The sequence below is a fragment of the Sphingomonas sp. P4_G3 genome (assembly GCF_056401105.1).
Window position 1 is genome coordinate 1 of sequence record NZ_JBFUJZ010000003.1, and the last position, 57671, is coordinate 57671.

Sequence of the window (57671 nt, forward strand, 5' to 3'; positions counted from 1 at the left end):
CCCGCGAGCCGGTGGTCGATCGCGCACGAGCAATCACAGGCCGGCGATGTCCCGACCAGGGTCGCGCAGGCGTCGATCGCGCCGCCCGCCATGCGGTTCAGCGCGATCCGTGTCGCGCGACCGCTGGACTGGCGCACCAGCGCGATCAGCCCGCTGACATGCGCGACCGCATAGGAACTGCCATTGACGAGGTACCATTTACCCCCCGGTTGTGTCGTCGGCACGTCGCGGCCGGGCGCAATGTACACGCGCGCGGGCAAAGACTGCAAAGATTCGTCGGCGACGGCGATGACGCCAGGCAAGGATGCGGGGAATCCGCCCTGGGGCAGCGACGGATCGAATGCCGCGACCACAGAGACGTTGCGCGCGAGGGCAAGGGCGATCAGCCGGGCGAGTAGCGGGTCTGCCGGCCCGGCGAGGCTGAGGTTGATCACCTCGGCATTGTGGTCGATCGCGAATTGCAGCGCGCGCGCCAGGCTGAGACTGTTGCAAAGCGTAGGGCCGGCGGCGGTCTGCCAGCACGCCCGCAACGCCATCATCCGCGCGTCGGGCGCGATCCCGGCGATGCCGATGCCGTTTCCCGCCTTGGCACCGACGATGCCGGCAACGCCGGTGCCATGCGCCTCGCTGGGGACGGTGCGGCGCCCGGAATCAGGATTGGCGACGAAATCGAGATTGGCGGTGAACTGGCCGGCAAGGTCGGGATGCGCAACGTCGATCTTGCTGTCGATGATGGCGACGGAAACGTTGCGGCCGGTGGCGATGCGGTGGAGGTCGGCGAGCCGCCAGGCGACGGCAGCGGGCTCTGCTCGGAAGAGAGGGTCGTTGAGCGCGGCCCCGGCGGGCGAGCCGCGCGCCTGGTACAGTTGCAGCGGCTGCGACCAGGCGACCCCCGGCTCCTTCGACACCTGGGCGATCGCCGCGTCGAGCGCCCTGCCATCGGGCACGCGCATGACATAGCAATCGACCCCGATCAGCGGCATCGGCCAGCCATCGACCAGCTTCAGCCCGTTGCGCCGCGCGATTCCTGCCGCCATGCGCCGCCGCGCGGCCATCGCCGTCGTGTCACCGTAACTGCCGCCATAGCTCCCGCCGGGCCGGTAATGCGGCGGCGCCATCTTGAGCATCACCAGGATCTGGCGATCGGCGTCGGCGGTCGGCCGCTCCTGCGTATGGCCCGGCGTCACCACGCCGAGCGCGGCGGCACCGCACAAGGCCAGGCAGAGCCGGAACCATCCGCGCCAGGTCATGGCTGCGATCCAGGGTCGATCGGCTCGGCCAGCACGACTTGCGGCGTGGCGCGGAGGCCGTCGATCGCCTGGCCCCGGCTATTGGGGGCGATCCGCACGATATAGGCGCCGCTCGCCGTCGGGCCGTCGACGACGCGCGCGAACAGCGCCATCTCGGCTTCCGATCCGCCGCTGCGCCCCCGCTCGCGCACCGCTATCAACCTGACCTCACCTTCACCATCCGCCGCCGCACCCATGATACCGGGTTTGTGCCGGAGCTACATCGGATAGTTCATGAGGCGATACGGCACTGTCAGACCAACGAGGGCAGGTAATAGCGGGCGCGGATGAGCCGCAAATCCAGAGCTCCGCGATGGACGAGCTAGGCAATCGAGACAAACGGGAGGTCGGGCGCCGGGCCAACAACAAGGTCGAAAATAGCCACCTATCCTTTCCGCGACGGGAGCGAACGATGCTCCGATCCCGACGAATAAAGTCGCTACAGAAGTTCGCTTCGGTCCATGCTAACGTCCACAACCATTTCCAGGTACAGTACCGAAAGCGCTTGGCAAACATCTGGGCGAAGCCGGTGAGCTTTCCTATCCGACCGTATAAATTCGGTTCCTCGAGACCGAGCCGCTGTATTGCCAAGTCATTCTGCCTGGCTAAGCGACTATCGCCTTCAGCGGGATCGAGACGTCCGCGAGGATTTCAGGGCTGGCGACAGCCCCGGTTTCCACAAGCTTGCGGCCCTGAACGTAGTCTCTGGTCGCGTTGACGCAGTCCAACGCAATCACCTTGCCCTTGCGAAGATGGACCACCGAAAAGCTGCCCGTCGCGGGTTCACCGCGCATGACGGCCAGATCGTGACCGATCGATAATCCGATCGTTTGAAGTTTGAGGTCGTACTGGTTCGACCAGAACCAAGGCACCGCTTCGTACGCCGTCGCCTCACCCAGGATCGTCTTGGCCGCGACCGTTGCCTGGTCGGTCGCATTTTGCACCGATTCGAGTCTCAATTCGATGCCCCCGGCAAAACGATTGGCGTGGAGCGCGCAATCGCCGACCGCATAGATGTCGGGAAGCGACGTGCGGCATTGTGCATCGACAAATACCCCGTTTCCACCCATGGCGCCTGCGGCGAGGAGCGGTTCGACCGCGGGGACAATGCCGATGCCGACCACGACCAGATCGGCGGCTACGACCGAACCGTCAGACAATCGCACTCCGGAGACAGCACCGTCGCCGACGATATTGTCGACCGTCACATCGAGGCGGACATCGATGCCGTGCGCGCGATGCTGGCCTTCATAGAAGCGCGACAAATCATGCCCGGCGACACGCGCCATGACGCGGTCGAGCGCCTCGATCAGCACGACCTTTTTGCCGAACTTCGCGAGCACCGCGGCTGCCTCGAGGCCGATGAACCCCCCGCCTATGACCGCGGCGTTCGTGACCGCCGGCAGTTCGGCCATCATTCGGTCGGCATCGGCGCGCGTCCGCACGGTATGCACCCCTGCCAGATCGTGGCCATCGCAGGTCAACCGCCGGGCTCTGCCACCGGTCGCCCAGACCAGACTGCCATAACTGATGTTGACGCCATCCGCCGTGGTTACCTGATGACCGACGGGATCGACCCGATCGACGCGGTGACCGAGCAGCATGTTGACGTCCCGTTCGATCCAGAAGCTCGGCTGGCGGATTAAGATGCGCTCGAACGACTTGTCGCCTGCGAGATACTCCTTCGACAGCGGCGGGCGTTCATAGGGAAGGTCAGGCTCGTCGCCGACAATGGCAATCGAACCGGCAAACTTGCCCTGCCGCAGCGCGATCGCCGCCTGTGCACCGCCATGACCGGCGCCGACAATAAGGACGTCATAGTGGGTCAAGAGCTTGTACCAGTGTCAATTTGAGGTGAGCCGCAGGTCCTGACGATCGCCCGGCCCTGCCCAACTATCTTGTTCACCTGAAAGAGCCGCAGAACGACCCGGCTCAGATACGTAGCCGAGCCGTTTTGCATGCTCGCCCTTAGAACTTGAACGAGAGTTCCGCTCCGATGGTGCGCGGCTCACCAACGATCACCGTGTTGAAGCCGCCCGAATTACCTTCGACATAGCCGGCTTGGTAATAGAGCCGGTTGAACACATTCTTGGCATAGACGGAGGCGGATAGCTTGCTTCCCAGAATGTCCTCCCAGCCCAGCCGCAGCGCCACCGTCGTATAGCCCTTTACCTTGGTCCCAGGCGTCAACGACTCGTTGTTGTTCGAGAAGAACGACGAGGATTGAGAGAAGGAGTCGGCTCGCAAATGGACGCGACCGTATCTATCGGGAACGGGCAGCGTCAGATCGGCGTATAGCGACCCCGATATGTGCGGCGCGTCGGGATAGGAATCGAACGGAACCGTATACCCCGGCACGCCGGTCTGCCGTGACAGATCGACAATGTTCCTGGTGTATTTCGCATCCGTATAGGCGCCGGAAAAGCCCAGTTTGAGCCAATCGACCAGGCTGATGTCGCCATCGACCTCGACGCCCTTGATCGTCGCTTGCGGGACGTTGACCGTAAAGGCGGAAGGTGCCCCGGCAACCACTGCGTAGATCGAATGCTGCGCATTGGTCACGATCTGATCGTAGAGCGCGATATTGAAATGGGCGCGCTTCCCGGCGACCGATCCGTTGAACTTATAGCCCAGCTCGAAATCGTGCGTGTATTCGTTCTTGAAGAAGTTCACGAGATTGTACGGTACGACGGCGCCGTTGAAATTGCCCGACCGGAAGCTGCCGCGCTGCGTGAAATAGATCTGGTTTTCCGGATTGAACTGCCACTGAAGGTTGAAATTCCAGCTCGGCGCTTGAAGATCCACCAGCTCGTGGGGGAAATTGGGCGCAAAGACGTGGTCCGCATAAGGCGTCTCCCCCACCGTCTCCCACGTATAGCGACCGCCCGCCGTGATGCTCAGGCCCCGGACCGCGTCGGACAGATCATAGGTCACCTGCGCGTAAAGCGCGCGCGACTCATCAGTGCCGCGGGTATGGTAAAGCACCTGGCCAAGCGGAGCGGCGAGTTCGCCACCGACGATGACCGGAATGCCTTCTTCCTTGGTCTGGTAATTGTAGAAACCGCCAATGATGAACTTCAGTCTGCCGTTGGCGGCCTGACCCTGGATCTGCATTTCTTCCGACAGGCTGGTGTTCCTGAAGAGTTCGCCGCCCGGCGGCCCCTTGAAGGCGCCCGTGGAGTTATAGAGATCGAGTGAGGCGAAGGGGGAGCCGCTCAAGATGCCCGGAGTCCTGGCGTAGCTGGACTGATATCCGAAGATATTCTTGAACGTCGTCGTGCTGTCCAGATTGATCGTGGTCGTGTTCTGCACGAAGTAATTGTCCGCGTCGTGCGGCAGGTCGTAGGACAGGTAGATGTCGTAGGGATGCGCTTTTTGATAAGCGAGATAGCCCGCCACGGCGCCCGGGAAGGTCCCCGGTCCCGGCGGGCCGTCGCCGACGCCCGGGAAGAAGCCGTTGCCGTACACCGTGTCGAGCGTCGTCGTCAGCGCATAGCCGTTGTTGGTCTGGCCGAGCTTGTAATAGGAATATAGTTGGCTCGCCGCCTCGTTGCCGCCGAATTTGCTATATTGGAACACCGTCACGTTCTTGATGTCGTTGGTCGGCTTGAACACCACCGAGATGCGACCGGATTTGTTGTCGATGTTGCCCAGCGTGCCGCCGGCAAGGCGGTTGCGCACATATCCGTCCTGGCGTTGATAATCGCCCGCGATGCGAATGAGCAGGACGTCGGAAATCAACGGGATGTCGACCGCGCCCTGAACCTGACGCAGGTTCCGCTCGCCGCCGCGGACGGTGAGATAGCCGCCAAAGTCATTGCCGGGCAGATTCGACGTGTACAGGACGGCGCCGCCCGTCGCGTTGCGGCCGAACAACGTCCCCTGCGGCCCTTTGAGGACCTGGACCGACGAAAAGTCATAGAAAGACGTCGCCGAATTGCCGCCGCCGAACGGAACTTCGTTCAGATACGTCAGCACGGCGGGACTGGCGCCGGAGAACGGGTCGAGAGTCTGTCCGCGAAGCGTGAAGCTCAATTGGTTCTGATTCTGGCCGTTCTTCACGACCAGGCCCGGCACGAGCGCGGCAAGATCCTGCTCTCTCGTGACGACGCGGTCGCGGAGCGTATCGCTGCTCAGCGCCGTGATCGACAACGGCACTTTCGAGAGCGATTCCTCGCGGCGGGTCGCGGTAACGATGATGTCGTCGGACGTAGGCGCTGCCACCTGATCTTTCGCGGCGGGCGCCGGCGCGGTCTGTTGCGACGGCGGGCTGGCCGGCGCTGTTGCTGGACTCGACTGGGCAAAGGCCGGCGCGCTGCTGATCGCGGCGAGCGCGATTGCCGCCGTCATCGTCGACGAGCGGAACTGGCCGGACAGGCGCCCCTTTTCCGATACGGATAGCGGCCGAAGTGTCATCGGAATGGTCCCTTCCCTGATCATCATGTCTCTCCTCGTGGTTCTTTTTTCTTTTTGGTCGGGCATCACGCGGTGCTGACTAGGTTCAGCAGCCCGGCTCGACCGCGCCTTCTGCGAGGCTCAATGGTGCGTTGGGGTTTTTGCCAGATCGGCGAAGCGCGATTGGGCCGCCGAGGCGAAAGCAAGTCGAAATGGCGGGCCGGATGACCCGGCACGGCCTCGACGCTTCAACTGCATCCTGCATGTCCTCTCCTGCCCGCAGCGCGGAATCTGGCGACGTTGGATCATCGACGGCGCCTTTAGCGCTCTTGGATGCTAGCCTAATCACAATTAGGCTAGTGCTGCAACAACTTTGTAGTTCGCCATGTATTTTCGGAGCAAAGGCGCGTAGACTTACCGCCGATAGCCGTCTCATAGGCGCACTAACTAGTTGAACTGCCGTATATTTCTTTTCAGATTTGGATCGGCGAGGCTACGCCAGAGCGCATTACGATGCGCGTCCATGGCCAGTCCGTCTCGACCATTTGCGTTGAAAACAGCTATTAGCCTGACGCTATGCTGCGCATCGGACGAGCGCTGGTTAAAAATGCGGAGCGCACCCCAGGGCGCGCTCCGCATGAGGCGTTAGGCGGCGACGCGCGCTGCCGATTGATCGGCAGTCGAGCCGGGCAAGCTGATCCGCGGGGCAACTTCGCGCGCCGCCAGTTCCAGCGAATGGAACCAGGGCGAGGGATCGTCGTAATAATCGTGGCTTTCGATCTGTAGCGTGCCCCAGCCGCCGACTTCAGCGAACAGGGTATTGATCTTGTCCACGACGGTGTCGGGCGAGCCGACCACGAACACGTGATCCACCAGGAATTCGAGATCGGCCTTGAGCGGATCGATCCCTGCGTCCTTGGCGAAGCCATCCATCATGCCGAAACGGCGCCAGATCGGGATGAGATATTTGTTGAAGCAATAGCCGATCGGCCCTTCCATCACTTCCTTCTTCGCCTCGGCATCTGTGTCGCCGACAAAGACTGTCTGCGATACGGCGTGGCGCTGGCGGTTGGGCGTGAACCCCGCCTTGATATTGGCTTCCGCGTAAATGTCCCAGTGGCGCTTGAGCGCCTCCTTGCCGGAAAAGATCGAGACCGGCTTGAAATTCTTCTCGCCCGCGAGCCGCATCGACGGCGAATTCGCGCTGAAACCGGTGACCGCGAACTCCGGAAACGAACCGCCCCAGGGCGCATAATTGGCGAGCTTATGCTGCTCGTCCTCCTCGGTCAGCGCCACCTCTTCCTCGGGGAATCCGGCATCCCAATATTTGCCCTCATAAAAGAAGGGCTCGCGCTTCCAGATCTTTTCCATGATCTCAAGCGATTCGCGCACCATCTCGTTGAGATGTTCGGTCTTCTGATCCTCGCCGCGGATACCATGCATGTAGGAAGCCAGCGGATACGCGCCGGCGCCGATCCCCATGAAATAGCGGCCTTCGAGGATCTGCGACAGCCAGCCGACCATCATCGCCAGCTTGGTCGGGTTATGGTGGGGCAGGATATGCGCCATTGGTGCGAACTTGATATTCTTGGTCTGCAGTGCGGCGGCCGCGATGATCAGCTCGGGATTGGGAATGTTTTCCCAGATCTGCGAGGCGTGCTCGGAGATCATCATCGAATCGAAGCCGGCCTTGTCGCTCGCGATCGAACTTTGCACACCCCATTCGAACGTCTGCCGCGCGGTCCGGCCGGGCCGCATATAGGGGTGGAAGATCAGTCCAGTTTCCATTGCCATAATCGCTCTCCTTGGGGGCCGTTTCAGGGGCGTCACGCGTGGCCCACGCCGGTCGTTCCGCCCGCGTTGGAGAGGATGATGTCGCAGCCGCAAAATTAAGTCAACCGTTTGAACGGTTGTCCGGTGCCAGGCATCACAAACTGAACCACGCGTTGAGCACGCCGCGTCGCGCCCTCCTCCGAGATTTTATCATTCGGCCCTATTTTGGTCCGCGCGCGGAGGAATCGACAACCGTGACGCCCACGCGTAGAATCAATGGAATCTAAAACATGTGTCTCAAGGAAGCCGAGCTTGACCGACCTCGCCGACCCCGTCGTCCAGGATAGCCCTGAGATCGACGGCAAGACCCGCATGATCCTCGTCGCCGAGGCGCTGTTCGCCGAGGGCGGGATCAACGGCGTTTCGATGCGCGAGATCGCGTCGAAAGCGGGGCAAGGGAATCATTTCGCCGTCCAATATCATTTCGGATCGCGCGAAGGGCTGGTCGAGGCGATCTTCGACTATCGCATGGAGCAGATGGAGCCGATCCGCGCCCGGATGCTTGCGGCGGCCGAAGCGAAGGGCCGCCTGATGGACGCGCGCGCGCTGCTGGACATGGTCTATCTTCCGCAGCTCGAACTGCCGGATGGCGAAGGCCATCATTCCTATGCCGGCTTTCTCAGCCAATATCTGATGCGCAGCCGCTCGCACCGCTTTGGCGACTTCGGCGGCGCATCGCATCCGCATCTCGCGCGGATTTTCGACCTGCTGCGCGCGCGCCTCTCGTATCTGCCCGAGGATGTCGCGCAGCGCCGCCTCGTCACGGCGAGTTTCATGTTCCTCGCGATCCTCGCGCGATACGAGACGTTCGAGACGCGCGCACCGGGCGAGGAGAGTTTCGAGGCGGCGCTTGACGACACGATCGACCAGATCGTCGCCTGCGTCTGCGCGCCGCTGCGTCTGCGCGATTAACTTCCGGCAAGGCCGCCCGCGAATTATTGCGCGAGCATGCCCGCATCGACGAGGTGCTCAGAACCAGTGATGTACGACGATTCGTCGGATGCCAGGAACAGCACGAGGTTCGACACTTCCTGCGGATCGGCGATCCGGCCGAGCGGAATCAGCGACAACGCATCGCCGCCTTCCTCATCAGTCGCCTCGACCATCATCGGCGTCTGGATGAATCCCGGATGGACCGAGTTCACGCGGATGTTGTGCGGGCCGTATTCGATCGCCGTCGCCTTGGTCATGCCGCGCACCGCGAACTTGCTGGCGACATAGGCCAGGCTCGGAAAGCCGTAATTGGCGGCGATCCCGGCGATCGACGAGATGTTGACGATCGATCCGTGGCCGGCCTTCAACATCGACGGCAGCACTGCGCGCATGCCGTAGAACACCGAATGCTGGTTGATCGCGCAAACCGCGAGATAATCCTTTTCCGTAAGATCGGCGGTGCGCGCCATCGCGCCGAGGATGCCGGCATTGTTCACCAGCACATCGACCGGGCCGAACGCGGCTTCGGCCTGTTGGACGACCACCTCCCATTGCGCGAAATCCGTCGCGTCCTGCTCGATGAAGAGCGAGGTTTCGCCGAGTTCCTGCTGCAATGCGCGTCCGGCGTCGGCGCGCAGATCAGTCATCACCACTTTGGCGCCTTCGCGCACGAACGTGCGGGCATGCGATTCGCCCATGCCACGCGCGGCGCCGGTGACGATTGCGACCTTGCCCGATAGTCTGCCCATCTGATCTCTCCTCGTGATTGCCGTTGTCGAAACTGGTGTCGCGGTCACGCGCCGCCGACCGCCGCGACTGATCGTGCGCCGGCCGTCACCCGTTCGTCGGGAATCGGTTGACGCCCGACCACGCTGAGGCCGAAGCCTTCAAGCGCGGTCAATTTGTCGTTGCTGGAGGTGAGCAGGACCATCTCCTGCACCCCGAGATCGCGCAGGATCTGCGCGCCAACGCCGTAATCCCGGATCGCATGGGTTTCGTGATAGGCGCGGCGCCCGCCGTTGACGCGCGCCGCGATCGACGTCGGATCGGGATCCTGGACGAACACCGCTACTGCCGGCCCGTCATGCGCCGCGATCGCTGAAAGTGCACGCGGCACATAGTCGCGCCGCGCCAGCGACCAACCGAGCAGATCGGCGGTGAGATCGACCTGGTGGACGCGCACCAATGTCGGTTGGCCGGCATGGATGTTGCCGCGCACCAGCGCGATATGTTCGCCGCCATCGATGCTGTTGCGATAGACATGGATCGTGAAGTCGTTGCCGTAGACGGAGTCGAACGGCGCGGTCGCGACTTCGGTTACGATCCGCTCGGACCGTCGCCGATAGGCAATGAGGTCGGCGATCGTGCCGATCTTGAGGCCATGTTGCTGCCCGAACTGGATCAACTCGGGCAGCCGCGCCATCGTGCCGTCGTCGTTCATCACTTCGCAGATCACGCCCGCGGGATTGAGCCCGGCGAGCCGCGAGATATCGACCGCCGCCTCGGTATGGCCGGCGCGGACGAGAACGCCCCCTTCCCTCGCCACGAGCGGAAAGACGTGGCCCGGCGAGACGATATCGCGCCTGCTTTTGGTCGGATCGATCGCGACTGCGACGGTATGCGCGCGATCCTGCGCGGAAATCCCTGTCGTCACGCCTTCCCGCGCCTCGATCGAGACGGTGAAGGCCGTGCCATGTCCGGACTGGTTGTTGGCCGTCATCGGCGGCAGCTCGAGTTTCCCGGCGCGCGCCTCGGTGATTGCCAGACAGATCAGCCCGCGCGCATGGCGCGCCATGAAGTTGATCTGGCTCGGCGTTGCGAACTGCGCGGGGATGATGATGTCGCCTTCGTTCTCGCGGTCATCCGCATCGACGAGAATGTACGGCAGGCCATCGCGGGCATCTTCGAGAATGGCCTCGATCGTCGAAATGTCGGCGTTCATTGATTGCGCTCCCCATAAAGCCGGGTCATGCCGCGGCACCCGCCGCCAGCAGCCGCTCGGCACGATCCTTGAGCAGGTTTTTCTGCACCTTGCCGGTACCGGTCTTGGGCAATTCGGCGGTGTCGATGAACCAGATGTCGCGCGGCATCTTGTAGCCTGGCAGACGCTCAGCGAGGTACGCGGTGATCTCGGCCACGCTGGGCGCAACCGGGTCGGCGGAAACCAGCCAGGCGCAGCCGCACTCGCCATAGCGATCATCGGGCATGCCGATGACATAGGCTTCGCGGATCGCCGAATGCGTGGTGATGACTTCCTCGACCTCCTTGGGAGAGACGAGTTCGCCGCGGCTCTTGAACAACTCCCTGATCCGGCCGGTAAGCAGCAGATTGCCGTCGTCGCGGAAGTAACCGAGGTCGCCGGTGCGGAGCCAACCGCCCTCGGCGAACAACGCTGCGGTATCCGCCGGTCGATCGAGATAGCCCAGGCTGTTCATCGGCCCGCGCGTCCAGATTTCCCCCGGCGCCCCCGACGGGCTGTCCGCGCCGCTCACCGGATCGACGATGCGGAATTCGGCGATGTCGCCGCCCCGTTCCGCTATGCCCGCCACGCCACCCTTCACGATGATACCTTGCGTCGTCGCGACAACCTCCAGATCGTCGCCGGGCTGCGTGCAGATGATCGTCGCAGTTGCCTCCGTCTGGCCATAGCTGGTGAAGATTTCACCACAGCCGAACACGTCCTGGATACGCTGCCAGACCCAGCTCGGCGTCGGTGCGGCGGCGCTGTGGATTGCCGTCAGCGAGCTGAGGTCGAAGCTTTCCTGTTCGGCGATCTCGAGCATCGCGACGGTCATCGTCGGCACGCCCATCAGATAGGTCGCGCGGTGCCGACCTATCCCCGTCAATATGGCGCGTGGGTCGAAGCGCGGCAGCGGTACGATCGAGCCTCCGACGACGATGCCCGACAACAGGCCGACGACGAGACCGAAGCCGTGATAGAGCGGCAATGAGAAGATCGCGCGACGCCCGTCCTCGAACGCCTGATGATGGGCGCCGGCATAGGCGGCGCGGAGCAGATTGTCATGCGTCAGCATGACGCCTTTGGGGCTGCCCGTCGTCCCCGACGTGTACATGATCACCGCCGGAAAGCGCTCGGCGTCGACGGGGCCCGCAGGCTGGATCGTCGTCACGGCATCGATCGCCGCGACGAGATCGGAGCTTGCCGGGGTTTCGGGATCATAGAACAGCAGATCGACGCCAGCAGGCAGGATCGTCGGTATCTCCTTGGCGTAATCGCGCTTGAGAAACCCGGTCATCGCGATGAGCAATCGCGGCGCCGACTGGGCAAGCACGAACCCGAGCTCTTCCGACCGGTACAGCGTGTTCAACGGCACCGCGGTAGCCTCTGCGCGCCAGATGCCGAACAGCAATGCCACGGTGACCGGATAATTGGCCATCAGCATCGCGACCCGGTCACCCGGCTTGATGCCGCGGTTCCGTAACATCTGCGCGATGCGCGTGGCCGCGGCATCGACCTCGGCATAGCTCATGACACTGTCGTCGGTGATGACGAGCGGGCGGTCGGCAAAGTCCGAGGCTGCCCTGGCGAGATATCGGTCGAGCGACATCGGCATCCACGCGGGATGTCGGCGCTCCATGCTGGCGCGGCGTTCGTCGACGCTGGCTATCGCCGATTCCATCAAGCCTCTCCGTCCTCAACCTAATGCATATTATTCTGCCCTAGCTGCTCGCTGGTCAAGGGCTTCGGCAGCAACTACACATAAAATCAACGCTTGCACGAAAGGGGCTTGCGTTCCTAACCTAATGACCATTAGGCTAGCTCGACAATATGAGCAAGGGATTAGGACGATGGACGTCGGGCTTGGCCTCACCTTCCAGAATTTGCGCGACAAGCTGTCCGACAAGGAAGTCTATCGCCACCAGCTGAAGATGGCTGTCGACACCGAGTCGCTCGGCTTCGACTCAGTGTGGACACCGGAGCATCATTTCACCAATTACAACATGACGCCCAACGTGCCGCAGTTCCTGTCCTTCGTCGCCGGCCAGACCAAGCGCATCAAGCTTGGCACCACGGTGTGCGTGCTGCCGTGGCAGGATCCGGTGCGCACCGCAGAGAACTTCATCCTGCTCGACTATTTCTCCGAGGGTCGGGCGGTACTAGGTATCGGCCGCGGACTTGGCGCTTCCGAATTCGCGGGCTTCAACGTGCCGATGGGCGAATCGCGCGGCCGCTTCACCGAATATGCCGAAGCCGTGCTGACCGCGCTCGAAACCGGCATAATGGAATATGACGGCAAGTATTTGCGGCAGCCGCGCGTCGAGCTCCGCCCTCGCCCTTATGAAAGCTTCCGTGGCCGCACCTTCGCGTCGGCAATCTCACCGGAATCGGTCAATCTGATGGCCAAGCTCGACGTCGGGTTGATGGTCATCGCACAGAAGCCGTGGGACAAGGTGGCGGAGGATCTGGAGAGCTATCGTCAGCTGTTCCTGAAACAGAACGGGGCGCCCGCGCCGAAGCCGGTCTTCGCGGTGTTCATCGCCGTGCACGAGGATCCCGCGGTCGCGCAGGAGATGCGCGACCAGCACATCCAGGCCTATACCCGATCGACCTCGGACTTCTACCAGTTCGCCAATGCCGGGTTCGCCAATATCGAGGGCTATGAATATTATGGCGGACTGGCCAAGAATATCGCCAAGCACGGGTTGCACAAGTTCAACGGCTTCCTGGCAGATCTGCAAGTCTGGGGGACGCCCGACGAGGTAGCCGAGAAACTCGCGGCGATGGTCGAGGAGTTCGATATCGGCAGCTTCATCACCTATTTCCAATATGGCGAAATGCCGCAGGAAATGGGTCGCGCGAACTATGAGTTGTTCGCCAGGAAGGTGCTCCCGAAACTCAAGGACATCGACACGAGCGCGCCGCGCATGGCCGACAGGGCGCATTCCGTCGTGTGACGGGGAAATGATCGTGACGCGCGGCGCTCGAGACTGCTCGCACGATGGGATGAGGAAGCAGCAATGGTGAGCGACGACCGCTACACATTCATCCGCTACGAACTCGCCGACGGGCGAGCGCGGATCACGCTGAACAGGCCCGACAAGCGTAACGCGCTGAACGAGGAATTGCTCACTGAACTCCACGAGGCCTTGTGGGAGGCCGACGAGGATAATCGTGTGCGCTGCGTGATCCTTGCCGCCGCCGGCCCGGACTTCTCGTCGGGCTACGACCTGCAGCGGTACGACCGCCCGGTCGCGCTTCAAGTGGAGCATCGCCGCGGTCGAGCGAAGTTCGACGACGACGCCTGGCATCAGGAACGCCTGCAGCGCCTGCGCATGGCCTTGTTCGACATGCACAAGCCGGTCATCGCCCAGGTTCAGGGCCGGTGTCTCGCCGGTGGAACCGACCTCGCCTTGCTGTGCGACATGATCATCTGCGCCGATGACGCGAGCTTCGGCTTCCCGCCGGCGCGTTCGCAAGGCTCGCTGCCGAGCAACATGTGGCTGTACATGGTCGGCCCGCAATGGGCCAAGCGCCTGCTGCTCACCGGCGATCTGATCGGCGGGCGCGACGCGGCGACGATCGGGCTGGTGCTGAAAGCTGTCCCTGGCGATCAGCTTGTCGCCGAAGTCGAGGCATTGGCCGACCGGCTCGCGTTGATCGACGCCGATCTGCTCAGTGCGAACAAGCGCATCGTCAATATCGGGCTCGAATTGATGGGCGCGCGCACGCTGCAGCGGATGGCGGCGGAAATGGATGCGCGCGGGCATCTCGCCGACAGCCGTTCGGCGTTCAATCGCACGGTGCGCGAACAGGGTCTCAAGGAAGCGGTGAAACAGCGCGACGCGCCGTTCGGTACCGGACGCGTGGAACTATAGAATGGAGAGCGGGATGGAGATGGAAGGACCGGGCTGGCGCTGCCTGTGGGAGGCGAAGGCGACCTTGGGCGAGAGCACGCTTTACGATCCGCGTGATGGCCGCGTCTATTGGGTCGATGTCGAAAACCCGAGCGTCAACTGGATCGACATCGAGACCGAGGAAAAGGGCCGGTGGATTCCGCCGATGTGGATTTCGGCGCTCGGTCTTCGGGGCAAGGGCGGCTTCATCGCATCGACGCGCGACGGGCTGGCCTATGTCGACCCGGCAACCGAGACGTTCGAGCTGTTCGCCGATCCGCGCCCGAACAGCGAGATCGCACGACTGAATGACGGTGTCGTCGATCACAAGGGACGATATTGGACGGGCAGCTGCGACGTCACCCAGTTCGAGGACAGCACGACGTCCGAGAACAAGGAAGACAGCGTCCGCGATTTCGACAAGCGCAGCACCGGCGAGCTCTATCGGATCGACCCGGACGGCACGATCGCCACGATGGAGCGCAACGTCGTGACGGCCAACGGTCCCGCATTCAGCCCGGACGGCAAGACCATCTATTTCAACGATTCGCTCCCCCGCGTCACCTGGGCCTATGATCTGGCCGAGGATGGATCGATCTCCAATCGCCGCGACTGGCTGAAATATGGCGAAAACGACGGCTTTCCCGATGGCATGGCAGTCGATGTCGAAGGCGGTATCTGGATTGCCTTTTACGAGAGCTGGATGCTTCGGCGCTATTCGCCGGACGCCGAGTTGCTGGAGGAACGCAGGCTACCTGTTCGCCAGGGGCTGCGGCCCGCTTTTGGCGGCGCCAACATGGAGCGGCTATTCCTGACTTCAGCCGCCAATGCGCTGAGCGAGGAGGCGAAGGCGCAGCAGCCGCTCGCCGGCAGTCTGTTCGAAATTCTCGATCCGCTGGTCAGGGGCATGCCCAATGTCGCCTTCGCCGGCTGAAACCCTATCGGGCCCTCGGCAAGGCACCGGCGGGAAACGCCATGGAGCCGAGATGCCGCGCACTTTCTTTTGCGCGCGCGATGCGCGATGCGAGGGTTATGGAAGACACAACGTCACGATCCCGCATTCTCGATGCCACGGCCGATCTGCTGCGTACCCGCGGCCTGCAGGGAACGAAACTATCGGAAGTGGCCAAGCGAGCCGGCATGCTGGCACCCAGCCTTTATCACCATTTCGACTCCAAGGATCAGTTGATCGAGGAAGTGTTGGTAGAGGGCTGCCATCGCAACACCCGCTACATCGTAACCCAGGTAGAAGTGCTGGGATCGTCGGCGTCGCCGACCGCGCGTCTCGAAGCAGCCATTACGGCGCACCTGACGTTTCTCCTGACCGGCGATCAATATTCGTCCGCGGTATCGCGGGTATTTCAGGACTTGCCGGACGACATGAAGCGCCGCGTTCTCGCCGCTTACGCCGGGTTCGACAATTACTGGCGCGACCTGATCTTGGCCGCACGCCAGAGCGGCGTGGCACGGAGCGAGCTCGACCCGACCGTCGCGCGCAAGTTTCTCATCAACATGCTCGATTCCACGGCGGAATGGTATCGACCCGGCCATCTGGAAATTCCGGAGATCGCTCGTCAGGCGTGTCATCTGTTCCTGCACGGTTTCCTCCAGCCGGAATCGGATCGCTAAACGCACCGGCGAGCGCGTTTCCCGTCGGGATAGCGCAGCCGCCTGGTTCATCGCAGACCGGACAATGCCGCGGCCTAGCCGGCGACGGCGAATGTCGCCGCGCCGCACGACGGGCAGATCCGCGACAGCACCACATGCCGCGAACGCCGGTGCGCACGACGCGGGCCGGACAGCCGGCCTCGCGCATCGGCACCGGGAAGCATCACAGGAGGACATCGTCATGGTAACCGGTCGGGCAACGGTGCTGGTCGAGCCCAATCGCATCGAGACATGGGACGTTGCGATTGCCGACCCGGAACCGGGCGGCGCGCTGGTCCGCGTGGTGATCGGGGGGGTGTGCGGCAGCGACGTGCACATCGCGACGGGCGAAGTCGGGGTGATGCCCTTTCCGATCATTCTCGGTCACGAGGGTGTGGGCAGGATCGAAAAACTCGGGCCGGGCGTCACGACCGATTATGCCGGCGTTCCGGTCCAAACCGGCGACCTCGTCTATTGGGCGCCGATCGCGCTGTGTCACCGTTGCCATTCCTGCACGGTGCTCGAAGAGACGCCATGCGAGAATTCGCAATATTTCGAGCACGCCGAAAAGCCCAATTGGGGCAGCTATGCCGACTTTGCCTGGCTGCCCAACGGGCTGGCTTTTTTCAGGCTGCCGGACGGCGCGGACCCCTATGCGATCGCGGCGCTCGGCTGCGCGCTACCGACGGTGCTGCGCGGGTTGGACCGCTGCGGACAGATCCAGGTCAACGACACGGTCGTGGTGCAGGGCGCCGGCCCCGTCGGGCTCTCCGCCGTATTGGTCGCCGCTGTCGCCGGCGCGCGCGAGATCATCGTCATCGACGGTGTCGAGCAGCGGCTCGAGGTCGCCAAGTCGCTCGGCGCCACCGCGACCATATCGTTGCGGGACTCGCCCGAAGAACGGCTGCGCAAGGTACGCGATATTGCCGGGCACAATGGCCCCAACGTCGTGATCGAGGCGGCGGGGTTTCTGCCGGCATTCCCCGAAGGCGTCGATCTCACCGGCAATCACGCGCGCTACATCATCCTGGGTTTGTGGGGCGCAATCGGCACGCAACCGATCAGCCCGCGCGATCTGTCGACCAAGAACCTGACGATCGGCGGCGCGAGCTTTCCCAAACCCAAGAACTATCACGGCGCGATGCATCTCGCTGCCCGCCTGCAGGATCGCTTTCCCCTGGCCGATCTGATCAGCCACCGCTTCGCGATCGGCGATGCCGCCAAGGCGCTCGACGCGGTCAAGAAGGGCGAGGTGATCAAAGCAATTATCGATCCGACACTCTGACCATCATTAGAGAGGATTTCTTATGGCCGACGCAGACCCCCATATCGGGCGCCACCGCACACCGAAGCCTGCCCATGTTCCGGATCATCTAGTCCGCGATATCGACATGTATGCGCCCGACGGGATCGAGAATGGGTATCACGAGGCGTGGCGCGCGCTGCAGCGCCCGGACGTCCCAGAGCTCGTCTGGACGCCATTTACCGGCGGGCATTGGGTCGCAACGCGCGGCGAACTGATCAAGGAAATCTATACCGACCCGACGCGCTTCTCGAGCGAGGTGATTTTCCTGCCCAAAGAAGCCGGCGAGAAGTATCTGATGGTGCCGACGCGGATGGATCCGCCCGAGCACACCCCCTATCGCAAGACGCTCGACAGGGGTCTGAACCTTGCCCAGATGCGCCGCGTCGAGGATGAAGTCCGGGCAATCTCGATCGAACTGATCGAAGGGCTGGTGGCAAAAGGCGGCTGCGAATTCTCGACGGAATATGCGCGCATCTTTCCCGTTCGGGTGTTCATGGCATTGTGCGATCTGCCGATGTCGGACGCGGCGATGCTGACGCGGTTCGCCGAAGACATGACGCGGCCGCCGGGCGCGACGCCAGAAGAGATGGCAGCAGCGCTGGAGGCCGCCCAGGCGGGCTTCGACAATTATGTCGAACCGATCGTCAACGCTCGTCGCGGCGGCGAGGGAAATGACCTGATCACCGTCATGGTCAACAACGATATCAACGGCGAGCCGATCAGCCATGAGCGTGCGATCGGCCTGATCTCGCTCTTGCTGCTCGGCGGACTGGACACGGTCGTCAATTTTCTCAGCTTCATGATGTTTCACCTCGCCAAGCACCCGGAAATCGTCGCCGACCTGCGCGGCGATCCTTTGGTACTTCAACGCGGTGTCGAGGAGATGTTCCGGCGCTTCCCGGTGATCGCTGAAGCCCGGATGGTGGCAAAAGATCAGGTCTATCGCGGCGTTGAACTGAAGCGCGGCGACATGATCCTGATCCCGACCGCGATGCACGGGCTCGACGAAAGCGAGAATGCCGACGCGATGGAATTGGACATCCGCCGCAAGCGGCCGTCGCATATGACTTTTGGGGGCGGTCCGCACCGCTGCGCCGGCATGCATCTGGCGCGCATGGAAGCGATCGTGACCTTGCAGGAATGGCTGTCACGCATTCCCGATTTTCATGTCAAACCGGGGACCAGCCCCAATTTCAGGTCGGGCATCATCGCCGCTGTCGACGACGTTCAGCTCGAATGGCCGGTCACGGCCGGGCACTGACCATTGACCGAGGTCCAGTTCCATCGCGTCGGACGCGTGGCGCATGTGCGGCTCAACCGTCCGGATCAGCTCAATTCGCTGACCGGCGCGATGGACGATCTGTTGTCGGACGCCTGGACAACGATCAATGCCGACCCGGGCATCTGGTGCGCGATCCTGTCGGCGGAAGGCGAACGCGCGTTTTCGATCGGCGCGGATCTTTCGGAAGGAATCGATCGACCGCGGCGGATGGCGCTAGGTGGTGGCCTGACGGGGATAGGTGGCCCGCTCGTCACCCTGAAAAAGCCGTTGATCGCAGCCGTCCAGGGCTTTTGCGTCGGGGGTGGGTTCGAGCTCGCGATGTGCGCCGATATCATCGTGGCGGCGGACAATGCACAGTTCGGCCTTCCCGAGACCAAGGTCGGCGTCATCGGTGAATGCGGGGTCGTGCACCGCGCCGTACGCCAATTACCGCATCATATCGCGATGGCGATGATCCTGACGGGAGAACGCATATCGGCGCAAGCCGCCGCCCAATTCGGTCTCGTCAACGAGATCGTACCTCTTGCGGATCTGGCCGACGCAGCCGCGCGCTGGGCGAATAAAATCAACGCGGCATCTCCGCTCGCCAACCAGGCGGCGAAGGCCGCAGCGCTCTCCCGGCTCGGTCATCCGCTCGACGTCGCGCTGGCAACGCGGTTCGAACCGATCGAGCTTTACGCCGACAGCCTTGACAAGCGCGAAGCCGAAACGGCCGCCAAAGAACGAAGGAAGCCAATGTGGACCGGACAGTGAAGCTTGAGGAGCCCATCGACGGTGCGACCTTCCGGCGCGTGCTCGGCCATTATCCGACCGGGGTCTGCGTCGTTACCGCGATCGAACCCGAAGGGACGCCCGCGGCGATGGTGGTCGGTTCCTTCACCTCCGTTTCGCTCGACCCGCCCCTTGTCGCGTTCTTTCCGGATCGCGGTTCGACCAGTTGGCCGCGGATCGCGCGGGCGGGTCGATTCTGCGTCAACGTCCTGGGCAGTCACCAGCAAGATCTTTGCCGCCGCTTTGCCGCCAAGGGTGACGACAAATTCCAAGGCTTCCATTACCGGCTATCCACGAACGGATCGCCGATCTTTGACGAGGTCGTCGCTTGGATCGATTGCACGGTCGATGCCGTTCATGAGGCGGGCGATCACTTCATCGTTCTTGGCCATGTGCGCGAACTCGACATCGTTCGCGCCGATCAGCCACTGCTCTTCTTTCGTGGAAAGTACGGCAACTTCGCGCCGCTGATCGACACCCCGTCCTGCTGAAGTTGGGTCGGGCTGCAGATGTTGAGAGCTGGACCAGACCAAATCGGATCGTCGCAATGGCCAGGCAGCGTCGGCGATCCACGACGGTCCATCGCGATAATCTCACCGATTATCAGCATGATGTTGGTTTAACCACGCTTCCGTGCAGCATTGCGACTTGATCGAGGTTAACCTCGTGCAACAGCAGGGGATTCGCCATGCCAAGCCTGTATATCTCGCCTGCCGGATCTGGGGACAAAAGCGGCAGCGACATCAACAACGCAGCATCGATCGGTTCGCTCAACACGCTGATCGGAAAGGCGGGACCGGGGGGCGAGGTGCTGCTGCTGGCCGACCAGGGCGACTACAACGTTACCGGTATCCTCGGCATCACCCGCGGCGGGGCGGAGGGCCAGCCAGTGGTCGTGCGCGGCATCGATTCCGGCGGCAATGCGATGGCCGCGCATTTCACCGGTTCGCGCCCGGCCGACTGGCAGGCGGGAGATGCCTCCGGCAACGAGCTGTTCAAACTCGGCACGGGCGCGGACAATCTTGAATTCCGCGACCTGCGGATCGACAATGTCGGCACGGCCTTCCGCGCCACCGCCGATCTCAGCAATCTCCATATCGAGGATGTCGACGCGAACAACGTCCGCCGCTTCTTCGAGGATTATTCCAGCGCGCCCTCGGGTACCGCGACCATCACCGGGCTAACGATCCGCGACGTCGATGTGCAGGGATTCTCCAAGGCCGCGATCCGCCTCCAGTACGATACCAACAACGTGGTGATCGACAACGTCACGGCGGACATGGCCGGGCAAACCGGCGACGACCTGCCCGAAGGCGTCCATCTCGACGGCACCGTCCACAACGTCACGCTCAGCCAGGTGGTGATGGAGAATGTCCAAAGCACCGCCGGCGCCTATTTCAACGGCGACGGCTTCGCGAGCGAGCGCGGTGTCTATGACGTGCGCTTCATCGACACGGTCGCGCGCGGCAACAGCGACGGCGGCTACGATCTCAAGTCGAATGACACCGTGCTCGTCCGCGCGCTCAGCGAAGAGAATGGCCGCAACTACCGGCTCTGGGGCGACGCGACGCTGATCGACTCGGTCGGTCTGAACCCGGTGCTGCGCGGCGGCATTTCCGAGCAGAACCAGCTCTGGCTCGACGACGCCGCCAACGTCACCGTGATCGGCGGGCACTTTGATGATGCCGGATCGCGCACCAAGGTGATCTCCTCGCAGGGGCACCTCACCTTGCAGGACGTCGAGATCACCCGGTCCGAGCTCTCGACGCTCGCCACCAGCGATTCGCTCCCCGGCCTCAGCGGTGCGGAGACGATCCACGAAACGCTGACCGTCGATCAGGGCAGCGCGTCGCCTGGCGCGACCGACTATATCGCGCTGCTGCCCCTGCCCGCCACGGCCACGGCGGACACGCTGCTCGGCACCGCCGGCGACGACATCTTCCTTGTCGACAACACCGGCGACCGGATCACCGAAGCCGCCGATGCGGGGTTCGACCGGGTCGAGACGACGCTCGACAACTACACGCTCCCCGGCAATGTTGAGGAACTGATCCGCCGCGGCGCCGCCGATTTCACCGGCAATGGCAACGCGCTCGCCAACACGATGATCGGTGGCGCGGGCAGCGATACGCTGGGAGGGCTTGCCGCCAATGACGCCATTGCCGGCAATTCGGGCGACGATTCGCTCGCGGGCGGCAATGGCGAGGATCTGCTCCAGGGTCAGGCAGGTGCCGACATGCTGCTCGGCGGCTGGCAGTCGGACTGGCTCGATGGCGGCACGGGGGCCGATCGGCTGGTCGGCGACCAGGAATGGCTGAGCAGCCAGGGCGCCAACGACCGGCTCGACGGCGGAGACGATGCCGACCTGCTGATCGGCGATGCGACCAATATCTATGACAGCGGCAAAGGGGGCAGCGACCGGCTGACCGGCGGCGCGGGCGACGACATCCTGATCGGCGATGGTGACGTGATGACGGATAGCGCCAAGGGTGGCGCTGACACGCTGGACGGCGGCGACGGCAATGACTGGCTCTATGGCGACGGCCGGGAGTCGGCCGCGACGGTGACCGGCGGCGCCGACAAGCTCTATGGCGGCGACGGCGCCGATCGCCTGATAGGCGGCGGCGGCAACGACCTGCTCGAGGGTGGTGCGGGCGCTGACTGGTTCGTGTTCGCGCCCGGTTCCGGCGCCGACGACATCACCGACTTTACCCCGGGCGCGGACCATATCGATCTCAGCGCCTTCGACATTGCCTATGAGCAACTCGGTTTCGCCACAAGCGCGGGTGGAATTCGCATTTCCATGGGCGCCGACAGCATATTCGTCCGCGGCGCGCAGGGGTTTTCTCCCGACGATTTCGTCTTCGGCTGAGGTCCAGTTTGTTTCAGCAAAGCTGAAACGGTTGCGGTGCCGGCYCGCTCCCCCACCCGGCCTTCCATAGAATATCCTAATTGGGAGGCTGGGTGGGGGAGCGRGCCGGCACCGTACAGCGAAGCTGCAAACGACCAGGGAAGAGGACGCTCAGCCGAAGACGAAGTCCGCCTGATCGAGCGCGGTGACGCCGCGCACGAAGATCGTATCGCTGCCACCGAGCTGAATCGTCACCCCCGCGCTGCTCGCGGTGAAATGCAGCGCTTCATAAGCGATGTCGAAAGCGCTGAGATCGATATGGTCGGCCTCGGCGCCGCCGCGAGTGAAGTCGGTGATCTCATCGGCGCCGGAGCCGGGGGCGAAGACGAAGCGGTCAGCGCCCGCGCCGCCGGTCAGCTTGTCCGCCCCGCCCCGCGCGCCAGCCGCCATGTTGACGGCGTCGCCGTACAGCACGTCGTTGCCGAGCCCACCGATCAGCGTGTCAGCACCGCCGACCCCGCTCGCGGTCATGTTCATTCCGTCGCCGATCAATATGTCGTCGCCGTCGCCGCCGTCGAGCGTGTCCCTGGCGGAAAGCGACGAGACCCAATCGGTATCCCCGATCAGAAGATCGTTGCCCGCGCCCCCATATAACCGGTCGGTCTGCTGCCCGCCGTACAGCGTATCGTCACCATCATCGCCGTAGAGAATATCCTCGTTCTTGCCGCCATCGAGCCGGTCGGTGCCGACGCCTCCCCGTAGCGTATCGTTGCCGTCGTCGCCGGAGAGCGCGTCGTCGCCGTCGCCGCCAGTCAGCATGTTGGCACCGGCGCTGCCCAGCAGCACATCACCGAAGGCCGAGCCCTGCGCATTCTCGATACTGACCAAGCTGTCGCCCATGGCATCGCCGCCGCTCCCGGTCTGGGTACGCAGGTTGACCAGTACGCCGCCGAGCGAGCCGGTATAATCCACGGTGTCCGATCCCGTGCCGCCGTCGAGCACATCGCCGCCCGCCCCGCCACGCAGCATGTCAGCGCCGTCTCCGCCAGAGAGCCGATCCTCGCCACCGCTGCCAACGATGAAGTTGTCGAGCGCATTGCCGGTCATCGTCGCGCCGATCGTCCCGGTATAGACCAGCTCCTCGATATTGGCGCCGAGCGTGTAGCTGGTCGCGGCGGTGCGGATGCGATCGCGCCCCTCTCCCGCCGCCTCGATCACCTGATCGCCAGCCTCATAGACGATATAGAGGTCGTTGCCGGTGCCGCCGCGCATCACGTCGTTGCCGCTGCCGCCATCGAGCTGATCGTCACCTGACCCGCCGACCAGCAGATCGTCGCCACCCCGCCCATAGAGGATATCACCGAGCAGCGGATCATCGCTACCGGTGATGCTGTCGGAATAGTTGGAGCCGATCACGGTCTCGATGCCAACCAGCCGGTCTCCCTCGGCCTCACCGCCGTGATTGACGTTGGTGGCAAGGTTCACATTGATCGCAGCCGACTTGGTATAATCGACCTGATCGCGGCCCGCCCCGCCGTCGAGCAGATCCGCGCCCGCGCCGCCGACCAGCTTGTCGTCGCCGTCGAGCCCGTAGAGAGTATCGTCCGATGCCTTGCCGTAGAGACTGTTATCGAGCGCATTGCCGGTGCCGGTAAAGCCGCCACTGCCGCTATAGCTGAGATCCTCGACGCCATCGGCGAGCGTCAGCGAAGACAGGCTCGTACGCACGATGTCGAGCCCACCGCCGACCGCTTCGATCACCTGGTCGCCGGCATTGTCGACGACATAGGAATCATCGCCGGTGCCGCCGATCATCAGGTCCGCGCCCGCGCCGCCGTCCAGCGTGTCGTTGCCCGCGCCGCCCTCGAGCCGGTTGGCGTTCGCGTCGCCCGTCAGCGTGTCGGCGAAGGCGCTCCCCGCCAGGCCCTCGATCCCGGAGAGACTGTCGCCCTGCGCATCGCCGCCCGACAGGATATTGGTCGCCAGATTGATCTTCACGCCCGCAGCGCTGCCTGTATAGACCGCGATATCGAAGCCGCCGGCACCGTCCAGCCGGTCACCCCCGGCGCCGCCGGCCAGAATCTGGTCCGCGCCGTCGCCGACGATCGTATCGGCGAAGCCGGTACCGATGAAACGCTCGATCCCGTCGAACCGGTCGCCCTCCGCTTCGCCGCCGCTGCTCGCGCCGGTCTGGAGGTTGATCGAGATGGCACTCGCATTGGCACTATAGTCGACCGTATCGATACCGGCCCCGCCGATCAGCATATCGGCGCCCGCACCGCCCTGGAGCAGATCGTCACCGCCGTGCCCGTCGAGCCGGTCCGCGCCCGCGCCGCCGTACAACGCCTCGGCAGCATCCACGCCGGCCAGTGAATCGTCGAAGGCCGAGCCGACCAGCGCCTCGATGCTGGTCAACCGATCGCCCGCCGCATCGCCGGTGCCGCCCTGCACCGACAAAGCAAGATCGACCTGCACTGCCGCCGCCGAGCCCGAATAGTCGGCAGTATCGAAGCCATCGCGCCCATTGATCAGGTCCGCGCCCTTGCCGCCGACCAGCCGGTTGTCGCCTGCATCGCCGTTCAGCACATCGTCGAAGGCCGAGCCGATCAGGCCCTCGATCGCGATCAGGCTTACCCCGTCCGACGCCGTGCCCGCCGCAAGGTCCGCCGTCACTGCGCTTGCGCGGGTCGAAAAGTCGGCGATATCGACACCCGCTCCACCGTCGAGCCGGTCCGCCCCGCCATTGCCGATCAACCGGTCGTCACCGGCGGCGCCCGACAGCGCATTGGCCGCGCCGTCGCCGACCAGCACATCGCCAAAACCGCCGCCGACCAGATTCTCGATTCCCGTCAGCACATCGCCCTGGGCATCGCCGCCGCTGCCGGTGCCGCCCAGCACCGCGTTCACCGCTGCGCCGCTCGTCGAGTAATCGGCCGTGTCTATCCCGGCGCCGCCAGTCAGCCGGTCCGCACCGGCGCCGCCGACCAGCACGTTGTCGAAGCCGTCGCCGGTCAGCACATCGCCAAAGCCCGAGCCAATCAGCCGCTCGACCCCCTGGAGCCGGTCGCCCTGGGCATCGCCGCCAATCCCGGTGCCGGCGACAAGGTCGACCGTTACCGCGCCGCCGCTGCCCGAATAATCCGCACTGTCGAACCCAGCGCCGCCGATCAGCGTGTCGGCGCCTGCGCCGCCAACCAGCAGATCGTCACCGCCGCGCCCGTCGATCCGGTCGTCGCCCGCGCCGCCGCCGATCGAGTCCGCGCCGTCATTGCCCGACAGCGTATCGGCAAAGCGCGAGCCGAGCACCGCTTCGATCCCGATCAGCCGATCGCCCGCCGCCTCACCGCCGCTTGCCGCACCATTGGCGAGATCGACGACCACCGCGGCGCCGCTGCTGCCATAGTCCACCCAATCGAACCCCGCGCCCCCGTCGAGCAGGTCCGCGCCCGTACCGCCGTCCAGCATGTCATCGCCGGCACCGCCCGAAAGCACATCGTCACCCACGCCGCCGAACAACCGGTTCGCGCCCGCGTCGCCCGCAAGGACATCGGCGAGGGCCGAGCCTTCGACCCCCTCAAACCCGTCGAACAGGTCGCCCTCGGCATCCCCGCCGCTCGCGGTGAGGCGCAGCAAGTCGATCCGCACCCCGGCGGCGCTGCCGGCATAGCTGAGCAGGTCTTGCCCCGCGCCGCCGACCATGATGTCCCGCCCCGCGCCGCCTTCGACATGGTCGTCGCCGGCGTCGCCGACCAGCATGTCGCGCCCGTCTCCCCCCGCCAGCGTGTCGGCCGCGGCCGTGCCCACCAGCAGGTCGTCGCCCGCGGTGCCCGCCGCCACCGCGACGCGTTGCCCGGTCAGGGTCAGCACCGATCCGGTGCCACGCTGCGACTGGATCGTGCCCGGCCCGGTGACGAGTCCGAAATCCTCGACCACCAGCCTGCCGTTCCTCTCCGCCAGGTTGAACAGCTTCGGTGATCCGGGGTCGGAAAAGAGCGCGCCATGGATCGTCGCACTCGCGCCTTCGGCCAACCAGATATGCTCGCGATTGCCGCCCGCCAGCGGCGCACCCCCGTCGAGACTGACGATATTGCTCAGCTGCGCGCCGGTGCCCCACAGCCGGATGTTGCGGCCGTTGCCCGAGACGATCGCGCCGTCGACGACGATGTTATCGCTCTTCAAGTCGAGCCCGCCATCGCTGTTGCCCGTGGCGATGACGTCGTGCAGCGTGATGTCATAGGTGCCGCGCTCGGTCGCGAAGCCGTCGCCGTTGCGATAGTCGTTCACCGTGTCGAGCGCGTTGCGCATGGCGACACGATCGATCGTCACGTCGTGCGCGGTGCCGGTGATGTGGACGCCGATCGCGAAATTGTCGCCGTCCTGGAACTGGCTATCGCCGCGCACATCCTCGATCAGCACGTCATTGCTGTCATACTGGATGCGGATCGCGCCCTTGGAATAGCCGTTCACCGCGACGTCGCGGATCGTCAACCCGGTGATCGTCGCGCTGGCATTGGCCCCCGAAACCATGTCGTCAAAGAAGCGGGCGACGTTGGCGGCGTCGACATGCTCGATCGCCAGGTTGTGCACATCCGCACCGACGCGAAAGGCCGTGCCGACATTCTGGAACGTCAGATCGGTGAAGCGCAGATTGTCCGCGCCGTTCAGCAGCCGGAATATTTCCTCTCCCGGAGGGTTGGCCGGGTCGAAGGGCTCGGGCCGCGTGCCGGTGATCGTCGCCGCCATCGCATTGCCCGCACTATCGACCCCCCGGATCGTCACCGGCGCGCTCGCCGTCCCGCCCGCGACGATCGCCAGCGCGTCGAGCGGCGCGATATAGGTTCCCTGGTCGGCGAGCAGCAGCACTTGCCCGCCCGGTCCCGCCGCCGCGATAAGTCGCGGCAGATCCTTCAGCGTCGCGGCGTTCGCGGCGCTTGAGCCGTCGCCCGAACCGCTGCCGGTCGGTGAGATGTACAGGGTAGGCAAGGCAAGACTCCCGTCATAAGCCCAAAACGCACCCCCCGAAATCCGATCGCCTGCACAGTGCCACCCCGGCGTCGCGCGTCTGTTCGAAGCTCACGCCGCACGCGCTTGGGGGAAGCTGACCCGTCTTGTCGCACCAGACAGCCCGCGACGGCGCCCGGGTCAACCATATGCTGCGTCCGCGAAAGCCGAATCGCCCCTTTGCATCGACGACCGGAGCCGCTGGCGCCTTCGCTCTCCAGACTTTGACCGCTACCAAGGATCGACGATTCATGTTGCTGCACCGCAAAAGCAACGCAGCGACTTTGAGCGGGAGGCGCATGTTCTACGCCAGCCTGCCGCACGCTGGAGATTGCCACGCCTGAGGAACCCGATCGGAGATCCACCGTGCATCAGGACCTGTCCCTCGGTACGTCCCGACCGCCCGCGGACACCGGCCTCGACGCTTTCGTCCTGATCCTCGCCATGCACCGCATCGCAGCAGACCCGTCCGAGCTGCGCCACAGCCTCGGCCATGCCAATCCAGTCACGACCTCCGATCTGCTACGCTTGGCAAAGCGTATCGAAGGCGTGCGCGCCCGCGCGACGACCGGCGATTTCGAACGATTGAGGCGCCTTCCCATGCCGGTGATGGCGAGTGGCGCCGAGGGTTGGTTCGTGATCGGCCGCGTCGGCGAGGATGCCGTGGCGATCCAGCGTCCCGGCGCCGCGATCGAACGCTGGGACCGCGCCGTGCTGGAGACCCGATGGACGGGCACGCTGCTCCTCGTCGCCACCCGCGATTCCGCGCAGGTTGCCGCGGCCGCCTTCGACATGACCTGGTTCATCCCCCAGATCGTCAAATACCGAAAGCTGATCGGCGAAGTCCTGCTGATCACCCTCGCGCTCAACCTGCTCGGTCTCGCCGCGCCGCTCTTCTTCCAGAACGTTGTCGACAAGGTGCTGGCGCACAACAGCCTGGCTACGCTGCAGGTGCTCAGTATCGGGCTAGTGCTGGTCTCACTCTGGGAAGTCGCGTTCGGCTGGCTGCGCACTCGACTCTATTCGGAGACCAGCCAGAAGCTCGACGTCGAGCTGGGCAGCCGCCTCTTCCGCCACCTGCTCCGCCTGCCGCTCGCCTATTTCGAGAATCGCCGCGTCGGCGACACCGTTACTCGCGTCCGCGAGCTGGAGACGGTGCGCGAATTCATGACCAGCGCGTCGCTCACCGTGCTGGTCGATCCGCTGTTCTCGATCGTCTTCCTCGTCGCGATGTTCCTCTACTCGCCGCTCCTGTTCGTCATCGTCGCGCTCACCCTCCCCGCTTATGTGGTCGTCTCGATCGCCGTCACCGGGCCCTTGCGCCGGCGGCTCGACGAGAAGTTCGCGCGCGGCGCCGCCAACAACGCACTGCTGGTCGAGAGCGTCTCGGGCATGCAGACGCTCAAGGCAGCCGCGGTCGAGCCGCAATGGCAGAACCGCTGGGAACGCCAACTCGCCGCCTACAGCGCCGCCAACCAGCGGGTGATCAACCTCGGCAATTCGGGCAGCCAGGCGGTCCAGCTCATCTCCAAGCTGAGCCTCGCCGCGATTCTGTTCTTCGGCGCGCAGCAAGTGATCGCCGGTGCGCTGACGATCGGCGGGCTGGTCGCGTTCAACATGTTCGCCCAGCGCGTCTCCGGCCCGGTCATCCGCATGGCGCAGCTCTGGCAGGACTTCCAGCAGGTCCGCCTCTCTGTCCAGCGAATGGGCGACATCCTCAACACCGGCGCGGAGCCCGGCGCCGGATCGCGCACCGCTTTACCCGCGCTCGCCGGTCATGTCCGCTTCGAGAATGTCCGCTTCCGCTATGCCGCCGACGGCCCCTGGACATTGGACGACATCAGCCTCGACCTGCCCGCCGGCGTCACGCTCGGCATCGCCGGCGCCTCGGGCTCGGGCAAGTCGACGCTCACCAAGCTGCTCCAGCGCCTGTATCTGCCCGCGAGCGGCCGCGTGCTGGTCGACGGCGTCGATGTCGCGCAGATCGATCCCGCCTGGTTGCGCCGCCAGATCGGGGTGGTGCTGCAGGAGAATATCCTGTTCAACCGCTCGATCCGCGAGAATATCGCGCTCGCCGATCCCGCCATGCCGATCGAGCGAGTGATGACCGCCGCCCGCCTCGCCGGCGCGCACGACTTCATCCTGGCGCTGCCCCGCGGCTATGACACGATCGTCGAGGAGCGCGGCGTCAACTTCTCGGGCGGGCAGCGCCAGCGTCTCGCCATCGGCCGCGCGCTGATCACCAATCCGCGCATCCTGATCCTCGACGAGGCGACTTCGGCGCTCGATGCCGAGAGCGAGGAGATCGTCCAGCGCAATCTCAAGGCGATCGCCGCCGGTCGGACCGTGCTAATCATCGCGCATCGCCTCTCCGCGATCCGCCAATGCGACAATATCCTGACGCTCGACAAAGGCCGCATCGTCGAGAGCGGCACGCATGACGAGTTGCTCCGTCTCGGCGGCCGCTATGCCTCGCTCCACCATCGCCAGATCGGCGTTCAGTCAGGGGCCGCGGCATGAACGCGCTCACCCATCACTGGACTGCCGTTCGCGACGCGCTCGACAATGAGCGCGCGCGGTCGCGCCGGGTTCTGCGCACCGAAGAGGCCGACTTCCTTCCCGCCGCGCTCGAAGTGATCGAACGCCCCGTGTCGCCGACCGCACGGGTCACGGCCTGGCTATTGCTCGGCCTGCTCGCGGTCGCGCTGCTCTGGCTGGTCCTTGGCCAGGTCGACGTCGTCGCCTCGGCGCCGGGCAAGCTGGTCCCCGCCGACGACGTCAAGCTGATCCAGCCCGGCGCGGCCGGGATCGTCCACGCCATATTGGTCCGCGACGGCCAGCGCGTCCGCGCCGGCCAGCCGCTGGTCGAGCTCGATCCCACCGTTTCAGATGCCGACACGGCGCAAGCCAGCAAGGCGCTGGAAACCGCCATGCTCGACGCCGCGCGGCTGCGCGCTGTGTTGTCCGCGCTCGACGGCCAAGGTCTGCGATTCACCCCGCCCGCCGGGACCACGCCCGAAGTCGCCGCCACCCAGCTCTCGCTCGCCCGCGCCCAGCTTGCCGAGATCCAGGCGGCCGGCCGAACGCACGCCGCCGACACTCAGGTCGCCCAGGCCGCCCGTGCCGAGGCGCAGATCGAAGCGGCCAAGCTCACCGAGACCCTCCCGCTGCTCGACGAGCAGATTGCCGCCAACGAGAAGCTGCTCGAAAAGGGCTATGTCTCGAAGCTGCGCGTGATCGAGATGCGCCGCCAGCGCCTCAGCGCCGCGCGCGACCGCGACGCCGCCCTCGCCACCGCACGCAAGGCGGAGGCGCAGATCGCGGTGACAGGCGGCAATTCGAGCCAGTCCACCGCGGAGGCGCGCGCCCGCGTCCTCGCCGATCTCGCCAAGGCCGAGAGCGACGCGCGGCTGCGCAGGGAGGAACTGACCAAGGCCACCAAACGCAGCAGCCTCCAACGCCTGGTCAGCCCGGTCGACGGCACGGTCACGCAACTGGCCGTCCACACCGTCGGCGGCGTGGTCGAGGCGGCCAAGCCGATCATGGTGATCGTGCCCGCGCGCGGGGCGCTGGTCGCCGAAGTGGCGATCGCCAACAAGGATGTCGGCTTCGTGGGTCCCGGCCAACCGGTCGCGCTCAAGATCGAGGCCTTTCCTTTCACGCGCTATGGCGCCGTGCAGGGCAGGCTCGAGCAGATCAGCTCGGACGCGATACAGGACGATAAACGCGGACTGATCTACACCGCGCGGGTGACGCTGGACCGTGCGACGATCCAGCGGGACGGTGCTACAGTCGCCCTTACCCCCGGCATGGCGGTCACCGCCGATATCCGCACCGGCCGTCGTTCGCTCGTCTCCTATCTGCTGAGCCCGATCGACGAGATCCGCAAGACGGCCGCGCGGGAGCACTAACGCCGGCTCTCTCAGAGCAAATGCCCACTCGTTGGGAGACGGACCGCTAACGCGCGCAATGCCGCCGTCGAGAGACAAGTTCGCTTCAGACTGGCAGCACCTCCCGAAATGTTGGCGCACTTGCATCGCGAAGACGACGAGCGCGGATCGGGCGCGCCGTCGAGCGCGGCCGCACGCCATCGACAGCATCTACCTTAGCGGCGGCGCGCCGTAAAAGTCGGGAGCGCGGTCGAGCCGCACATCGATTCGGTCGAGGATAAACCCGGGATCCATCGCGAAGACTCTGAGCCGATGTTTACCTTTTGCAAGCTGACTGATCCCGACGGTTCGAACGGCAGTGTTTGTGAGAACGTTCTGCTTCCATTCGTCGCTGCGGCCGGAAGTTTTGTAATCGAGCAGTTGGACCGGCCGGTCATCGAGTTGCACCGCAAGTCGCAGGTTATCCTCGGAGGTGAGTGGGTGAACCGGAACGGTGACGATCTTCAATTGGGCATCGGACGTGCCGTCGATCTCAAAGCTGTAGGTCAACGGCGGCGCTGCACTCACGTCGTTACGTGACGGCAGGTCGAGCTTGGACCGCAGAGCTCCGTCACGTGAGCCGAGGCCGGGCACCTTCTCCCAGTCCGGACTGTCGGCGATCGCGGCGGTGAGCGACACAATGTGGTCGATTTCGACCGGCGCGTCCGAGGCTGTAGTTGCGACTTGCGTCACATCGACCCGAAGTGGCTTGCCGCCGCAGGTGATGGTGCCGCCGTCGATGGCGCCGCTGCCATCATACCTGACTCGCACCCGCTGCTCGAACCCGTTGGCGGCATCGAGCCGACCTTCGCTAGCCGAGAGCGCGAGGCCTTTCTGGCCGCTCGCCAACCAGTCGGCGGCGCTACCGCGGGTATAGACCGTCAGCACATGCATGGCCGGACGGCCGGTGACGAAGGTCAACTCCGACGCATCAACCACGCAGCCCGGCCGATCGGGGGTTGTCACGTGCGGATAGAGCGGCTCCTCGAATACCGGCAGATTGCGCGGCGCCATGTTCATGATCCCGCGCCACTTGCCGTGATTGAGCCCGTTGTAGGTCGCGGTATCGGCGACGATTTGGTCATGAGCATCTTTTGCGCGATCCGAATAGATGTTGACGCTGGCGCGGCCTTCGCGCGCGTAGAGCGCGGCGAGGTCGAGCAGCAGGTTGCGCTCGTTGAGGCTTGCCGCCGCACGCACAGGGTAGAGCACGAGTTCGAAAAAAGCGTCTCGGCGATCGGCGGGAAGGCGGTTCGCCACCGCCGCGGCGCGGGCGCTGATCTCCCGATACCGGTCGATGCGGTTATGCGCTTCGCCGCCGCCGGTGCGGATGTAGTCGCTTGTCCGGTTGGGCGTTATCGGCTCGACCTGGCCGAACCCCATGAACTCGGGTCGCCGCTCGAACGCTAGGTCGTAATATTCCGTCAGGACCGCCGCAATCTCGCTGGCTTCCGCCTCGCCAAACTGCCTCGCCGCCCAGCCGGTGAGGTAGGCCTGCGGAGTCTGCGCGGCCAATTTGTGATCGAAGGCGAGAGCGAGGAAATATTGAAGCAGAATCTCGCCCGGCTTGATGTCGCCGACATTGACGACCCACAACCTTCGGTCGTCCATGCGCCAGGCCCGGTCGAGCTGCTCGCGGATCAGCGCGGGATGCGTGGTCCCGAGCCACAGATAATCGTGCGGCCGCCCCCAATAGGAAATGTGATAATAGAGGCCGGAACCACCGCCGCGCCGGCGCTCCGCTGCGTTCGAGAGCTGGCTGATGTAGCCGTAATTGTCGTCCGGCCAGACCAGCGTCACATCGTCGGGCACTTTTAAGCCCGTGTTGTAGATGTCGAGCACTTCCTTGTACGGAATGAATATCTGCGGCACCGCGTCCGCCGGCCGGCCCAAGACGCTCGAGAGCAGTCCGCGCTGGATCGCTATCGCCTGGCCGGTCGCGACGAGCGCGTCCTCCGGCGTCTTCGCGCCCTCCAGTGCCGAGTCACTCCTGCCGCGCAGGCCGATGGTGTAGACATTCTCGAAGTCCTTCACCTGTTCCACGCGCTGACGCCAGTAACCGACCATCGCCGCGCGGTTGGTGAAGAAGTTGAACGGCCCGTTCTTGTCGTCCCATTCGCGCACGTTGTTGCGAAGCATCGGCTCGTCGTGCGCGCTGCCGTCGACGATCGCATAATCGTGCGCGGCCTCGGCATTGCCCGGGATTTGGTAGAATGGCTTGGTCGACGGATGCATCGCGGGCCAGATGGTGTTGGCCTTCAATCGCCACAGCAGTTCGAAAATCCGCGCGTAGGTCTTGGGGCCTATATTGCCCGTTTCGGGCTCATAGGTGTTGGCGGCCCAGGGCTCGAGCCCCCAGTCCTCGTCGTTGAGGAAGATACCGCGATATTTGACCGAAGGCGGATCCGAAAGCCGGCGATCGCCGTCGACCGTGAGCCGCCCGACCCGGCGCGGCGTGACGTCTGCCCACCACTCCCAGGCCGAAACACCGAGCTCCTGGGTCAGGTCGACAATGCCCCAGATCGTGCCGCGCGTATCCGACCCGGCAATCAGGAGATAACGCGTCCCAGGGTCGCGCTTCGAGCGCACCAGAATACGCTCATACCGCTCCCATTGCCCCCTCAGCGGGCTAAGATCGACGCCAGCCTCGCTGGCAATTCCGCGCACCAGATCGGAATCATAGCGGCCGAGAACAATGCAGAGCTGGTGACATGCGGAAATATCGGAGGACACGACGGGCGTCTGCCCGGTGAGTGCCGTAAGATCATGCGTCAGCATATTTCCGGCCAACGTCATCGTACGATCATTATCGCGGATGATCGTCGGTACGTTGCGGCCGTCGTAAAGAACCGTCTCTCTAGCGAGTGCGCTCAAAGGATGGATGGCGGCGGCCACGGCAAGAACAGCCCACGCGCCGATCACTTGTCGTCTCATTCCAGTTCCTCGTCTCGGGCCATATCGCGCCGATCTGTTCTGAGGGCAGCACGCTTTTTTTGAAGCTGATGCCTTCATCGACAAGGAACCACCAGCGAATGCGGCTTCCGGGCCACGCTTGCACCACACCGAAATGACAAAAAAAGAGCCCGCCTCGAAGAGGCGGGCTCAGTGGAATCCTCCAGGGGTGGAGGGAAGGTCAGAAGTTGAGAGTGACTCCGACGGCGACCTGGCGGCCGAGCGAGTCGTAGCGCGCCGACAGCGTGTTGCTGCGCGACAGGCCGTAATTGTAGGAATTCGGCAGAATCGGCGGGGTCCGGTCGAACAGGTTGTTCGCCGAGATACGGAACGAATACGCCTTGTTGACCCGGAAGCTGAGCGCCAGATCGATATAGTCGTACGCCGGGATCCGATAGAAGGTCGTGCGCACACCCTCCGGCGTCCAGCCGAGCGCCGGATCGCCCGAGTTCGTCACGTTGGTGAGCGGTCCCAAATGGCGCCAGTTCACCGAAGCGCTGAAGAACTTGTCGTTGGTCGTATAGGTCGCCCGCAGTTCATGCGACCATTTGGGGATCAGCTGGCCGCAGCCGCCGCCATAATAACCGGCGCAGTTATATTTCGGCAGGATCGGCGAATCCTGACCGCCGGCCAGCGTGGTCAACGAGCCGGTAAAGTCGAAGTCCAGCCGCCCCGCACCGCCCAGCGACAGCGCATATTGGCCCTGGAAATCCCAGCCGTGCGACTTGCTCTTGTAATAGTTGGTCGTACCGCCACGCAGGAAGCCGGTCGCCGGATTGGTCGACGGGGTGCTGTAGAGCGTGCCGTCGGCGTTGCGCACGAACATCTTGCAGAAGAAGTCGCTGCCGGTAGCAAGGCAGCCGTTCGAGAAATAGTCATAGTCGTTGTAGCCGATCGAGTCGTTGAGATTGATCACGAAGCGATCGACCGACACGGTCAGGCCCGGCAGGAAGCGCGGCTTCAGCACAACGCCGAGGGTCTTGGTATAAGCCGTTTCCGGATTCACCGTGAAGCCGCCGCGCCGCACGGTGCAGCCGACATCGGTCGGGCACAGCAAGGTCGGGCTGCCGTACAGATTGGCGGGCAGGCCGGTGGCGGCGCAGACCGCTTGCGACGCCTGGGGAGCGCCATAGATCGGAATCTGCTGACCGGTATTGGGATCCGTCGTGGTCCCGATCGGGGTCGGCCCGCAAATGTCGTTATAAGCGGTCGTGATGCGGTCGTAGCTGATGTTGCTGCCCTGGAACGCCTCGACCACGGTCGGCGCGCGTTGCGCGCGGTTGATCGACCCGCGGAAGGTGATGTCCGGGATCGGCGCCCACAAGGCTTCCGCCTTCCAGGTCGAGAAAGTATCTGGATTGCTGCTATATTTCGACAGGCGGAACGCGCCGTTCACCTGCAAGAGATCGGCGAACGGCTTGTGCTGCGCGATCGGGGCCTGGAGCTCGACCATCCCTTCCCAGACATGCTGGGAGAGATTCTGGTCGCTACCGCCCATATTGGCGCGCCACAGCGCGTCGGCGGTGCTCTCCAGCTCGTCCTTACGATATTCGGCGCTGAACGCGATGGCCACGCCTTGCTCGGCCCAAGGAGCCTTGATGCCATAGGTACCCAGGTCGCCCTGCACCGTCGCGACGACGTTGTAGAGGCGGTTCACCGTGCTCTGGGTGCCGTAGCTGCCATTCACCAGATAGTTGAACACGCCGATATTGTTGACCGGCGAGAGCGAGCTGAACGGATCGAGCGGGAGACACCCGTCCGCCGTTCCCGACGCGCAGGTCGGCACGCCATTGACGTTGACGACGTTGAGCGCGTTGTTGACCCGGTCGATCGACGGGAAGGACCAGCTATAGTCCTGCTGGTTGCGCGCATAGACACCGCCGACATCGTAGCTCCACCCCTGGGCGATCTGGCCACGGATACCGCCGGTGAGGCGCAGCCCCTCGTTCATGTAGCGGTCGTCGAGATCCGGCACACCGGCAAAGCGGTAGCGAAGCTCGACCGGTACCATCGCGCTGGTTCCGGCCTGCGCGCCGCAGATCACCTGCGACTGCGAGGCGGAGAGGTAGGGGTTGTTGCAATTGACCTGATAGGGCGTCGAGCCGAAGGCGGTGTAGCTGTAGACCCGCGCCGGGAAGCCGTTGACCGACTTGTCGCGGAACCACATCGCGCTGGTATAGATTTCCGCGGCGTCGGAGATCTTGAACGAGGCGAAGCCGCCCGCATTCCAGCGTTCGTTGGCGCGCTGGAAGGAATAATCGGAATAGGGGTTGGCGGCCACGGCAGTCGAATACGGAATGAACGTACGCGTGCCGTTCGGATTGTTCACATAGGCGTTGCCGGCGTTGGGCCCGCTCAGCGGCGACACATAGCCGTTATAGGTGTAGGTCGAGGTCGAGCAGGTCAGCGGGCCGTCCTTGACGGCCTCGACCAGCTGGCAGCCCGAAGTCTCGCGCGCGTCATAGGGAACGAGGTTGGCCTTGCGGTAATTGACATAGCCCGAGATGTGGAAGCGATCGTTGAACAGCTTGGTGCCTGCGGTCAGCGACAAATCGGCGCGACCGCCGTCGTTGGTGAAACCGCGGGCCGGTTGGGCGAACCCGTATTGGCTCGCAACCTGCGAGATCAGGCCAGGCTTGTTCTGATGCGCGTATAAATTGTAATTCGCGTTGAGCTGGATGCCCGTGAAGTCGTCCTTCATGATGAAATTGACGACGCCGGCAACCGCGTCCGAGCCATAGACCGCCGAGGCGCCGCCGGTCAGGACGTCGACGCGCTCGATCAGCGCGGTCGGGATCATGTTGAGGTCGACGCCGTTCATCGTCCCGGCGCGCTTGCCGTCGATCAGCGTGAGCGTGCGCTCGAAGCCCAGGTTGCGCAGCTTGACGCGCTGGCGGCCGTCCGAATCCTGATAATTCTGCTGGCTGTCCGGCGCGATCTGCGGAAGGCGGTTGAGCACTTCCTCGATATTGACCGCGGCCTGGGCGCGAATCGCATCGGAGGTGACCGACGTGACCGGCGCAGCGGCACTGGTATTGGGACGCGTGATACGGCTGCCGGTGACGATGATGTCGACATTGTTGGTCGGCGCGGTTTCGGGGGCCGGCGGATTGGCCGCCTCCTGTGCCATCGCAGGCACGGCGAACAGGCCGGCGGCGCAAGTGGTGCTCAATAACAGCTTGTGCAAACGCATGACTAAATCCCTCTTGTTTTTCGATCCCTGACAATCACTTCGTTCCACCGGGCCCTTTGGGCTCTCGGCGGCTTGGACTTACGAGCCCCCTGCTTGGCTGTTCATTGCAAAGGCTAGGCCGGGCCGCAGCGCAGCGGCGCTCGCCCGGCGGTCGAACTTCAAGGCCACGCCATTGGCGGCGGAATCGAGATTCAAGGTCGCGACGATGACGGCTGGCCGCGCCGGCGCCGGCTGCGCGACAGCCGCTGAGGCTCCGGCAAGTCCGAAGTCAAATGCGCCGCGGCGAGACATCCCCATCGCTATCAATCCCAGATCCTTCGCGACCTGCCAGAGGCTCAAAACGCCCCAATCGTCCCCGGAAACTCTTTCCGTGTGCAACAGAATTTCTCATATATAAAAATTCAATTCAATACCAAAAATTACTTTGGTTTATCATTTTCGCACCATTTGCATACCAACTCGCCGCTTCCGGTCGCATGGAAACGCGGCCGCGCCGCGCGCAGGGCCGTCAGTCCGGCAATTATTCAAAGGGTTGGAAGCCGGTGATGGCGTCGACTTGGGAAGCGTTCGGCGCTATGGGCGCGCGACAAATCCGCCTATGCCCGCGATCGCGAGCTTCGCTGCCGGCACAGCCGCTTCAGCAAAGGTCAACCGCAGATAGCGAGTGCGGCGCCTTCTTGCGAAGGCGATTCGCTGTGTGGACAGCGCATAAGCGATATTGGCGAATTCGCCCGCCGCCGCTGGTTCCCAATTGGTATTATCCAGGCTCGTTTCGGCGATATAGCCTTTGGGTGGCGCTGCGTCGGTCATCACCTGACGCGAGGGAGTGAGGCTGAATCCAGCGAGGTTGGTATCCGCACCCAGATCGATCGTCACCTGCGCGGGCGCATCAGGCGTCGGGCGCGCCTGCACCCAGATCGTCGCTGCATCATTGTCGAGCAATCTCTCCGCACCAGGCGCGCTGGCGGACACGACCTTCCATTTGGTCACGTCGAGCACATTGGGGTCGCTCGAGACGATCGCCGGCACCGGCACCGGCGCGACCGCACGGAACAACGCGAACTCGCTGATCGCCGGACAGACCGGCGCATCCAGCACGCGCAGCCGCACGCGGCGCGGCGCGATCGGCGCGTCGAGCCGGATCACGCGCTGTGCCGAGATGCAGTCATGCTCCGCCATCGTGCGCCAGGCGCCATCGATCTCCGCATCGACCGCGAAGCGCGTCACCCGCACGCCGAGCGGCAGATACTCACGCAGGCGAATCACATCGAAGCGCGTCCCCGGCTTGAGATCGAGCGTCAGCGTCGGACCGACCACGCCGTCGGGGCTTGCCCAATAGGTCTCGCGATCGCCGTCGAGCACGCGCGCCGGCTCGAAGCCGGGGCCACGGCTGTGGCTGGCATGCGCGACCGCATCCCGCGCCAGATCGCGGGCAAAGGTGGCGCGGATCGCGTCGCCAAACGACTTGAGGATCCGCACGTCCTGGTCGGGAATCCGCCCACGGCGATCGGGCGGGATGTTGAGGTTCAGATTGGTCCCACGCCCCACCGATTCGTCGTGGAGCCGGATCAGCCGTTCGGGGCTTTTGACCTTGGAATCCTCGTCGGCATGATAGAACCAGCCCGGGCGGATCGACACGTCGGTTTCCGCGGGCCACCAGATTGCGCCACCGCGGACCCCCGCATTGCCGTTCTTCTGGTCATAGGGCTCGTTGGGCATGGTCGGCCAGCAGGGGTCGCCGGCAACGCCGTCCTCATTGCCGACCCAACGGATGTCGGCACCCAGCGGGTCGAAGGTGCAGGCATCGGGCTGGAGCTTGTGGACCAAGGCGACGATCGACGGCCAATCGTAATAGCGCGGCGCATCGATCTTCCGCGCCTCGCGCGCGCCGCCATAATAACCGTCGCCGCCATTGGCGCCGTCGAACCACACTTCGAACAATGCGCCGTAGCGGGTGCATAATTCGGTCAGCTGGGCGCGATAATAATCGACATAAGCGGGGCGGCCATAATCGGCGTGGTTGCGGTCCCAGGGCGAGAGATAGACACCGAACGGCAGTTTCGCACGGCGGCAGGCGTCCGCCATCTCGCGCACGATGTCGCCCTGGCCGGCCTTGTACGGGCTGTTGCGGATGCAATGCTCGGTCAGCCTGGTCGGCCACAGGCAGAAGCCGTCATGATGCTTGGCGGTGAGGATCAGCCCCGTGAGCCCACCCGTTTTGGCGGCGGCAACGATCTGGTCGGCATCGAAGTCGCTGGGGTTGAAGATCTTGGGGTCCTCGTCGCCATAACCCCATTCCTTGTCGGTGAAGGTGTTGATCGAGAAATGGACGAAGGCATATTGCTCGCGGCCATGCCAGCGCCACTGCCGCGGGCTGGGCACCGCGCCGAACGGCTTGGGCGCAGCCGAACGCGCGGCTGCCATTGCCGGAAGTGCGGGCACGGCGCCGGCCGCCAGACCAGTGGCGATCAGGCTGCGCCGGGAAAGCTCGGTCATGCGGATTCTCTCAGCGGGAGTATAACGATGGCGGCCGGTCGGCGAGCGCGGGAAGGCTGATGGCGAAGGTGCGATGGTCGATCATTTCGGCAATGCCTGTGCTTCCCCGCCGAGCGTGAAATCGACCCATTGGCCAGGCGCCATGCCTGGCTGGCCGCCGCCCACCCAGAGGCGATAGGGGCCCGGCAGGACGCGACGCGTGCCGTCGCGCGCAACCGTGCTGATGCTGCGCGAATCGAGCGTGAAGCGCAGCGTCTGGGTCTTGCCGGGAGCCAGCGGCACGCGGCGGAAAGCGACCAGCTGGCGCTGCAGCACGGGCGCTGTGAACGTCGTGCCTTTTTCGGCCGGCGGCACGAGATAGGCCTGCACGACTTCCTCACCTGCCCGCGCGCCGCTGTTGCGCACGGTGACGCGCACATCGACCGGCGCGGCGGTGCCGATCGCCTTCGCCATCACCCCGGCATAGCCGAAGCGGGTGTAGCTCAAGCCATAGCCGAACCCCCAGAGCGGCGTACCGGTGAAGAAGCGATAAGTGCGCTCCTTCATCCCGTAATCGACGAAGGCGGGCAGGTCCGAAGTCGACCGGTAGAAAGTCACGGGCAGGCGTCCCGAGGGGTTGTTCAGCCCCGCCAGCGTCTCGGCCAGCGCCGTTCCGCCCGCTTCGCCCGGATACCATGATGCGAGGATCGCATCGGCCATGCCTGGATCCACCGAGACTGCGCTGCCGCTGGCCAGCACCAGCACCACCGGCTTGCCGGTATCGCGAAGCGCCTGGAGCAGCCGCTGCTGCGCCAGCGGCAAGGCGATGTCGGTCCGGTCGCCGCCGACAAAGCCGGGCACACTCACCGGCAGCGCCTCGCCTTCGAGATCGGGCGAGAGTCCGAGCACCGCCACCACCACGTCCGAATCGCGGGCGGCCGCCACCGCCTGGGCGAGCAAGGGCTCGGCCGGCGGGACCCATAGCAGCCTGATCCCCTCATCCTCGCCGTGATGGTCGAGTTCGAGCCGGAAATCGTGGTGGCGTCCGTCGCTGACGAATGGAAGCTCGACGCGCCCCTTGCCGAGCGGCCCCTGGTGGAGCGGCTTGCCGTCGATCCACAGCCGCACCGCGTCGTGCGTCTTGCAATCCTTCCAGCACGCCGGAATATCAATCGCCAGCGTGTAGCGGCCCGGGCCCGGCGGCACGAGCACCCCCGTCCAGCGCACCGCGAAGCCCCGAGGGTCGAGCCCGGCAAGCGGCGCGGCGCGCGTATAGTTGAAGTCGATCCGCCGATCCTGCCGCACCGCGACCGGTGTGCCGGCCACGGTCGCGCTCGCGAAATATTCAGCCTTCAGCCCGGGCTTGCCGTCTGTCGTGAACGCGGTCTCGGGTACCAGCACGGGCGCGCCATCGACCAGTGTCGAGCCTTGGGCATAACGCACATTGGTCGCGCCGAACTGGCGACGGATGCCCTCCAGCGGCGTGACGGGATCGACGGCAGTGCCATGGTAATTGGCTTCGAGGATGTTCAGATCGTCGGCATCGGCGCCGATCACGGCGACGCGACTGCCCGGCGCGAGCGGCAGCCGTCCGGCGTCGTTCTTGAGCAGCACGATCGCCTTGCGCGCCGCCTCCAGCGCCAGCGCGCGATGCGCCGGCGCGCCGACCGCGTCGGGAGCAATCCGGTTCCAGGGGCTGGCGGCGCCAAAGACGATGCCGAGCGCCTGCCGCGCCGAGAGCGCGCGGACGAGTGCGGTGTCGATCTCGGCCTCGCTCACCAGCCCGCGCTTCACCGCCTGCGGCAAGGCGGCATAGGCCGATCCGCAATTGAGATCGGTGCCGCCCTTGATCGCCGCGGCGGCGGCCGCCGCCGTGTCGAGCCGGTAATGGTGATACAGAGAGATGTTTGCGACGGCATCGCAGTCGGAAACGGTAAAGCCGGTAAAACCCCAATCGCGGCGCAGGCGGTCGATCATCAGTGACGGCAGCGCGCAGGCGGGAACGCCATGGATCGCGTTGTACGCGCACATCAGCGACCGCGCCTTGCCCTCCGTCACCGCCAGCCGGAAAGCGGGGAGATAGGTCGATTCCAGGTCCTGCGGACTGGGATCGACGTCGAAGCCGTCGCGCCCCGCCTCGGGGCCGCTATGCACCACGAAATGCTTGGGCGTGGCGATCACCTTGGGGTGGGCGGGGTCGGGACCCTGCAAGCCCTGGATGAAGGCTACGCCGAGATGCCCGGTCAGATACGGGTCCTCGCCATAGGTTTCCTGGCCGCGGCCCCAACGCGGATCGCGGAAGATATTGATATTGGGCGACCAGATCGTCAGCCCTTCATAGATCCGCCGATCGGCGCCGATCGGGCGCGCGTTGAACTTGGCGCGTGCCTCGGTCGCGACCACGTCGCCGACGCGCCGCATCAGGTCGGTGTCCCAGGTCGCGGCCAACCCGATCGCCTGGGGAAAGACGGTCGCGTCGCCGTCGCGCGCCAGCCCGTGCAGCCCCTCGTTCCACCAGTCATAGGCGGGAAGCCCGGCCTCGGCATCCGCGGGGGCCGTATTCTGGAGTTGTGCCGCCTTCTCCTCGACGGTCATCGTGTCGACCGCCTTGGCCACGGCGTCGGGATCGGGCCCGAACAAGGCGAGCAGGATCAGCGGAATGCTCATTGCGGTCCCAACGTGCGCAAAGTGAGGGCCTTGCTGAGCGCCGCAGCGGATGCGTCGGATACCACGTCGATTGTCACGCTCTCGCCGGCGAGCAGGTCGAACCCATCATCGCTCGGCTGCGCGGCGAGGTCGCCGAAGTCGAGCATCACCGCGCGAGCAAACGCGCCCGCCGTGATCGTCACGCGCTTGCCGTCCCAGCGCGCGGTGAGCCCGGGTGCCGGATAGGCCATATCCTTGGGCAGCGCGCGTTCGACGATCGTGCGCGAGACGCCGCGTCCGTCGACCAGCAACTCGGCGACGGCGAAGCTCGCTTTGGGATCGGCGCTCGCGAACAGATCGGCGTCGGCGATGCTCGCCGCTTCCTGCGCGCCCAACGGCGCGAGCGTCACTTGCGCGCTCATGGCGCCGAGCGGCTTGCCGGCCATGTCGAATGCGCGGACGCGCCATTCGGCCGCGATCGGCGAAGTCGCGTCGGAGACGAGCGCGATGCGTGTGGCGCCGTCCTTATGCTCGGCGACGATCGCCTGCGGCGCGAAGAAACGCCGCGCCGCATATTGGAGCAGTTTCCACTGCCCATTATAGTCGATGCTCGACCACGAGATTGCCGGCCAGGTGTCGTTGAGCTGCCAATAGAGCGAGCCCAGGGTCACCGGACGGCACGCGCGGTGGTGCCGCGCCGCCATCTCGATCGCCTGGGCCTGGTTGACCTGCGTGAGATAGACCAAATCGGCGAAGTCCCGGGGCTTGCGCAGCCTCTGGTCGAGATAGAGTTGGAGGCGACTATTGCCCTCGCCGGCCAGGAACTTCTGATGCGCCTTGAGCACCGGGCTGTCGATCGCGAGCGGACCCTTGCCCGCGAAGCCGCGGATCGTCGACAGGTTCGGCATCGCCTGGAAACCATATTCGGACATGAAGCGCGGACAGGAATCAAGATAGCGCTCGACCGGTTTGGAGCCCGACCACACGTCCCAGAAATGCCGGTCACCGTCCTTGCCGGTGTCGATCGGTCCTTCATAATCGGTCGAGGGCGAGCCCGGCCAATAGGGCGTGCCCGGTGCTCGGGTCAGCACGGCGTCGCGCAACACGCGGTCGAACAGCACCGCCATGCCCGTACCGATCCGCTCCTGTTCGTCGGCGCCGACGCGCTTCTTGAAGTCCTTGCGGTCGGACCAATTCTCCCAGCCCGCCAGGATCTCGTTGCCGCCCGACCAGCCGACCAAAGCGGGATGCGGCTGGAGCCGCTCGACCTGCTCCCCGGCCTCGACCCGCACATTGTCGCGGAACGCCGCATCGGGCGGCGTCACCGCTCCGCCGAACATGAAGTCCTGCCAGATCATCAGGCCCATCTCGTCGGCGAGCGTATAGAAAGCATCGTCCAGATAATAACCGCCGCCCCAGACCCGGATCATGTTCATATTGGCGTCGCGCGCGCTTTGCAGGATCTGGCGCATCTGCGCCTCGGGCACGCGCGCCGGGAAGCTGTCGAACGGGACAAGGTTCGCGCCCTTGGCGAAGATCGGCACGCCGTTGATCCGGAAACCGAAGCTGCCGTCCTTGCGGATCAGCTCGGCGGTGCGCAGCCCGATCCGCTGGGCCACGCGGTCGCTGGTCTCGCCGCCGGTATCGAGCAATGCCTCGACCGAATAGAGCGGCTGTGCGCCATAGCCGACAGGCCACCAGCGCTCAGGCTTCTCGATCGTGATCGGGGCGCTGACCCAATTCTCACCGGCTATCAGGCTGGCGGCGCGGCTGACCTCGATGGTCCTGCCGTCCGGTCCCGTCACCCGCGCCCGCACCGCCACGTTGGCCGGGCGATCGGCCATGATCCGCCAGCGCGCGACCAGCCGCGCCTCATTGTCGTTGACCGCTTCCTGGTCGACGCGGAAGCCGTCGATCCGCGCCTCGTCCCACGCCTCGAGCCGCACCGGCCGCCATAGGCCAATGGCGACCAGCCGCGGCGCCCAGTCCCAGCTGTACTGATATTTGGGCTTGCGGATGTAAGGCGAGGTCTGCTTGCCCTTGGGCTCGTCGCCGAACGCGGAATCATATTCGCCCGGCAGCGGATTGGGCGTGGCCAGCACCATCGGCTGGAGCGTCCGGATCGGCGAGGCGATGGCGACGATCAGCTCGTTGCGCCCCGGCTTCAGCACCGCTTTGGCATCGACCCGCCAGCGCCGATGCGCATTGTCGGTGGTCAGTAATTGCCTGCCGTTCACGGTCACCGTCGCGAATGTGTCGAGCCCGTCGAACACCAGATCGACATGCCCGCGCGCCAGCATCGCTGGCGTCACGTCGATCACCCGGCGAAACTGCCAGTTCGTCAGCCCTGCCCATTGGATCGGTGCCTCGTTGATCCCCTTGAAAGGATCCGGGACCCGACCGGCGGCGATCAGGTCCTGCTGGACGCTGCCCGGCACGTGCGCAGGAAACCATCGCGCCTCTTTAGGGTGCGCCTTCGCCGCTTGGTCGACAGGGTCGATCCGCACTTCCCACGCGCCGTCGAGCGATACCGTCTCGCGCGGTGCCGCCCAGGCGGATACGCTGACGAGGAGCGCCGGCAGCAACAGCGCGAGCCTACCCCACCTCATTTCGTCGTCTCCCGGAGTATCGCGCGTTCGACCGCATAATAGGGGCCGGACAGCGGCGCGGTGAACTGGAAGCAGAGATCCTCGTCACCCGCCATCGCCGGCAGAGCGCCCGAGACGCTGAACCGCGCGGGCGCCGCCGCCGGGTCGGGCAGCGGGAAGGTGGCGACCACGATCGGCGCGATTGCCTTGTCCTTGGCTGCGGCGATGCAGCGCGCGACGATCACCAATTCGCCATAAGTGGTGACATTATAATGGTCGCGCAGCGCTTTGGCCTCGTGCGCGAGTCCGTAATGCCGTGGCAGCCGGGTGACGTCGATCGTGAAGCTTTTCGCCAGATCGAGCGGTGCCGCCGGATAGGCACTGCACGTGTCGAACAAATTGACGTTGAACGTGGGCGCGTTGTCGGTTGCTTCCGAGGTCAGCGGAACGCGCAGGCCGAAGGCGCCGTGGGGACAGGCGACCAGCTCGGAACTCGTCCGCGTGAGCAGCGCCGTCCGGCCAGTGTCGAAGCTACGCGGCTGAGCGGTCGCTTGCCCGGCGGCGTCGAACGCCGCCGCGCGGATCGTCACGCCGGGCTTGAGCTCCAGTGGCGTCTTGTAGACGGGCGATGTCGCGCCGGGCGCCTTGCCGTCGAGCGTATAGCGGATCGTGCCGTAAGGCGCCTGGGTCGCGAGCGCGACACGCACCCGGTTCGTGCGCAATGCTGCGCCGCGCGTGCCCTCGAGCCGGAATCCCACCGCGAAGGCGCTGTCGGCCACCTCCACGCCCGAGCGCCGCCAGCGCTGGATCTGGGGATCGAGGCGCGCGAGGAAATCGGGGAAATCGCGCTTCCCCTTCGCCGACCAGGTGATCTCGGCGAGCGCCGCGGCGCGCGGGAAGATCACATGCTGCACCTGATAGGGCGTGACGAGGAATTCGCTCCAGGCATTGGCCTGCGCACCGAGCACATGTTTCGCCTTGTCGGCGTCGATCCCCGCGGGCATCGGCTCATATTTATAGACGTCGGCGAGCGTCTGGATCGACAGCCGCCCCGGCGGTTCGTCGGCGCGATCGCTCTGCAGGCTGTCGAAATACAAGGTCGGCGCGGGGCTCAGCACCACGTCGTGATTCTGGTTGGCGGCGTCGACCGCGCCCTTCTCGCCGCGCCACGACATCACCGAGGCCGATGGCGGCAGCCCACCCTCGAGGATCTCGTCCCAGCCGATCAGGCGCCGACCTTTGGTGGCCAGGTAATTGCCGAACTCGTCGATCAGCCAGCTCTGCAGCTGATCCTCGTCCTTCAGCCCGAGTGCCTTGATTTGGGCCTGGACTTGTGGGGACCGCTGCCACTGATCCTTGATCGCCTCGTCGCCGCCGAGATGGATATAGGTACCGGGGAACACCGCGATCAGCTCGTCGAGCACCTGCTTGACGAAGGCGACGCCCTCGGGACCGGGGTTGAGCAGATAGGGATTGACCCCCCAGTCGTGGGAGACGCCGGGCCGGTCGCCGAACACGCCGAACTCGGGATAGGCCGCGACCAGTGCCTGGGCATGGCCGGGCAGGTCGATTTCGGGGACGATGGTGATGCCCCGATCGGCGGCATAGGCGACCAGCGCCTTCAATTGTTCCTGGGTGTAGAAGCCGCCCACCTTGGCGCCAGGCGAACCACCGGCCGAAGGGGGCGTGCGCCACGCGCCCAGCTCGGTGAGCTTGGGATAGCGTTTCACTTCGAAGCGCCAGCCCTGGTCGTCGGTCAGATGCAGGTGCAGCGTGTTGAGCTTCACCGACGCCATCTGGTCGACCACTACATAGATCGCCTCGATCGGCTGATAGTGGCGAGCAACGTCGAGCATCAGCCCGCGCCAGCCGAAGCGGGGCGCATCTTCGACCGTCACCGCCGGCACCTTGACCGGCGCGCCGAAGCGGCGATCGGGGCTCAACAGCTGGGCGACGGTCATCGCGCCGTAGAGCAATCCGCGGTCACCCGAGGCGCTGATGCGGATGCCCCGCGCGTCGACCACCAGCCGATAGGCTTCGTCGCCGCGGATCGAAGCGTCGCGCGCAAGCGTGATCATGCCTGCGCCTTCCCGCGGATTCAGTAGCAGTCCGCGCTCGATCCTCACATGCGCCGCCAGCACGCGCGCCGCGGCCTTGGCGCCACTGTCGTCCGGTGCGGTACCGATCGTCGCACCGTTCGACACAGTGAAGCTACCCGTGCCGCGCACCACGGACTGGGGAAGAGGTGTCAACGGGAGCGGATCGGATGCCTGTGCGAAAGCCGCGGAACTGCAGAACGCCATCGCCCAAGTCAGATTCCGCAGCCGCATCCCGGCAATCCGCATCTTCATCCTCCGCCGGCCGGCGCGGCCGCCGAACGTGTAACCAATATAGATCCTATGGCACAATAGGAGACTGTTACCGCTCCCACTTTTTTGCTCCTGCCCCTACGCCAACCTCTACTCAGGAGCGGTTTCATCGGTAGATACCAATATAAATCCACTACCATCCCATTGCCCGACCGGGCCGGTTGCGATAGCGTTACCTCATGCGAGGCAGCGATGGCGACAAGATGCCTCCCGGGGGGAGGAGTTGATGGCGTTTTCGGATCAGATAGGACGTTTGCGCGAGGACAATCCGTCCCCGCTTTACCTCCAGCTCGAACAGCTCATTCGCGACGCGATCGGCGCCGACATCCTCGTCGCCGGCAACGCGATCCCTCCCGAGCGCGATCTCGCCACCGAATATAACGTGTCGCGCATCACCGTGCGCAAGGCGATCGGCCGGCTCGTCGAGGAGGGGCTGCTCACCCGCCGGCGCGGCGCCGGCACCTTCGTTGCCGGGCGTGTCGAAAAGAGTTTCTCCAAGCTCTCCTCCTTCACCGAGGACATGGCGGCGCGTGGCCGCCGGGCGAGCAGCAGCTGGATTTCGCGCGCACCCGGCCAGGTGAACCCGGAAGAAGCGATGATGCTGGGGCTGTCGCCAGGCGCGCCGGTGCTCCGCTTCGCGCGCATCCGCTATGCCGATGACGAACCGATGGCGCTCGAATTCTCGACCATCGCGGGCTATTGCCTCGCCTCGGTCGATGCGGTCGAGGACTCGCTCTATGGCGCGCTCGAAAAAGTCGGCAATCGGCCGGTGCGCGCGCTGCAGCGACTCAGGGCTGTACCTTTTGGCGGCGAGCATGCCCGCATGCTCGGTGTCGATCCCGGCCATGCCGGCCTGCTGATCGAGCGCCGCGCCTTTCTGCGCGATGGCCGCCCGGCCGAAGTCACCCGCTCTTATTATCGCGGCGACGCCTATGATTTCGTCGCCGAATTGAGCGACGTCTAGCGCCCCGCATTCCCCGCATCGTGTTGGAGTATCAGCAATGGATCGTCGCCAACTTCTCCTCGGAGGTGCCGGTGTCGGCGCGCTGCTTGCGGTGCCCGGACAGGCGGCGATTGCCACGCACGGGAGCGGCGATGGCGACGGCTTTCCGATGCCGGAGCCCCAGCGGCGCCTCCTGCCGCGGCTCCCCGAGCCCGATCCCTCACGCACGCGCCTCGAATTGGGCTGGCGTTTCCATCAAGGCGACGTCCCGACGCCGGAGCCGCAGGGGCACGATGACACCTATATGAGCGTCAAGGCCGGCAATGCGCGCGGCGCGGCGGCGATGGCCTATGACGATTCGGACTGGGCGGAAGTGCGGCTGCCGCACGACTGGGCGGCGGCGCAACCCTTCGTCCGCACCGCGAACGTCTCGCAAGGGTATCGCCCGCGCGGCATTGGCTGGTACCGGCGCGCGCTGCGGCTCGACCCGGCCGATCGCGGCAAGACGATCGAGCTCCATTTCGACGGCATCGCCACCAACGCGACGATCTGGGTCAATGGCAGCCTCGCTGCGCATAATTGGTCGGGCTATAACAGCATCTATGTCGATCTGACGCCGTTCGCGCGCTTCGGCGACGAGACCAACATGATCGTCGTTCGCGCCGATGCCGATGTCAAAGAGGGCTGGTGGTATGAGGGCGCCGGCCTCTACCGCCATGTCTGGCTGGTTCGCCGCGCCCCCGTCGCCATCGTCAGCGACGGTGTCCATTGCGATCCGCGCCAGGGGCCCGACGGACACTGGCGCGTCCCCGTCACCGCGACGCTCGCCAACATCGATCGCGCCGCTGCGAACGTGACGGTCGAGGCGGCCCTGCTCGATCCCGACGGCCGCGAGATCGCGACGGAACGGGCCGACGTGGCCGTCCCCGTGCTGGGACGAGCCGATGCCGCGCTGACTCTCGATGCCGGCACCCCCGCGCGCTGGTCGGTCGAGACGCCGACGCTCCATACGGTGCGGACCCGCGTGCTGCGCGGTGGCGAGATCGTCGACGAGCGCCGCGTCGCGATCGGCTTCCGCACGATACGCTTCGATGCCGACAAGGGGCTGTTCGTCAACGACCGACCGGTCAAGCTCAAGGGAGTCTGCCTCCATCAGGACCATGCCGGGGTCGGCGTCGCGATGCCCGATGCGCTGCTCGCCTGGCGGTTGGAGCGGCTCAAGGCGATGGGTTGCAACGCGATCCGCATGTCGCACAACGCGCCCACTGCCGAGCTGCTCGACTGGTGCGACCGGATGGGTTTCCTCGTCATGGACGAGAATCGCAACTTCAATCCGGCGCCCGACTATCTCGCCCAGCTCGAATGGCTCGTCCGGCGCGACCGCAACCACCCCAGCGTGATTCTCTGGTCGGTGTTCAACGAAGAGCCGATGCAGGGCACCGAGGCCGGGGTGGAGATGGTGCGCCGTATGTCGGCCGCTGTCCGCCGGCTCGACGACAGCCGGCCGATCACCGCGGCGATGAACGGCTCGTTCTACACTCCTTCCAACGTGTCGTCCGTCGTCGACGTGATGGGGTTCAACTATTACCAGGGCGATTACGACAAGTTTCACCGGCTGAACCCGACCAAGCCGATGACGAGCTCGGAGGACACCAGCGCCTTCGAGACGCGCGGCGCCTTCGCCACCGATCCCGCCGGGCATGTCATCACGTCCTACGACACCGATGCCGCAAGCTGGGGCGGCACGCATCGCGCATCGTGGAAGAACATCGCCGAGCGCCCCTTCGTCGCGGGCGGCTTCGTCTGGACCGGGTTCGACTATCATGGCGAGCCGACGCCGCACGAATGGCCGACCATCTCCAGCTTCTTCGGCATTCTCGACCTGTGCGGCTTTCCCAAGACCGCGTTCGACATCCACAGCGCGCACTGGATCGACGACCGGCCAGTGGTGGCGATCGCGCCGCATTGGACCTGGCCCGGTCGCGAGGGTCAGCCGATCAAGGTCTTCGTCACCAGCAACGCCGAGACCGTGGCGCTAATGCTCAACGGCCGCGACCTTGGCGTGCAGCGGGTCGACCGCGTCATGGGGAACGAATGGACCGTTCCCTATGCTCCCGGCCGGATCGAGGCGCGGGCAATGCGCGGCGGCAAGGTGGTGGCGGCCGCGGTGCACGAGACCGCGGGCCCGCCGGCGGCGCTGCGGCTTACCCCCGCGCGCATGGTCATGGCCGGCGACGACGGGGACGCCCAGCCGATCACCATCGACGCGATCGATGCGCGCGGCCGTCACGTCCCGACCGCCAATCTGGCGACGCGCTTCACGGTCGAGGGTGCGACTTTATTGGGTGTCGGCAATGGCGATCCCAACAGTCACGAGCCCGAGCAGTTTGCGGGGCCAGCAGGCGAACGGTCGCTGTTCAATGGCCTGGCCCAGGTGATCGTCCGCGCCGATGCGGGCCGGGGACGCATCACCGTCCGCGCCACAGCGTCCGGGCTGAAACCCGCCGTGCTGAAGCTCGATCGCGCCGATATCGCCCCGCGCCCGCAGGTCGCGGTCGTTCCGGCCGTGTTGAAGCTACGCGATTGGCGCCGTTCGCCGACCTTCACCCAACGCCCCGATCCCGGTTTCGCCCCCGCCGATGGCGACAACAACAGCTGGGACTTCATCCATAGCGGCGACCCCACGCCCGGAGAGGCGCAGCCCGGGTGGCGCCTCTATCGAGCGCGCATCCTGCCCTGGAAGCGCATCGCGGCCGAGGGAGGCGTGATCGCGTTCGACGCGGTTGGCGGCAGGGCCGAACTCTGGATCGACGGCACCCGAACAGCCATCAAGGACGGCACCGATACCGCTCCCCTGCGCGCACCGATCGCGCCCGGCGCCGGACCGCGCATCGTCGCGCTGCTCGTCTATGCACCGGCTGGCCAGCCCTCCGGCATCCTGGGCCCGGTGGCGGTCACCGCGCGCTAGAAGCCTGACACGCCAACATTAGCCATTCGGTGTGCGGGTTGCATCAGCATCGGAGAGGGTCACGGGAGCCGCGGGTGCCAGCTTATAAAAGGCCGCCGCATTATTGTAGAAAATGTCGCTCTTCTGCTCCTCGGTCAGGAACGTCGCGGCCTCGACATGTTCAACCGCGAGCCCGATCCCATCGGGCCAGTACATGTGGTCGGACCCGAACATCACCCGTTTGCCGAAGCCGGCATCGACCAGCCGACGCAGATAGTCGTGAAAGGCCGGCCGCGGCAGCAGCCATGACAGCGCGCCTGTGTCGATATTGACGTTGTCGTAGAGCATCATCATCGCCTCGGCTTCTTCGATATAGGGCCAGCCACTGTGCATCAGGTTGACGCGCAGTTTCGGGTGCTTGTTGAGCGCGCCCTCCACCGTTTCGGGATGCCCGAACGCCGCTCGCGCCGTGCGGCAGCACGGGTCGAACGTGGTGCCCGCGGGCATCGTGCCGAGATGGATCGCCACGGGGGCGTCGAATTCCTCGGCGAGGGCCAGATAGGGGTCGTATTTGGGATCGCTGATCGACAGGCCGGCATATTGCGCGGTGATCTCGCCCAAGACCTTCAGCTTGCCCGTGGCGAAGGCGCTGCGCAGCGTTTCGAGCGGCGGCAGCGGCGTGTCGTCCGAGCCGCGGATGCCGGCGCCGGCGACAATGCGTGCGGGATCGCGATCATGCCAATCATAGGCTGCCTGCAAGCGGTCGCCATCGCCGCCGCTGACCACGCCCTTGACGATATTGTACCGCCGCATCTGCTCGAGACAGGCGGTGAGATGGTCTGCGCCGGTGATGATCGAGCTCTTCACGCCGGTGATCGGATTCACGATCGGCACGGGCAGCTTCATCGTGGCCGGATAGGCATGCATGTGGACGTCGATGATTGGCTTGCGAGCAGCATTGGCGGCAGGCAGCACTCCGGGAAGCGCGAGCGCCGCCACCGTGCCGCCGCCATATTTCAGGAAGTCCCTGCGCGCGATCTGCATATCATCACTCCGAACTGAAACGCGCCTTCGCGCCGTCCGGATCGGTTACCAAGCGCACGGCCACCGCGACATGACCCCGCAGGTCATGCCGCGGCACAGAGCGTTGGCTCCCTCTAGGGGAATGCGCCGATGGCTTTGCCGGCGGCTGAGGTGAAGTGCCAGCTTCCAGCTCGGTGGTAGAAATCGATCTTTCTGCGTATCGTAACGCCATGTCTGACAAACTCGAGGACTTGGCGACGGCCATCGAAGATGTGCTCAAGCTTCTGCTAAGCCACAGCGATAGCGCAACCGCGCCGAGGTTACCTGCTCTTGTCGATCGTTTGCGCCGCGGCGATCAATCGGCAATTATCTCCGCGCTGTCGGAAGCGACAGGCGGAATGGGGTCACTGAACGACAGGTACCTCTGTCCTGAGAATGGTGACCGGATCGCACCTTCTGAGGTTCAAGTAGTCAATGAGCGTCTCGCCAAATTGGTCGGAAGCGTAGAGGATAAAGCGCGTTCCGCAGCGACTGAATACGGGGTCATGACAGCTCGTTAGCGACCGCTCCACCTAAGGGGCCGCCATCGTCGGACGGGTTCGGCTTTGCCGACCCGCCGGCCGTGCCGGGCGCTGCCGCCGAAGGCGGCATCGGGCCGGACGTAGCCGGCCCCTGCGCCCGTCAGTACATATGCTGCCCGCCGTTGATGCTCAGCGTCGAGCCGGTAACGAACCCACCATCTTCGGAACACAGGAACGCCACGCCGCGCGCGATCTCCTGCGCCTGACCCAAGCGCCCGACCGGGATCTTGGCCACGATCTTCTCGAGCACGTCGGCCGGCACCGCCGCCACCATGTCGGTATCGATATAGCCCGGCGCGATCGCGTTGACCGTCACGCCGGCCCGCGCACCTTCCTGCGCCAGCGCCTTGGTGAAGCCGTGAATACCCGATTTCGCCGCGGCATAATTAACCTGGCCATATTGCCCGGCCTGGCCGTTGATCGAGCCGATATTGACGATCCGACCCCATTTGCGCTCGCGCATGCCCGGGAAAGTCGCCTTGGCCATATTGAAGCAACCGCCCAGATTGGTGTCCATGACCTCTTTCCACATCTGGTAGGTCATTTTGAGGATCGTGCCGTCGCGAGTGATGCCGGCATTGTTGACCACCACATCGACCGGGCCGAGTTCTTCCTCGACCTGCTTCACGCCATCCTGGCACGCATCATAGTCGCCGACGTCCCATTTGAACGCCTTGATCCCGGTGCGGTCGGAAAATTCGCGAGCGCGCTCGTCATTGCCGGCATAATTCGCCGCCACGGTCATCCCCATGTCCTTCAGCGCCAGGCTGATCGCCTCGCCGATCCCGCGCGTTCCGCCGGTTACGATCGCTACGCGTGCCATTTTTCTCTCCTATTGGCCCTGATTCGGGCGGTGTCGTCGGGTCGAGGCTATTGAGCGCTGATCCAACCGGCAAGTTCCCGCGACAGGATTTCGCGAAGCATCTTTATGCCAATCTCGCCATCGTTGAGACATGGAAGATAGGCGAATTGCGTGCCGCCCGCGGCGAGATAAGTGTCGCGACCCCGAATCGCGAGCTCCTCCAGCGTTTCCAGGCAATCGGCCGAGAATCCGGGCGCGATGATCGCAACCCTTTTGATTCCCTTCCCCGGCAGCGCGGTGAGCGTGGTATCGGTCGCAGGCTCGAGCCATTTGGCCCGACCGAAGCGCGACTGAAAGCTGACGATCAACTCGCGCCCCAGCGCTTCGCCGAGCAGGCGTGCGGTCTTCTGGCAATGGCAATGATAGGGGTCGCCAAGCTCGAGCGTGCGCGCCGGCATGCCGTGGAAACTCGCCATCAATGCCTCAGGCTCGAAATCGAGCGCAGCGAGCGAGGCGCGCACCGACTGCGCCAGCGCGTCTATATAGGCGGGATCATCGTGATAAGGCGGCAAGGTGCGGATCGCCGGCTGCCAGCGCATCGCGGCCAATGCCTCGAACGCCTTGTCGTTGGCGGTCGCGGTCGTCGCGGCGCAATATTGCGGGTAGAGGGGCGCGATCAGGATGCGATCGCATCCGGCCGCCTTCATCGCCTCCAATTGGTCGCCGATCGCCGGGGTGCCGTAGCGCATCGCCCAGTCGACGGTGACGCCGGGCCACGCATCTTTCAGCGCTTCCGCCTGCGCACGGGTGACGGCGGCAAGCGGCGATCCCGCGTCGGTCCAGACCTGTTGATAGGCATGCGCCGACTTCTTCGGGCGGGTGTTGAGGACGATACCGCGCAGAATCGGTTGCCAGGCCAGCGGGGGAATCTCCACCACCCGGCGATCGGACAGGAATTCGGCGAGGTAGCGCTTCACCGCTTTCGGACTGGCCTCGTCAGGCGTGCCGAGATTGACCAGCAGGATGCCGACGCGGGGGGGCGAGATCGGGGGATGATTGGGGGGAATCGTCATGTCAAAACCCCACCGTCATGCCGGGCTTGTCCCGGCACCCAACGTGCAACAACGGCTGAATTCCGTAGAGGAGGGTTGGTGTTCGAGCGAGATCGTGTCCCCCGGACACGATCTTGGCTTGCCGGGGGCAAGCCAAAGCTCGAACACGGGACAAGCCCGGGGTGACGATTGAGAGGATCGTCCAAAACTACGCTTCCCCAACCTTGAGCGGCAGGCTGCGAATCCTGAACCCCGTCGCCGATTGCAGCGCATTGGCGATGGCCGGGGCGACCGGCGGCACCGCCAGTTCCGACACGCCACCGGGATCGGCTTCGCTGGCGATCAGCTCGACGGTGATGTCGGGCATATCCGCCAGCACCGGCAGATCGAGATCGCCGAACCCCCGCACGGTGGCAAGGCCGTCCTTGAACCGGGTCGAGGCTCCGAGCGCCTGGGCGATGCCGAATACCAACCCGCCTTCGATATTCTGGCGGACGATGTCGGGATTGATCTGCCGCCCGCAATCGATCGCGGCGACGATGCGGTCGATCCCGATCGACTGGTCCTCCTCGATATGCGCTTCGGCGAACACCGCGATATGGCTGCCGCGAAAACTGTGGCAGGCGATCCCCTGCCCGCTCCCCGCCACACCGCCTTCCCAGCCGCCGAGCGCGGCCACCGTCGTCAGGCAGCGCGCCAGCCGGGCATTACCGCCCAGCATCGCGACGCGGAATGACAGCGGCTCGGTATTGGCGGCGTGGGCCAGTTCGTCGATGAAACATTCGGTGAAGAAGCAGGTGTAGCTGTGCGCGCCCGACCGCCAATGGCCCGTCGGGATACCGACGTCAGCAGGATGATGATCGAGCGCCCAATTGGGGATCTGGTAGAAGGGCGTGCCGCCAGCGACCGCATAGGCATCGCCATTGGCGGGCAGCGCCAGCGCGGCCTGCGCCGCCTTGTCGCTCGCCAGTAGCCGCGCGGCGAGTTCGTGCCCGGTCGACGGCGCGGCGATCTTCGCGAGCAGCCCGACCAGCCGTCCGTTCTGGTCGACCCGCCCGGTCATCCGTGCCGCGGCGGGCGCGCGGAAGCGGTCATGCACGCAATCCTCGGCACGCGACCAGGTCAATTGCACCGGCCGATCGACTGCGCGGGCGATCGCCGCGGCTTGCACCCCGGCGTCCGATTCGAGTCCGATCCCGAACCCGCCACCGATCGGCATCGGATGGACGATCACCGCATCCTCGCCGACGCCCATCGCCGCCGCGACCGCCGATCGCGCAAGCCCGGGGGCGAGCGTCGGCATCCACAATTCAACCGACCCATCGCTCCAGGCGGCAGTCGCCGTGCGCGATTCGATCGCGGCGTGGAGTGCCGGCGCGGCGCGATATTCCGCGCTCACCACTTGCACGCCACGAAAGGCGGCGCCGACATCGCCGGCGGCGCCGATCCGGACGCCGTCGCCGTTCAGCGCCGCGTCGAGCGCGCTGCGGATCGAATAATCGCTTGCCCCACCGACCGGCGCGGCAAATCGCGGGGCGAGTGCGCCGAGCGCCCGGTTGGCGGCCCACCAATTGTCGGCGACGGCAGCGACCCAATGCTCGCCCTCGACCACCTTCAGCACACCGCGCACGCGGTCCGCCGCGCCCTTGTCGGCGCTGACCAGCCGGCTGTCCGGCGTCGGCCCCTGGCGGATCGCGGCGAACACCATGCCGGGCAAGCGCATGTCGGCGGCGAAATTGACCGAGCCGTCGATCTTGGCCGGGCTGTCGAGCCGTTGCAGCGACTGGCCCGAAAGCCGGCCGTTTTCGCCGGCGCGCAACGGCAGCGGATCGGGCAGACTGCCGCCGACCGCCTCGGCCGCCAGTTCGCCGAACCGCAATTTGTCCTTGTCGTGAACGACGAAGCCCTGCGCGGTACCGGTTGCCTGCCAATCGGTATTCCACCGTTTCGCCGCCGCTTTCTGCAGCAGCACGCGCGCCGCGGCGCCCGCATCGCGCAGATCGCCTTCGAACTGGCGCACCGATGTCGAGCTGGCGGTCAGCATCAGCGCCGACCGCGTGACATGGCCTTCGCGTATATTCTGCGGCAATCGATCGAACACGCCGTCGAACAATTCCGATGCCGCCAGCGGGTTGGCGTAGAGCGGGTTGAGCGGCGCCGGCTCGACCGCGACGGTGCGCCAGTCGGCGCCAAGCTCATCGGCGACGATCTGCGGCAGGGTGGTCCAGCTCCCCTGGCCGTGCTCGGCTTGCGGCACCGCGACGGTGACATGCCCGTCTTCGCCGATCTTCAGCCAGGCATTGAAGATGTGCTCGCCTTTCGCGGCCGTCAGGTTCGGGCCGTAGCGCCGGGGCCAGACTGTCCAAGCGATCACCAGCCCGACTCCGACGCCGCCACCGATCAGCAACTGGCGACGCGTCAGGCTTTTTTTGGGCGGGATTTCGTCGGCCATTACCGCTGCTCTATCGCCCGGGTGAGCAAGGGGGAAGCCTGCGGGTTGGCGGTATTGAGCCCCTCCCCTTCAGGGGAGGGGTTGGGGTGGGGCAGTGCCGCAAGCTAATCGCCCCTGGATAGGCCCCACCCCCAACCCCTCCCCTGAAGGGGAGGGGTTCCAGATGACTCATCCCGCCACCACCGCGCGATATTTGGCGCGCAGCCCGACCTTATCAATCTTCTCCGTCCCCAGCCGCGGCAGCGGGTCGGGCGCGATCCAGATCCGCGCCGGCACCTTGAACGCCGCGATATGCTCGCACAAAAAGCCCTGCAGTGCGGCTTCGTCGACCGTCTCGCCATCATGGAAATGGACGACGGCGCCGGGCACTTCGCCGAAACGCTCATCGGGCAGGCCGAACACCGCCGCCTCGGCGACCAGCGGATGCTCGTAGATCGCCGCCTCGACTTCCTGGCAACTGATATTCTCGCCACCGCGGATGATGATGTCCTTCTTGCGGTCAACGATGAACAGATAGCCGTCCTCGTCGAGATAGCCGATATCGCCGGTCAGGAA

The 57671-nt window shown here is 65.0% G+C and carries 35 protein-coding genes (1 of these 35 running past the window's edge); 15 read left to right on the top strand and 20 right to left on the bottom strand.

The annotated features are described in order from the left end of the window. From AC1DQQ_RS08210 to AC1DQQ_RS08230, 5 genes are all read right to left on the bottom strand, one after another. Positions 1–1250, bottom strand: a 1250-nt coding sequence (locus tag AC1DQQ_RS08210) for a S8 family peptidase (protein ID WP_478044817.1), incomplete at its 3' end; no start/stop codon positions are given. Next, positions 1247–1486 carry a hypothetical protein gene (locus AC1DQQ_RS08215; protein WP_478044818.1) on the bottom strand — a complete coding sequence of 80 codons (240 nt, stop codon included), beginning with the start codon at positions 1484–1486 and terminating at the stop codon, positions 1247–1249. The genes AC1DQQ_RS08210 and AC1DQQ_RS08215, both read right to left, overlap by 4 nt. 408 nt (positions 1487–1894) lie before the next feature. Next, positions 1895–3118, bottom strand: coding sequence for an NAD(P)/FAD-dependent oxidoreductase (locus AC1DQQ_RS08220; protein ID WP_478044819.1), 1224 nt, complete (start codon positions 3116–3118; stop codon positions 1895–1897). A gap of 139 nt (positions 3119–3257) precedes the next feature. Beyond that, entirely contained in the window at positions 3258–5705 is a 2448-nt protein-coding gene (locus AC1DQQ_RS08225; RefSeq protein ID WP_478039649.1) for a TonB-dependent receptor, read from the bottom strand. A gap of 624 nt (positions 5706–6329) precedes the next feature. Further along, positions 6330–7478, bottom strand: a complete 1149-nt coding sequence (locus tag AC1DQQ_RS08230) for an LLM class flavin-dependent oxidoreductase (protein WP_478032860.1) — start codon at positions 7476–7478, stop codon at positions 6330–6332. Between the two features lie 291 nt (positions 7479–7769). Here AC1DQQ_RS08230 and AC1DQQ_RS08235 point away from each other — a divergent pair, with 291 nt between their 5' ends. Beyond that, positions 7770–8429 (top strand): TetR/AcrR family transcriptional regulator, encoded by a 660-nt coding sequence (locus tag AC1DQQ_RS08235; protein WP_478044820.1) that lies wholly within the window; start codon positions 7770–7772, stop codon positions 8427–8429. 23 nt (positions 8430–8452) lie between these two features. On the opposite strand, the gene AC1DQQ_RS08240 is transcribed toward AC1DQQ_RS08235, so the two are convergent. From AC1DQQ_RS08240 to AC1DQQ_RS08250, 3 genes are read right to left on the bottom strand one after another with little or no spacing between them, the layout of a single operon-like run. Further along, entirely contained in the window at positions 8453–9199 is a 747-nt protein-coding gene (locus AC1DQQ_RS08240) for an SDR family NAD(P)-dependent oxidoreductase (RefSeq protein WP_478044821.1), read from the bottom strand. Between the two features lie 44 nt (positions 9200–9243). Beyond that, positions 9244–10392, bottom strand: a complete 1149-nt coding sequence (ribB, locus tag AC1DQQ_RS08245) for a 3,4-dihydroxy-2-butanone-4-phosphate synthase (protein WP_478032864.1) — start codon at positions 10390–10392, stop codon at positions 9244–9246. Between the two features lie 25 nt (positions 10393–10417). Then, the gene (locus AC1DQQ_RS08250) at positions 10418–12091 is read right to left on the bottom strand and encodes a class I adenylate-forming enzyme family protein (RefSeq protein WP_478044822.1); all 1674 of its coding nucleotides are present in this window, start codon (positions 12089–12091) and stop codon (positions 10418–10420) included. Between the two features lie 169 nt (positions 12092–12260). On the opposite strand from AC1DQQ_RS08250, the gene AC1DQQ_RS08255 reads away from it, so the two are divergent. The 9 genes from AC1DQQ_RS08255 (at position 12261) to AC1DQQ_RS08295 (ending at position 22184) form a co-directional block, all read left to right on the top strand. Then, positions 12261–13367, top strand: a complete 1107-nt coding sequence (locus AC1DQQ_RS08255; RefSeq protein WP_478044823.1) for an LLM class flavin-dependent oxidoreductase — start codon at positions 12261–12263, stop codon at positions 13365–13367. Between the two features lie 63 nt (positions 13368–13430). Continuing rightward, entirely contained in the window at positions 13431–14288 is an 858-nt protein-coding gene (locus tag AC1DQQ_RS08260; protein WP_478044824.1) for a crotonase/enoyl-CoA hydratase family protein, read from the top strand. A gap of 1 nt (position 14289) precedes the next feature. Next, positions 14290–15240: an SMP-30/gluconolactonase/LRE family protein gene (locus tag AC1DQQ_RS08265; RefSeq protein ID WP_478039638.1), complete on the top strand. Its 951-nt coding sequence runs from the start codon at positions 14290–14292 to the stop codon at positions 15238–15240. 98 nt (positions 15241–15338) lie between these two features. After that, positions 15339–15935 (top strand): TetR/AcrR family transcriptional regulator, encoded by a 597-nt coding sequence (locus AC1DQQ_RS08270; RefSeq protein ID WP_478032871.1) that lies wholly within the window; start codon positions 15339–15341, stop codon positions 15933–15935. Positions 15936–16155: 220 nt separating this feature from the next. Beyond that, positions 16156–17238 (top strand): zinc-binding dehydrogenase, encoded by a 1083-nt coding sequence (locus AC1DQQ_RS08275; RefSeq protein WP_478039634.1) that lies wholly within the window; start codon positions 16156–16158, stop codon positions 17236–17238. A 22-nt stretch (positions 17239–17260) separates the two neighbouring features. After that, complete coding sequence (locus tag AC1DQQ_RS08280) at positions 17261–18520, top strand: cytochrome P450 (RefSeq protein WP_478044825.1); 1260 nt, start codon at positions 17261–17263, stop codon at positions 18518–18520. Positions 18521–18523: 3 nt separating this feature from the next. Next, entirely contained in the window at positions 18524–19294 is a 771-nt protein-coding gene (locus AC1DQQ_RS08285; RefSeq protein WP_478044826.1) for an enoyl-CoA hydratase-related protein, read from the top strand. After that, a complete protein-coding gene (locus AC1DQQ_RS08290) occupies positions 19279–19803 on the top strand; it encodes a flavin reductase family protein (protein ID WP_478044827.1) in 525 nt (174 codons plus the stop codon). The genes AC1DQQ_RS08285 and AC1DQQ_RS08290 overlap by 16 nt, the downstream gene beginning before the upstream one ends. Positions 19804–20000: 197 nt before the next feature. Then, on the top strand, positions 20001–22184 hold the full coding sequence (locus AC1DQQ_RS08295) for a calcium-binding protein (protein ID WP_478044828.1): 2184 nt from the start codon (positions 20001–20003) through the stop codon (positions 22182–22184). A 150-nt stretch (positions 22185–22334) separates the two neighbouring features. On the opposite strand, the gene AC1DQQ_RS08300 is transcribed toward AC1DQQ_RS08295, so the two are convergent. Further along, positions 22335–27146, bottom strand: coding sequence for a beta strand repeat-containing protein (locus tag AC1DQQ_RS08300; RefSeq protein ID WP_478044829.1), 4812 nt, complete (start codon positions 27144–27146; stop codon positions 22335–22337). Between the two features lie 384 nt (positions 27147–27530). On the opposite strand from AC1DQQ_RS08300, the gene AC1DQQ_RS08305 reads away from it, so the two are divergent. Both AC1DQQ_RS08305 and AC1DQQ_RS08310 read left to right on the top strand, forming a co-directional pair. Then, entirely contained in the window at positions 27531–29684 is a 2154-nt protein-coding gene (locus AC1DQQ_RS08305) for a type I secretion system permease/ATPase (RefSeq protein ID WP_478044830.1), read from the top strand. Beyond that, entirely contained in the window at positions 29681–31075 is a 1395-nt protein-coding gene (locus tag AC1DQQ_RS08310) for an HlyD family type I secretion periplasmic adaptor subunit (protein WP_478044831.1), read from the top strand. Before AC1DQQ_RS08305 ends, AC1DQQ_RS08310 begins: the two co-directional genes overlap by 4 nt. Before the next feature lie 189 nt (positions 31076–31264). Here the strand turns inward: AC1DQQ_RS08310 and AC1DQQ_RS08315 are convergent, their stop codons facing one another. From AC1DQQ_RS08315 to AC1DQQ_RS08340, 6 genes are all read right to left on the bottom strand, one after another. Next, complete coding sequence (locus tag AC1DQQ_RS08315) at positions 31265–34105, bottom strand: glycosyl hydrolase 115 family protein (RefSeq protein ID WP_478045270.1); 2841 nt, start codon at positions 34103–34105, stop codon at positions 31265–31267. Between the two features lie 121 nt (positions 34106–34226). Continuing rightward, positions 34227–37238, bottom strand: coding sequence for a TonB-dependent receptor domain-containing protein (locus tag AC1DQQ_RS08320; RefSeq protein ID WP_478044832.1), 3012 nt, complete (start codon positions 37236–37238; stop codon positions 34227–34229). 573 nt (positions 37239–37811) lie between these two features. Then, complete coding sequence (locus tag AC1DQQ_RS08325; RefSeq protein WP_478044833.1) at positions 37812–39734, bottom strand: alpha-L-fucosidase; 1923 nt, start codon at positions 39732–39734, stop codon at positions 37812–37814. 81 nt (positions 39735–39815) lie between these two features. Further along, positions 39816–42380: a glycoside hydrolase family 3 C-terminal domain-containing protein gene (locus AC1DQQ_RS08330; RefSeq protein WP_478044834.1), complete on the bottom strand. Its 2565-nt coding sequence runs from the start codon at positions 42378–42380 to the stop codon at positions 39816–39818. Then, positions 42377–44968, bottom strand: a complete 2592-nt coding sequence (locus AC1DQQ_RS08335; protein WP_478044835.1) for a beta-mannosidase — start codon at positions 44966–44968, stop codon at positions 42377–42379. The genes AC1DQQ_RS08330 and AC1DQQ_RS08335 overlap by 4 nt, the downstream gene beginning before the upstream one ends. Next, the gene (locus AC1DQQ_RS08340) at positions 44965–47292 is read right to left on the bottom strand and encodes a beta-N-acetylhexosaminidase (protein ID WP_478044836.1); all 2328 of its coding nucleotides are present in this window, start codon (positions 47290–47292) and stop codon (positions 44965–44967) included. The genes AC1DQQ_RS08335 and AC1DQQ_RS08340 overlap by 4 nt, the downstream gene beginning before the upstream one ends. Positions 47293–47542: 250 nt before the next feature. Here AC1DQQ_RS08340 and AC1DQQ_RS08345 point away from each other — a divergent pair, with 250 nt between their 5' ends. Further along, the gene (locus tag AC1DQQ_RS08345; RefSeq protein ID WP_478032891.1) at positions 47543–48280 is read left to right on the top strand and encodes a GntR family transcriptional regulator; all 738 of its coding nucleotides are present in this window, start codon (positions 47543–47545) and stop codon (positions 48278–48280) included. Positions 48281–48317: 37 nt separating this feature from the next. Then, the gene (gene galA, locus AC1DQQ_RS08350) at positions 48318–51227 is read left to right on the top strand and encodes a beta-galactosidase GalA (protein ID WP_478044837.1); all 2910 of its coding nucleotides are present in this window, start codon (positions 48318–48320) and stop codon (positions 51225–51227) included. An 18-nt stretch (positions 51228–51245) separates the two neighbouring features. Here the strand turns inward: galA and AC1DQQ_RS08355 are convergent, their stop codons facing one another. Then, positions 51246–52250 (bottom strand): amidohydrolase family protein, encoded by a 1005-nt coding sequence (locus AC1DQQ_RS08355; RefSeq protein ID WP_478030485.1) that lies wholly within the window; start codon positions 52248–52250, stop codon positions 51246–51248. 173 nt (positions 52251–52423) lie between these two features. Between AC1DQQ_RS08355 and AC1DQQ_RS08360 the strand changes: the two genes are divergently transcribed. Then, on the top strand, positions 52424–52789 hold the full coding sequence (locus AC1DQQ_RS08360; protein WP_478044838.1) for a hypothetical protein: 366 nt from the start codon (positions 52424–52426) through the stop codon (positions 52787–52789). 121 nt (positions 52790–52910) lie between these two features. Here AC1DQQ_RS08360 and phbB read toward each other — a convergent pair whose 3' ends face one another. From phbB to AC1DQQ_RS08380, 4 genes are all read right to left on the bottom strand, one after another. Continuing rightward, positions 52911–53633, bottom strand: a complete 723-nt coding sequence (gene phbB, locus AC1DQQ_RS08365; RefSeq protein WP_478039603.1) for an acetoacetyl-CoA reductase — start codon at positions 53631–53633, stop codon at positions 52911–52913. Between the two features lie 47 nt (positions 53634–53680). Next, positions 53681–54685 carry a ferrochelatase gene (gene hemH / locus AC1DQQ_RS08370; RefSeq protein WP_478030486.1) on the bottom strand — a complete coding sequence of 335 codons (1005 nt, stop codon included), beginning with the start codon at positions 54683–54685 and terminating at the stop codon, positions 53681–53683. Positions 54686–54872: 187 nt separating this feature from the next. Next, a complete protein-coding gene (locus AC1DQQ_RS08375; protein ID WP_478030487.1) occupies positions 54873–57116 on the bottom strand; it encodes a xanthine dehydrogenase family protein molybdopterin-binding subunit in 2244 nt (747 codons plus the stop codon). 168 nt (positions 57117–57284) lie between these two features. Beyond that, positions 57285–57671 carry the 3' portion of a class I adenylate-forming enzyme family protein gene (locus AC1DQQ_RS08380; protein ID WP_478045272.1) on the bottom strand. Its footprint extends 1299 nt past the window's final position, so 387 of the gene's 1686 nt are visible here — the last part of the coding sequence; its start codon lies beyond the right edge, outside the window — the gene reads right to left on this strand; its stop codon occupies positions 57285–57287.

Bases quoted from the DNA above. Each gene is read 5' to 3' on its own strand.
- AC1DQQ_RS08215 (WP_478044818.1), bottom strand. From the start codon at position 1,486: ATGGGTGCGGCGGCGGATGGTGAAGGTGAGGTCAGGTTGATAGCGGTG.
- AC1DQQ_RS08225 (WP_478039649.1), bottom strand. From the start codon at position 5,705: ATGACACTTCGGCCGCTATCCGTATCGGAAAAGGGGCGCCTGTCCGGC.
- AC1DQQ_RS08230 (WP_478032860.1), bottom strand. From the start codon at position 7,478: ATGGCAATGGAAACTGGACTGATCTTCCACCCCTATATGCGGCCCGGC.
- AC1DQQ_RS08240 (WP_478044821.1), bottom strand. From the start codon at position 9,199: ATGGGCAGACTATCGGGCAAGGTCGCAATCGTCACCGGCGCCGCGCGT.
- ribB (WP_478032864.1), bottom strand. From the start codon at position 10,392: ATGAACGCCGACATTTCGACGATCGAGGCCATTCTCGAAGATGCCCGC.
- AC1DQQ_RS08250 (WP_478044822.1), bottom strand. From the start codon at position 12,091: ATGGAATCGGCGATAGCCAGCGTCGACGAACGCCGCGCCAGCATGGAG.
- AC1DQQ_RS08255 (WP_478044823.1), top strand. From the start codon at position 12,261: ATGGACGTCGGGCTTGGCCTCACCTTCCAGAATTTGCGCGACAAGCTG.
- AC1DQQ_RS08260 (WP_478044824.1), top strand. From the start codon at position 13,431: ATGGTGAGCGACGACCGCTACACATTCATCCGCTACGAACTCGCCGAC.
- AC1DQQ_RS08265 (WP_478039638.1), top strand. From the start codon at position 14,290: ATGGAGAGCGGGATGGAGATGGAAGGACCGGGCTGGCGCTGCCTGTGG.
- AC1DQQ_RS08270 (WP_478032871.1), top strand. From the start codon at position 15,339: ATGGAAGACACAACGTCACGATCCCGCATTCTCGATGCCACGGCCGAT.
- AC1DQQ_RS08275 (WP_478039634.1), top strand. From the start codon at position 16,156: ATGGTAACCGGTCGGGCAACGGTGCTGGTCGAGCCCAATCGCATCGAG.
- AC1DQQ_RS08280 (WP_478044825.1), top strand. From the start codon at position 17,261: ATGGCCGACGCAGACCCCCATATCGGGCGCCACCGCACACCGAAGCCT.
- AC1DQQ_RS08295 (WP_478044828.1), top strand. From the start codon at position 20,001: ATGCCAAGCCTGTATATCTCGCCTGCCGGATCTGGGGACAAAAGCGGC.
- AC1DQQ_RS08310 (WP_478044831.1), top strand. From the start codon at position 29,681: ATGAACGCGCTCACCCATCACTGGACTGCCGTTCGCGACGCGCTCGAC.
- AC1DQQ_RS08315 (WP_478045270.1), bottom strand. From the start codon at position 34,105: ATGAAGGCATCAGCTTCAAAAAAAGCGTGCTGCCCTCAGAACAGATCG.
- AC1DQQ_RS08320 (WP_478044832.1), bottom strand. From the start codon at position 37,238: ATGCGTTTGCACAAGCTGTTATTGAGCACCACTTGCGCCGCCGGCCTG.
- AC1DQQ_RS08325 (WP_478044833.1), bottom strand. From the start codon at position 39,734: ATGACCGAGCTTTCCCGGCGCAGCCTGATCGCCACTGGTCTGGCGGCC.
- AC1DQQ_RS08330 (WP_478044834.1), bottom strand. From the start codon at position 42,380: ATGAGCATTCCGCTGATCCTGCTCGCCTTGTTCGGGCCCGATCCCGAC.
- AC1DQQ_RS08335 (WP_478044835.1), bottom strand. From the start codon at position 44,968: ATGAGGTGGGGTAGGCTCGCGCTGTTGCTGCCGGCGCTCCTCGTCAGC.
- AC1DQQ_RS08340 (WP_478044836.1), bottom strand. From the start codon at position 47,292: ATGCGGATTGCCGGGATGCGGCTGCGGAATCTGACTTGGGCGATGGCG.
- AC1DQQ_RS08345 (WP_478032891.1), top strand. From the start codon at position 47,543: ATGGCGTTTTCGGATCAGATAGGACGTTTGCGCGAGGACAATCCGTCC.
- galA (WP_478044837.1), top strand. From the start codon at position 48,318: ATGGATCGTCGCCAACTTCTCCTCGGAGGTGCCGGTGTCGGCGCGCTG.
- AC1DQQ_RS08355 (WP_478030485.1), bottom strand. From the start codon at position 52,250: ATGCAGATCGCGCGCAGGGACTTCCTGAAATATGGCGGCGGCACGGTG.
- phbB (WP_478039603.1), bottom strand. From the start codon at position 53,633: ATGGCACGCGTAGCGATCGTAACCGGCGGAACGCGCGGGATCGGCGAG.
- hemH (WP_478030486.1), bottom strand. From the start codon at position 54,685: ATGACGATTCCCCCCAATCATCCCCCGATCTCGCCCCCCCGCGTCGGC.
- AC1DQQ_RS08375 (WP_478030487.1), bottom strand. From the start codon at position 57,116: ATGGCCGACGAAATCCCGCCCAAAAAAAGCCTGACGCGTCGCCAGTTG.